This is a genomic window from Nonomuraea sp. NPDC050202 (assembly GCF_040656115.1).
In the GTDB taxonomy this organism is placed as follows: Bacteria; Actinomycetota; Actinomycetes; order Streptosporangiales; family Streptosporangiaceae; genus Nonomuraea.
The window spans coordinates 110902-167612 of the sequence record NZ_JBFALF010000022.1 but is presented as its reverse complement, the minus strand read 5'-3'; the positions used below and the strand labels follow the sequence as shown (position 1 = coordinate 167612).

General features: G+C 72.5%; 51 protein-coding genes and 1 pseudogene (2 of these 52 only partly in view). 22 read left to right on the top strand and 30 right to left on the bottom strand.

Going from position 1 to position 56711, the window contains the following annotated elements:
• The 4 genes from AB0I79_RS41515 to AB0I79_RS41500 all read right to left on the bottom strand — a co-directional run.
• On the bottom strand, positions 1–854 hold the start of the coding sequence (locus AB0I79_RS41515; RefSeq protein ID WP_357885511.1) for an asparagine synthase-related protein. It extends 961 nt beyond the left edge of the window; 854 of the gene's 1815 nt are visible here — the first part of the coding sequence; the start codon lies at positions 852–854; its stop codon lies beyond the left edge, outside the window.
• A 206-nt stretch (positions 855–1060) separates the two neighbouring features.
• Entirely contained in the window at positions 1061–1186 is a 126-nt protein-coding gene (locus AB0I79_RS41510) for a lasso RiPP family leader peptide-containing protein (protein ID WP_357885509.1), read from the bottom strand.
• Between the two features lie 249 nt (positions 1187–1435).
• Positions 1436–2419, bottom strand: coding sequence for a hypothetical protein (locus AB0I79_RS41505; protein WP_357885507.1), 984 nt, complete (start codon positions 2417–2419; stop codon positions 1436–1438).
• A 125-nt stretch (positions 2420–2544) separates the two neighbouring features.
• On the bottom strand, positions 2545–3381 hold the full coding sequence (locus AB0I79_RS41500; protein WP_357885505.1) for a phosphotransferase: 837 nt from the start codon (positions 3379–3381) through the stop codon (positions 2545–2547).
• A gap of 573 nt (positions 3382–3954) precedes the next feature.
• Between AB0I79_RS41500 and AB0I79_RS41495 the strand changes: the two genes are divergently transcribed.
• The 8 genes from AB0I79_RS41495 (at position 3955) to AB0I79_RS41460 (ending at position 14769) form a co-directional block, all read left to right on the top strand.
• Positions 3955–5334 carry a serine hydrolase domain-containing protein gene (locus AB0I79_RS41495; RefSeq protein WP_357885503.1) on the top strand — a complete coding sequence of 460 codons (1380 nt, stop codon included), beginning with the start codon at positions 3955–3957 and terminating at the stop codon, positions 5332–5334.
• Between the two features lie 39 nt (positions 5335–5373).
• Positions 5374–6975 (top strand): ABC transporter substrate-binding protein, encoded by a 1602-nt coding sequence (locus AB0I79_RS41490; protein ID WP_357885501.1) that lies wholly within the window; start codon positions 5374–5376, stop codon positions 6973–6975.
• Between the two features lie 2 nt (positions 6976–6977).
• Complete coding sequence (locus AB0I79_RS41485) at positions 6978–7982, top strand: ABC transporter permease (RefSeq protein ID WP_357885499.1); 1005 nt, start codon at positions 6978–6980, stop codon at positions 7980–7982.
• A gap of 1 nt (position 7983) precedes the next feature.
• On the top strand, positions 7984–9912 hold the full coding sequence (locus tag AB0I79_RS41480) for a dipeptide/oligopeptide/nickel ABC transporter permease/ATP-binding protein (RefSeq protein WP_357885497.1): 1929 nt from the start codon (positions 7984–7986) through the stop codon (positions 9910–9912).
• Positions 9909–10697 (top strand): ABC transporter ATP-binding protein, encoded by a 789-nt coding sequence (locus AB0I79_RS41475; RefSeq protein WP_357885495.1) that lies wholly within the window; start codon positions 9909–9911, stop codon positions 10695–10697. Before AB0I79_RS41480 ends, AB0I79_RS41475 begins: the two co-directional genes overlap by 4 nt.
• Positions 10694–12079 carry a serine hydrolase domain-containing protein gene (locus tag AB0I79_RS41470; RefSeq protein ID WP_357885493.1) on the top strand — a complete coding sequence of 462 codons (1386 nt, stop codon included), beginning with the start codon at positions 10694–10696 and terminating at the stop codon, positions 12077–12079. The genes AB0I79_RS41475 and AB0I79_RS41470 overlap by 4 nt, the downstream gene beginning before the upstream one ends.
• A 115-nt stretch (positions 12080–12194) precedes the next feature.
• Positions 12195–13055, top strand: coding sequence for a GNAT family N-acetyltransferase (locus AB0I79_RS41465; protein ID WP_357885491.1), 861 nt, complete (start codon positions 12195–12197; stop codon positions 13053–13055).
• Between the two features lie 64 nt (positions 13056–13119).
• Entirely contained in the window at positions 13120–14769 is a 1650-nt protein-coding gene (locus AB0I79_RS41460; protein WP_357885489.1) for a helix-turn-helix domain-containing protein, read from the top strand.
• A gap of 61 nt (positions 14770–14830) precedes the next feature.
• Here AB0I79_RS41460 and AB0I79_RS41455 read toward each other — a convergent pair whose 3' ends face one another.
• The 4 genes from AB0I79_RS41455 to AB0I79_RS41440 form a co-directional block, all read right to left on the bottom strand.
• The gene (locus AB0I79_RS41455; protein WP_357885487.1) at positions 14831–15043 is read right to left on the bottom strand and encodes a hypothetical protein; all 213 of its coding nucleotides are present in this window, start codon (positions 15041–15043) and stop codon (positions 14831–14833) included.
• A 124-nt stretch (positions 15044–15167) separates the two neighbouring features.
• On the bottom strand, positions 15168–16901 hold the full coding sequence (locus AB0I79_RS41450) for a biotin carboxylase N-terminal domain-containing protein (protein ID WP_357885571.1): 1734 nt from the start codon (positions 16899–16901) through the stop codon (positions 15168–15170).
• A 2-nt stretch (positions 16902–16903) separates the two neighbouring features.
• Complete coding sequence (locus AB0I79_RS41445; RefSeq protein ID WP_357885485.1) at positions 16904–17116, bottom strand: acyl-CoA carboxylase epsilon subunit; 213 nt, start codon at positions 17114–17116, stop codon at positions 16904–16906.
• Positions 17113–18642 (bottom strand): acyl-CoA carboxylase subunit beta, encoded by a 1530-nt coding sequence (locus tag AB0I79_RS41440; protein ID WP_357885483.1) that lies wholly within the window; start codon positions 18640–18642, stop codon positions 17113–17115. The genes AB0I79_RS41445 and AB0I79_RS41440 overlap by 4 nt, the downstream gene beginning before the upstream one ends.
• Positions 18643–18730: 88 nt before the next feature.
• On the opposite strand from AB0I79_RS41440, the gene AB0I79_RS41435 reads away from it, so the two are divergent.
• Entirely contained in the window at positions 18731–19405 is a 675-nt protein-coding gene (locus AB0I79_RS41435) for a TetR family transcriptional regulator (protein ID WP_357885481.1), read from the top strand.
• Between the two features lie 115 nt (positions 19406–19520).
• Positions 19521–20927, top strand: coding sequence for a hypothetical protein (locus AB0I79_RS41430; protein WP_357885479.1), 1407 nt, complete (start codon positions 19521–19523; stop codon positions 20925–20927).
• 61 nt (positions 20928–20988) lie between these two features.
• Here the strand turns inward: AB0I79_RS41430 and AB0I79_RS41425 are convergent, their stop codons facing one another.
• The 7 genes from AB0I79_RS41425 to AB0I79_RS41395 all read right to left on the bottom strand — a co-directional run bounded on the left by AB0I79_RS41425 (position 20989) and on the right by AB0I79_RS41395 (position 29763).
• Positions 20989–22350, bottom strand: a complete 1362-nt coding sequence (locus AB0I79_RS41425; protein ID WP_357885477.1) for a cytochrome P450 — start codon at positions 22348–22350, stop codon at positions 20989–20991.
• 161 nt (positions 22351–22511) lie between these two features.
• The gene (locus AB0I79_RS41420) at positions 22512–22937 is read right to left on the bottom strand and encodes a spore-associated protein A (RefSeq protein ID WP_357885475.1); all 426 of its coding nucleotides are present in this window, start codon (positions 22935–22937) and stop codon (positions 22512–22514) included.
• A 166-nt stretch (positions 22938–23103) separates the two neighbouring features.
• Positions 23104–23658, bottom strand: a complete 555-nt coding sequence (locus AB0I79_RS41415) for a GNAT family N-acetyltransferase (protein WP_357885473.1) — start codon at positions 23656–23658, stop codon at positions 23104–23106.
• An 82-nt stretch (positions 23659–23740) separates the two neighbouring features.
• Entirely contained in the window at positions 23741–24106 is a 366-nt protein-coding gene (locus AB0I79_RS41410; RefSeq protein WP_357885471.1) for a GntR family transcriptional regulator, read from the bottom strand.
• Complete coding sequence (locus AB0I79_RS41405) at positions 24106–25089, bottom strand: hypothetical protein (protein ID WP_357885469.1); 984 nt, start codon at positions 25087–25089, stop codon at positions 24106–24108. The genes AB0I79_RS41410 and AB0I79_RS41405 overlap by 1 nt, the downstream gene beginning before the upstream one ends.
• A gap of 58 nt (positions 25090–25147) precedes the next feature.
• Positions 25148–27919, bottom strand: a complete 2772-nt coding sequence (locus AB0I79_RS41400) for an RNA repair domain-containing protein (protein ID WP_357885467.1) — start codon at positions 27917–27919, stop codon at positions 25148–25150.
• Positions 27919–29763: an RNA ligase family protein gene (locus AB0I79_RS41395; protein WP_357885465.1), complete on the bottom strand. Its 1845-nt coding sequence runs from the start codon at positions 29761–29763 to the stop codon at positions 27919–27921. The genes AB0I79_RS41400 and AB0I79_RS41395 overlap by 1 nt, the downstream gene beginning before the upstream one ends.
• Positions 29764–29946: 183 nt before the next feature.
• Between AB0I79_RS41395 and AB0I79_RS41390 the strand changes: the two genes are divergently transcribed.
• The 4 genes from AB0I79_RS41390 (at position 29947) to AB0I79_RS41375 (ending at position 33353) form a co-directional block, all read left to right on the top strand.
• Positions 29947–30972: a nitronate monooxygenase gene (locus AB0I79_RS41390; RefSeq protein ID WP_357885463.1), complete on the top strand. Its 1026-nt coding sequence runs from the start codon at positions 29947–29949 to the stop codon at positions 30970–30972.
• A gap of 106 nt (positions 30973–31078) precedes the next feature.
• Complete coding sequence (locus tag AB0I79_RS41385) at positions 31079–32299, top strand: cytochrome P450 (RefSeq protein WP_357885461.1); 1221 nt, start codon at positions 31079–31081, stop codon at positions 32297–32299.
• Complete coding sequence (locus AB0I79_RS41380; RefSeq protein WP_357885459.1) at positions 32296–32445, top strand: hypothetical protein; 150 nt, start codon at positions 32296–32298, stop codon at positions 32443–32445. Before AB0I79_RS41385 ends, AB0I79_RS41380 begins: the two co-directional genes overlap by 4 nt.
• The gene (locus AB0I79_RS41375; RefSeq protein WP_357885457.1) at positions 32445–33353 is read left to right on the top strand and encodes a helix-turn-helix transcriptional regulator; all 909 of its coding nucleotides are present in this window, start codon (positions 32445–32447) and stop codon (positions 33351–33353) included. The genes AB0I79_RS41380 and AB0I79_RS41375 overlap by 1 nt, the downstream gene beginning before the upstream one ends.
• Before the next feature lie 13 nt (positions 33354–33366).
• Here AB0I79_RS41375 and AB0I79_RS41370 read toward each other — a convergent pair whose 3' ends face one another.
• Both AB0I79_RS41370 and AB0I79_RS41365 read right to left on the bottom strand, forming a co-directional pair.
• Entirely contained in the window at positions 33367–34902 is a 1536-nt protein-coding gene (locus AB0I79_RS41370; protein ID WP_357885455.1) for a long-chain fatty acid--CoA ligase, read from the bottom strand.
• 117 nt (positions 34903–35019) lie between these two features.
• Positions 35020–35194, bottom strand: a pseudogene (locus tag AB0I79_RS41365) (Ada metal-binding domain-containing protein); the annotation flags it as partial.
• On the opposite strand from AB0I79_RS41365, the gene AB0I79_RS41360 reads away from it, so the two are divergent.
• On the top strand, positions 35175–35408 hold the full coding sequence (locus tag AB0I79_RS41360) for a hypothetical protein (protein WP_357885453.1): 234 nt from the start codon (positions 35175–35177) through the stop codon (positions 35406–35408). The pseudogene AB0I79_RS41365 and the gene AB0I79_RS41360 overlap by 20 nt on opposite strands.
• Before the next feature lie 207 nt (positions 35409–35615).
• Here the strand turns inward: AB0I79_RS41360 and AB0I79_RS41355 are convergent, their stop codons facing one another.
• Positions 35616–37031 (bottom strand): cellulase family glycosylhydrolase, encoded by a 1416-nt coding sequence (locus AB0I79_RS41355; RefSeq protein WP_357885451.1) that lies wholly within the window; start codon positions 37029–37031, stop codon positions 35616–35618.
• A gap of 302 nt (positions 37032–37333) precedes the next feature.
• Here AB0I79_RS41355 and AB0I79_RS41350 point away from each other — a divergent pair, with 302 nt between their 5' ends.
• Positions 37334–37639, top strand: coding sequence for a hypothetical protein (locus AB0I79_RS41350; RefSeq protein ID WP_357885449.1), 306 nt, complete (start codon positions 37334–37336; stop codon positions 37637–37639).
• A gap of 80 nt (positions 37640–37719) precedes the next feature.
• Positions 37720–38277: a GNAT family N-acetyltransferase gene (locus AB0I79_RS41345; RefSeq protein ID WP_357885447.1), complete on the top strand. Its 558-nt coding sequence runs from the start codon at positions 37720–37722 to the stop codon at positions 38275–38277.
• Positions 38278–38294: 17 nt separating this feature from the next.
• Here AB0I79_RS41345 and AB0I79_RS41340 read toward each other — a convergent pair whose 3' ends face one another.
• The 4 genes from AB0I79_RS41340 to AB0I79_RS41325 all read right to left on the bottom strand — a co-directional run bounded on the left by AB0I79_RS41340 (position 38295) and on the right by AB0I79_RS41325 (position 42774).
• Positions 38295–39077: a MerR family transcriptional regulator gene (locus AB0I79_RS41340; protein ID WP_357885445.1), complete on the bottom strand. Its 783-nt coding sequence runs from the start codon at positions 39075–39077 to the stop codon at positions 38295–38297.
• A gap of 44 nt (positions 39078–39121) precedes the next feature.
• Entirely contained in the window at positions 39122–40672 is a 1551-nt protein-coding gene (locus tag AB0I79_RS41335) for a serine hydrolase domain-containing protein (protein WP_357885443.1), read from the bottom strand.
• A 110-nt stretch (positions 40673–40782) separates the two neighbouring features.
• Positions 40783–41247, bottom strand: a complete 465-nt coding sequence (locus AB0I79_RS41330; RefSeq protein WP_357885441.1) for a hypothetical protein — start codon at positions 41245–41247, stop codon at positions 40783–40785.
• Positions 41248–41418: 171 nt separating this feature from the next.
• Complete coding sequence (locus AB0I79_RS41325) at positions 41419–42774, bottom strand: HAMP domain-containing sensor histidine kinase (protein WP_357885439.1); 1356 nt, start codon at positions 42772–42774, stop codon at positions 41419–41421.
• A gap of 280 nt (positions 42775–43054) precedes the next feature.
• Here AB0I79_RS41325 and AB0I79_RS41320 point away from each other — a divergent pair, with 280 nt between their 5' ends.
• Positions 43055–43711: a TetR/AcrR family transcriptional regulator gene (locus AB0I79_RS41320; RefSeq protein WP_357885437.1), complete on the top strand. Its 657-nt coding sequence runs from the start codon at positions 43055–43057 to the stop codon at positions 43709–43711.
• A gap of 8 nt (positions 43712–43719) precedes the next feature.
• On the opposite strand, the gene fdhA is transcribed toward AB0I79_RS41320, so the two are convergent.
• Together fdhA and AB0I79_RS41310 are read right to left on the bottom strand one after the other, a co-directional pair.
• Positions 43720–44943 (bottom strand): formaldehyde dehydrogenase, glutathione-independent, encoded by a 1224-nt coding sequence (gene fdhA, locus AB0I79_RS41315; RefSeq protein ID WP_357885435.1) that lies wholly within the window; start codon positions 44941–44943, stop codon positions 43720–43722.
• A gap of 217 nt (positions 44944–45160) precedes the next feature.
• Positions 45161–46111 (bottom strand): helix-turn-helix domain-containing protein, encoded by a 951-nt coding sequence (locus AB0I79_RS41310; protein ID WP_357885433.1) that lies wholly within the window; start codon positions 46109–46111, stop codon positions 45161–45163.
• A gap of 239 nt (positions 46112–46350) precedes the next feature.
• Between AB0I79_RS41310 and AB0I79_RS41305 the strand changes: the two genes are divergently transcribed.
• Both AB0I79_RS41305 and AB0I79_RS41300 read left to right on the top strand, forming a co-directional pair.
• The gene (locus tag AB0I79_RS41305; protein ID WP_357885569.1) at positions 46351–47979 is read left to right on the top strand and encodes a serine hydrolase; all 1629 of its coding nucleotides are present in this window, start codon (positions 46351–46353) and stop codon (positions 47977–47979) included.
• 71 nt (positions 47980–48050) lie between these two features.
• A complete protein-coding gene (locus AB0I79_RS41300; protein WP_357885431.1) occupies positions 48051–49061 on the top strand; it encodes a MerR family transcriptional regulator in 1011 nt (336 codons plus the stop codon).
• Between the two features lie 103 nt (positions 49062–49164).
• Here AB0I79_RS41300 and AB0I79_RS41295 read toward each other — a convergent pair whose 3' ends face one another.
• From AB0I79_RS41295 to AB0I79_RS41280, 4 genes are all read right to left on the bottom strand, one after another.
• Complete coding sequence (locus AB0I79_RS41295) at positions 49165–50391, bottom strand: MFS transporter (protein WP_357885429.1); 1227 nt, start codon at positions 50389–50391, stop codon at positions 49165–49167.
• Positions 50392–50561: 170 nt separating this feature from the next.
• Complete coding sequence (locus AB0I79_RS41290; RefSeq protein ID WP_357885427.1) at positions 50562–51290, bottom strand: dihydrofolate reductase family protein; 729 nt, start codon at positions 51288–51290, stop codon at positions 50562–50564.
• Between the two features lie 232 nt (positions 51291–51522).
• Positions 51523–52146: a response regulator transcription factor gene (locus tag AB0I79_RS41285; protein ID WP_357885425.1), complete on the bottom strand. Its 624-nt coding sequence runs from the start codon at positions 52144–52146 to the stop codon at positions 51523–51525.
• The gene (locus AB0I79_RS41280; protein WP_357885423.1) at positions 52143–53324 is read right to left on the bottom strand and encodes a sensor histidine kinase; all 1182 of its coding nucleotides are present in this window, start codon (positions 53322–53324) and stop codon (positions 52143–52145) included. Before AB0I79_RS41280 ends, AB0I79_RS41285 begins: the two co-directional genes overlap by 4 nt.
• Positions 53325–53533: 209 nt before the next feature.
• Between AB0I79_RS41280 and AB0I79_RS41275 the strand changes: the two genes are divergently transcribed.
• Both AB0I79_RS41275 and AB0I79_RS41270 read left to right on the top strand, forming a co-directional pair.
• Positions 53534–54130: a heme-binding protein gene (locus AB0I79_RS41275; RefSeq protein ID WP_357885421.1), complete on the top strand. Its 597-nt coding sequence runs from the start codon at positions 53534–53536 to the stop codon at positions 54128–54130.
• Between the two features lie 88 nt (positions 54131–54218).
• Entirely contained in the window at positions 54219–54944 is a 726-nt protein-coding gene (locus AB0I79_RS41270) for an ankyrin repeat domain-containing protein (RefSeq protein WP_357885419.1), read from the top strand.
• 158 nt (positions 54945–55102) lie between these two features.
• On the opposite strand, the gene AB0I79_RS41265 is transcribed toward AB0I79_RS41270, so the two are convergent.
• Complete coding sequence (locus AB0I79_RS41265) at positions 55103–56056, bottom strand: DUF3500 domain-containing protein (RefSeq protein ID WP_357885417.1); 954 nt, start codon at positions 56054–56056, stop codon at positions 55103–55105.
• 174 nt (positions 56057–56230) lie between these two features.
• A protein-coding gene (locus AB0I79_RS41260) for a LysR substrate-binding domain-containing protein (RefSeq protein ID WP_357885415.1) crosses the window boundary here: on the bottom strand, positions 56231–56711 show its 3' portion. It continues 422 nt past the right edge of the window; the window shows 481 of its 903 coding nt (coding positions 423–903); its start codon lies beyond the right edge, outside the window; its stop codon occupies positions 56231–56233.

Sequence of the window (56711 nt, the reverse complement as noted above, 5' to 3'; positions counted from 1 at the left end):
CGGGCCACCTCGTGCTCGCCGGGCAGGTGCGCCCGCGCCCGGGCCGCCCACTGCGGGTCGTCATGTTCGGGATCGTCGATGGCCAGCGCGAGCGTGATCAGCTTCGCCGACCGCTGCCCGGCCGTCGCGGCGGCGAGGAAGCTGACCGGCGTGGAGTCCAGCCCGCCGGACAGGTCGCTGGCCACCACCGCGCCCTCGCCGATCCGGGCGGCGACGGCCTCCTCAAGGGCCGCCCTCACCACGGGAGCGCCCTCCTCCAGCGGCATCTCCGGCTCCGGCGCCCGCCACCAGGAGCGCAGCCGTACCCCGTCCGCGTCGATGTGGGCCGCCTGGCCGGGCGGCACCATGGCGACCCCTTCCCACAGCGGTTCGGCCAGCGCGGGCGGAACCATCATCAGCAACCGCATCGCCAGAGCCTGCTCGTCCACCGCCGCCCCGGTCAGCGCGGCAAGCAGCGCCGCCCGGCCGGATGCGACCACCGCCCCGCCGGTCCGCGCGTAGTACACCCGCCGCATGCCGGAGGCGGTGCCCTGCACCCGGACCTGCCCGCCCACGACGGCGACCAGATGGAAGCTGCCGGGCAGGGCCGCGGCCACCGCATCGGTGTCCGCCAGGCACCCGAGCTGCGCCGCCGTCCGCCGCAGCCGGCCGGCGGTGACCGGACACGTGCCGATCACCGCCAGCCGCGCGTGGCCGACCTCCGCCGTGACGATCTCGCCCGGCGAGGCGGCCAGCAGACAGGGACGGCCGGACGCGTAGCTCAGCACGACTGTGCCGTGCAACGTCTCAGTGAGGGCTTCGCCCGCGGCGCTGTCGGGCAGCACCGCGAACTCCCCACCGCTCAGCTTACGCACCGGACTCCTCGTCTCACCCGAAGTAGAACCACCCGTCCAGGTGCGGGCCCGCCGAACCGCAGGTCAGCTCTCCGAACTGTCCGATGTCGAGCATCCGCGGGGGTTCGTACGACTCGTTACCGATCATGACTGGTGCCTTTCTCCTGGGATGTGATGGCTGCGCGGACCCGCACCGGGTCCTGCGGGACTCGATGGGCACGGTGGCCTCAGCCCGGGTAGTAGTAGATCCCGTCCATGTTGAGCATTCCGTAGCCGCGGGTCAGCTGCCCGAACTCGCCGATCTCGATCAGCTGTGGGGTTTCGTACGGCTCGTTGCGCTCGTTGTCGATCACGACAGGTCCTTTCGTCCGTGCGGCCGATCGCCGCGTCACCGCCAGTGAAGACCCGCGCTCGCGGTGTCCAACAGGGGCCGGGACGAGCTCAGACGCACTCAGACCGGCACGGACGGGCTCGGACGTGCCCGGACGGGTTGGCCGGCCGGCTGAGCAGCCCAACCGATTCGGCCCCGAACGGCCGTTGACCGTTCGGGGCCGAATCCATGGCGGTTGAGCCACGAGCGACCTGCGCGCTCCCCTGCTTGCCTACGTCGTGACCTGATCCCGATAGCCGCCCGTCAGCGGCTCCTGGCCACTCAGCGTGATCTCACCGCTCTCGAACCGCTGACCCGTCACCTGGTAGCTCGCCCTGGCGGCGCCGGGGTCCGTGGCGTCGTAGTCGACCGTGAAGGCCCATTCGCAGGTGAAGAACTTGTGGAACTTGTTCGGCGCGACCTCCACGACGGCGTGGGTGACGAAGGTGTCCCTGATGGTGATGCCACGAAGCTTCTGCCCCTTGGCCCAGACCTTCGGAAGACCCCATCGCGGCGCGTCGTTGGGCGCCACGGCCGTCGGCGCGCCTGGGGCGATCGGCGCGTACACGCCCTTGTACCAGGGCCGCTCGCTGGTGTCCAAGGCGTTGGTGAACCTGTTGCTGACCGTCACGCCCTCGTAGGTGGCGACCCGGTCGCTCGTGGCGAACTGCAGGATGCCCAGCTTGGAGGCGCCCCTGAAGTCCTTCTCCGTCCGCAGCCCGGCGGCCATCTCGAACAGCCCCATGCCGACCTCGATCACGTCCGTCTGGTACCGGTAGCCGCCCAGCAGGCCGGCCACGTTCGCCCGCTCCTCGAAGACCGGCTGCCGGACGAGGAGGAGCGGCGTGGCCAGGAGCAGCGTCTGCCCCGCCACCGCGTCCTTGTGATCGAGCGAGAGCCCGCCGCTCATGCACTCCTGCAGGAACGTCGCGATCTCGAACGACTCATCGCCGATGTTCGCGACATAGGCGTCGAGCTTCTCCTTCCACCAGTCCCCCAGCTCCCGGATCTCCGCGGCCTCCGCGAGCGCCTTGCGGATCTCCCGCATCGTGGCCGTGAGAGGGAAGTCGGGCGCCGAGACGGCGTTCAGCAACGCCACCACGAACTGCTCGTCCCCACTCAGCCCGGAGACGTCCACGAACTTCTGTAACTGCTCGACCGTCTGCTTGTCGGGCGCCATCTCGTAACGCTTGGCGTACTCGAGCGCTGAGAACATCGTCTCCCCCTGCCGCCGCAACCGCCTGTGCGGTTGTCCGAGTGTGCAGAGGGAGCCTCCGCCGCCCCTGATACCTCTCACTCTGAGCACGTGCTCGCCCGCGAAAGCCGGTGGATCGGTGCTCCTTACCGTCGCCCGCCGAACCGGCCGCCACCCGCCGCGAAGCGCACCACCTCGTCGAAGGTCGCGACGTCCGGCAAGGCCGTCAGCACGTTCATGAGGCGCTCCTCGGCGTCGGCGTGGTGCTCGGCGTAGGTGTCGTCCAGCGCGAGCCGCGCCTGCGCGGCGACGAAGTTGACGCAGCTCGCGGCCTGCATGGCGAACGAGCGGTCCGGTTCCGGTACCGCGGTTCCGCCCGCCGCGCGGTACGCGGCCATCGTCCTGCCGATCGCGGCCCCGTCGACGCCGCCGGCGGTGAACCAGCGCAGCAGGGCCATGGCCAGCTCCCGGTCGGCGCACCCGGCGCCGGTGTCGTCCCAGTCCAGCAGGACCCAGCCGCGATCCGTGACCACCACGTTGGAGCACTGGACATCCAGGTGACACATGATCCGGTCGTCCGGATCCGAGGGCGTCACCAGCGACGCCAGCCGCCGCAGGCCGGGCAGCGAGGCGGCGAGCTGCTCCTGCCACGGCTGGCGCGCCGCCGCGGTGCCCGCCAGGCGGTCCCAGTCCACCTCCTCGACGGTCTCGTACCAGGGATCCGGCGGGTCCGGCGCCGCCAGGGCCAGTCCGTGCAGGCGCGCCAGCAGCTCCCCCAGGCGTTCCGGGGTTCCCGCCTCGTCCGGGCGGGCCGCCGGGCCCTCCTGCCAGTCATAGAGGCGGACGCCGCTGCCGCCCAGGGCCGCCGGCAGGTGCCCCACCAACCCGCCGCCCGAAGTGGGGACGTTGCGCGGGGAGCGCACCCCGGCAGCGGCCGCCGCCTGCTGGAACGCCGCGCCGCGGGCCACGGCCCGCTCGTCCAACGCCCCACAGATGCTCCTTGACGGCGTAGGCCGCACCGCCGGCTGTCAGGCGCCAGATCCGTCCCATCGCCCCGCGGCCGACCGGAGTGACGTCCGCACCGGCCGCGTCCAGCCCGAAGAGGTCGCACAGCGCGGCGGGCAGGAGACGCTCGGCGAGCAGTTCCCGGCTCAGCGGTGCGCGGTCGCCCATCATCAAGCCCTTCGTGTCGGTGGCATGGGGAACCGGGGCGGCCGGAGAGCGTGGTTCGCGGTCAGCGCGTCATCCACCTCCCGGCGCAGGCCCTTGACCTCGGCCGGCCCAGCAGCCCGCGCCGCACGCAGAAGCCGTGGGTGCCGAAGAAAATCGGCGTCGTGCGCGATCTGCTCATGTCGGTCGATGCTCATCTTGTCACCATTTCCGGGTTGGACATCCCCCGAAGCGTCTCCCGCTGGGTGGACGCGGCCGGAATGCGGAGCCTCGCCGGGCCTCGTACGCGACCTGGAGGGCTGTTGTCGGATCGGACAACCTCGACCGGGCCGGGTTGTCCGATCGGCTGAGTACGGCGACAGGGGTCGCCTTCTAGCCTCAGCGGCATGATGTCGCCGGAAAGTGTGCAGAGCTGGCTTGACGAACACTTCGCACGGATCGTGGCCGAGCGCGGGGTACCGGGCGCCTCGGTCGCCGTTCTCACCCAGGGCCAGGTGCTCACCGCCGCCGGCGGTGTCCTGAGCAGGGCCACCGGCGTCGAGGCGACCACCGGCTCGGTCTTCCAGATCGGCTCGATCACCAAGCTGTGGACCAGCGCCCTGGTCATGCAGCTGGTCGACGAGGGCCTGGTCGACCTCGACGCGCCGCTGCGCGCGTACCTGCCGGAGTTCCGCGTCGGCGACGAGGCCGCGGCCGCCGCGATCACCACCCGGCAGCTGCTGTGCCACGTCGCGGGCTTCGAGGGCGACATCTTCACCGACACCGGCCGGGGCGAGGACGCGATCGAGAAGTACTTCGCCTCGATCCACGACATCCCGCAGCTCTTCGCGCCAGGAGAGGTCTTCTCCTACAACAACACCGGCTTCGTGGTGCTCGGCCGCCTGGTCGAGGTGCTGCGCGGCAAGCCGTTCGACGAGGTGCTGGCCGAGCGGCTGGTCGCGCCGCTCGGGCTCACGCACGTCGCGCCGAGCCCGTACGAGGCGATCCTGCACCGGGCCGCCGTCGGCCACGTGCCGGGCGAGGACGGCGCGACGGTTCCGGCGCCGACCTGGGCGCTCGCCCGCTCCAACGCCCCGGCCGGCTCGATGCTCGCCATGACCCCGCGCGACCTGCTCGCCTTCGTCGCCATGCACCTGGCCGGCGGCACCGCGCCGGACGGCTCCGCCGTGCTCCGGCCCGGCACCGTGGCCTCCATGTGGCAGCCGCAGGTGAAACTGCCCCGGCTCGCCGGCATGGGCACCGCGTGGGGGCTCGGCTGGGAGATCGAGGAGCACGACGGGCACACCGTCATCGGCCACGACGGCGGGACCATCGGCCAGGCGGCCTTCCTCCGGGTCGCGCCCGAGCACGGCGTCGCGATCGCGCTGCTGACCAACGGCGGCGACGTCTTCGGCATCTTCACCGACGTGCTGGCGCACCTGCTCAAGGAGCTCACCGGCGTCACCCTGCCGGGCCGCCCGGTGCCGCCGGCCGAGCCCAGGGCGATCGACCCGGCCCCCTACTTGGGCCGCTACTGCGACACGATCTACGACATCACCGTCAGCCAGGACGCCGACGGCGCGATCTGGCTCGACCGGGTGCCCAAGGACATCATCGCCGAGATCGGCGAGCAGCCGATGCGCACCCGGCTCGTGGCCTTCGAGGGCGACTCGCTGATCTCGCTCGAGCCGGTCCGCGGCATCCACCTCGTCTTCGCCTTCATCGGCCGCGACGACGCGGGCCTGGCGAAGTACCTCCATTACGGCCGTGTGGTCGCCCGCGCCTGAGACCTCCCGCTCACCCCCTCCGGAAACAAGGACCCACGCATGACCCCCACCCGCACGAGGGCCCTCGCGGCGCTCGCCTTGACACTGACCGGTTCGGTCGGCCTGGCCGCCTGTGGCAGCCAGGCGCCCGGCCCCGCCGGCTCGGGCGCCTCCGCCTCCTACGCCAACGGCAAGACCTTCACGCTCAACCTGGCCTCGGACCCGGGCGCCCTCGACCCGCAGGGGTCGGCGACGAGCGCCCTGTTCGGCCTGACGCGGTTCGCCTACGACAACCTGGTGGCCGTCGCGAAGGACGGCTCGATCCAGCCGCAGCTGGCCGCGTCGTGGACCGTCGACGGCACCACGGTCACCCTCCGGCTGAAGGACGGGGTCACCTGTGCCGACGGCACGGCGTTCACGGCGCAGACGGTGGTCGACAACATCACGTACGTGGTGAACCCGGACAACAAGAGCCCGTTCCTGGGGGTCTTCATCCCGGCCGGGACGACCGCCTCCGCCTCGGGTTCGACGGTCACCCTCAAGCTCGCCGCGCCGGCCCCGTTCGTGCTGACCGCACTCGCGAACCTGCCGATGGTGTGCGACGCCGGCATGAAGGACCGCTCCACCCTCAAGGCCGGCACGAACGGCACCGGCCCGTACGTCCTCACCGAGGCGGTCCCGTCGACCCGGTACACCTACGAGCTGCGCAAGGGTTACACATGGGGTCCCGGCGGCGCCAGCACGGCCGAGGCGGGCATGCCGGCCAAGGTGGTCGTCAAGATCGTCGCCAATGAGACCACGTCCGCCAACGAGCTGCTGGCCGGCACCATCAACGCCGTCCAGATCACCGGCCCTGACGCCGGCCGCCTGGCCGGGGCGGGCCTGGAGTCCGTGGGCATGCAGGCGCTGATCGGCGAGCAGTGGTACAACCAGGGCGACGGTCACGCCACCGCCGACCCGGCCGTGCGCATGGCGCTGACCCAGGCGCTCGACCTCAAGCAGCTCCAGGTCGCGCTGACCTCCGGCAAGGGCGCGCCCCCGACCCAGCTGGCCGCCCTGGAGCCGCTCGGCTGCGCAGGCGACGCCGTGACCGGCCACGTGCCGTCCTTCGACGTCGCCGCCGCCGGAGCCGCCCTCGACGCCGCCGGCTGGACGAAGGGCCCGGACGGCATCCGCGTCAAGGACGGCAAGAAGCTCTCGCTCACCTTCATCTACCCGAACTCGCTCGGCACCGGCGGAGGGGCCGCCGCCGAGCTGGCGGTGGCGGCGTGGAAGGCGGCCGGGATCGAGGTCGCGGCCAAGCAGCAGACCCAGACCGAGGCGTCCGGCGCCGTCTTCGGCACCGGCGCCTGGGACATCGTCTGGATGCCGCTCAACGTCAGCACCCCCGACCAGGTCATGCCGTTCGTCTCCGGCACCACCGCCCCGAAGGGCACGAACTTCGCCTCCATCGACAACGCCGGCTACCTCGCCAGCGCCACCAAGGCGATGCGCGCGAACGGCGCCGAGGGCTGCAAGGACTGGTTCGCCGCCGAGCAGGCGCTCTACAAGGCGGCCGACGTGGTGCCGTTCGCCAACAACGTGGTCCCGACGTTCGTCAAGGGCGCGAAGCTCTCCATCGTCGGCAGCATCGTCCCGACCAGCATCCGGATGCTCGGTTGACGATGAAGACCCCGACGACGGCCGCGCCCGGCCTCGGCGGCCGGGCGGCCGGGCTGTGGTCGCACCCGTGGTTCCGCTTCGCGCTGCGGCGGACGAGACGGCTGCTGCTGGCCTTGTGGGTCCTGGTGACCGCCTCGTTCCTGATGATCCACCTGGTCCCGGGCGACCCGGTGCGGGCCGCGCTCGGGCCGACCGCCCCCGCGGACCTGGTGCAGGCCACGAAGGAGGAGCTCGGCCTGCTCGACCCGCTCTGGCAGCAGTACGCCGGCTTCCTCGGGCGCCTGCTCCAGGGCGACCTGGGCGTCTCGATCACCAGCAGGCTGCCCGTAGGCGAGATGATCGGCCAACGGCTGCCGGCGACCGTGCAGCTCGCCGTGGCCGCGTTCGTCCTGTCGCTGGCCGTCGCCGTGCCGGTGGGCGTGGTGATGGCGGTCATCACGCGGCGGGGGAAGGGCCGGCGCACGGAGCTGGCGTTCACGGGGACGAGCGTCGTGCTGAGCGCGATCCCCGACTTCCTGCTCGCCGTCGGCCTCGTCTACCTGCTGGCGGTGCAGACCAGGCTCTTCCCGGTGGCGGGCCTCGACGACATCGGCTCGTACGTGCTCCCGACGCTCGCGCTGGCGATCGGGCCCGCGGCGGTGCTCTCGCGCATCGTCCGCGTCGAGATGCTCACCGTGATGGAGGCCGACTACATCCGGACGGCGCGGGCCAAGCGGCTCACCCCCGTACGGGTGCAGCTCGTGCACGCCCTGCCGAACGCCGTGACGGCGAGCCTGACGCTCGGCGGCATGCTGCTGAGCTCCCTCGTGGCCGGGACGGTGCTGGTGGAGAACGTCTTCGCCTGGCCAGGTCTGGGTTCCACGATCGTCTCCTCGATCGTCGCCAAGGACTATCCCCTGGTGCAGGGCACCGTCCTGGTCTACGGCGTCGGGGTGCTGCTCATCAACACCCTCGTCGACGTGCTGCTCGCGCTGCTCGACCCCCGTTCGACGATCGGAGCCGCCTGAGATGCGAGCGGCACACCTCCTGCGCCGTCCCGTGGGGCTGGCCGGGTTCGGCCTGCTGGTCATCGTCCTGTCGGTGGCGGCGCTCGGGCCGCTCCTGTGGGGCGACCGGGCGACGGTCGTCGACACGGGCAACCTGCTCGCCGGCCCGTCGGCCGAGCACTGGATCGGCACCGACAACCTCGGCCGGGACCTGTTCTCCCGGGTGCTCGTGGCCACCCGGCTCTCGATCGTGCTGGCGCTCGGCGCGACGGCGATCAGCATCGTGCTGGGCCTCGTCCTGGGGGCCGCGCCGATGCTGGCCGGGCCGCGGCTGGGCCGCCTCGTCACGTGGGCCGTCAACGTGCTGGTGGCCTTCCCCGGTCTGCTGCTCGTGCTCTTCTTCGCCGTCGTCTTCGGCGTCGGCGAGCGCGGCGCGGCGTTCGCGGTGGGGCTCGCCGGGGCGCCGTCGTTCGCGCGGCTGTGCCACACGCTCATCGCCGGAATCTCGGAGCGGGACTACATCGCCGCGGCCCGGATCGCGGGCGTGAGCCGGCTTCGCATCCTGCGCCGCCACGTGCTGCCGAACATCGCCGAGCCGCTCATCGTCAACGCGACGATGAGCGCCGGCGGGGTGCTGCTGTCGTTCGCCGGGCTCTCGTTCCTGGGACTGGGCGTCCAGGCCCCGTCCTACGACTGGGGCAAGCTCATGCAGGACGGGCTCAACGGCATCTACACCAACCCCCTCGCCGCGCTCGGGCCCGGCTTCGCCGTCATCGTCGCCGGGCTGGCGTTCAACCTCACGGGCGAGGCCCTGGCGGCCGCCTTCGGCCTCGGCGACGTCCCCGGCACCGCCCGCCGGAGCCGGATCAGGACCGCCGCCGGCCAGACCCTCGCACCCGCCGTGACAGCGCCCGCCGTGACGGCGCCAGTCGTGACAGCGCCCGCCGAGGGCACGATCCTGTCGGTGGACGACCTGCGGGTGACGATCCCCGGCGCGGGCAACCCCATCCACGCGGTACGCGGCGTCACCTTCGCCGTCCGGGACGGCGAAGCCGTCGGCGTCGTCGGCGAGTCCGGCTCTGGCAAGTCGATGACGGCCCTGGCGGTGGCCAGGCTCCTCGAGGAGCCGATCCGCGTCGAGGCGGGCCACCTGGCCTTCGCCGGGGAGGATCTCCTGGCCGCCGGAGACTCCGCGTCCCTGCGCAAGCGCCTCGGCACGTCGCTGGCCGTGGTGTTCCAGGACCCGATGACGTCCTTCAACCCGGTGCACCGGGTCGGGCCGCAACTGGCCGAGGTGAGCCGCTTCCACCAGGGGCTGAGCCGCAAGGCGGCCTTCGCCCGCGCGGTCGACCGCCTCCGCGCGGTCAGGATCCGCGAGCCCGAGCGGCGCGCCAGGCAGCACCCCTTCGAGTTCTCCGGAGGCATGCGCCAGCGGGCCATGATCGGCATGGGTCTCATGGGGACGCCGCGGCTCATCATCGCCGACGAGCCGACCACCGCGCTCGACGTCACGGTCCAACAGCAGGTCCTCGGCCTGCTCGCCGAGGTGCGCCGCGACACCGGCGCCGCCCTCCTGCTCATCAGCCACGACGTCTCGGTCGTGACCGACGTGTGCGACCGCGTCCTCGTCATGTACGCCGGCCGCATCGTCGAGGAGCTGCCCGCGCGGGGCCTGCGGACGCTGGCCCGGCACCCGTACACGCGGGCGCTCGTCGCGGCCGTGCCGGACATGGAGACCGACCTGACCAGGCCGCTCGCCGTCATCCCCGGGCTGCCGGCCGATCCGGCGCACGTGCCGGCCGGCTGCGCCTTCGCGGCCCGCTGCCCGCTCGCCGACGACCGCTGCAGGTCGGTCGAGCCCGTGCTGGAGGCCGACACGGCGGGCAACCGGGTGGCGTGCCACAAGGCCGGGCAGCCCTTTCCCGCCCGCACCGAGGAGGTGACCGCGTGAGCGTGCTCGGCTTCCACGACGTCCGCGTACGGTACGGCTCGCACACCGTGCTGAAGGACGTCAGCCTGGAGGTCGGCGACGGCGAGATCGTGGGCCTCGTCGGCGAGTCCGGCTCCGGGAAGTCGACCATGGCGCGGGCGGCCGTCGGCCTGGCGCCCGTGACCGGCGGCCGGATCCTGCTGGACGGCCGCCCGGTGCCGAGCCGGGGCCGCGTGCGTCCGGTGCAGATGGTCTTCCAGGACCCGTACTCCTCGCTCGACCCCCGCATGACCGTCGGCGAGAGCATCGCGGAGGCCATGCCCGGACGCCTGGGCAGGCAGGCCCGCCAGGCGGAGATCGCGCGCCTCCTCACGCTGGTCCACCTGGACGCGGCCCGGGCCGGCGACCTGCCCGGGCGGCTCTCCGGCGGACAGCGCCAGCGAGTCGCGCTGGCCAGGGCGCTCGCCGCCCGGCCCGAGGTGATCCTCGCCGACGAGATCACTTCGGCGCTCGACGTCTCCGTCCAGGGCGCGGTGCTCAACCTCGTCCGCGACATGCGGCGCGACCTGGGCCTGTCCATGCTGTTCATCTCCCACAACCTGGCGGTCGTCCGGTACGTCGCCGACCGCGTGGCCGTGATGCACAACGGAGAGATCGTCGAGCACGGCCCCACCGCGCAGGTGCTCGGCACGCCCCGGCACGACTACACCCGCCATCTCCTCGCCGCACTCCCCGGAGCGGCGCGCCGGACACCCGGGGACCCAGGCGCGACGCCTCTCATCCCGATCTCGAAGGAGCAGACATGACCATGGCCATCGACCAGGCCCACTGGCAGAGCCGCCTTGACGAGCTGGCGAGCAAGCACGGCGTCCCCGGCGCCCAGCTGGGGATACTCCGGCTCGGCGCCGGCGGCGACGAGCTCGTCACCGCCGCGACGGGCGTGCTGCACGCCGGCACCGGCCAGCTGGCCGGCACCGACTCGGTCTGGCAGATCGGCTCGATCTCCAAGGTGTGGACCGCGACCGTGATCATGCAGCTCGTGGACGAGGGCCGGTTCGCCCTCGACACCCCCGTGGCGGAGATCGTCCCCGCGTTCGAGCTGCGCGACCCGGGGACCACCGCGGCCGTGACCGTCTGGCACCTGCTCACCCACACCAGCGGCATCGACGGCGACCTGTTCACCGATACCGGCCGGGGCGACGACGCGCTGGAGAAGTACGTCGCACTGCTGGCCGACACCGCGCAGAACCACCCGATCGGCGCCACCTGGTCCTACTGCAACGCGGGATACTCGCTGCTCGGCCGGATCATCGAGGTCGCCACCGGCAAGACCTGGGACCAGGCGATCAAGGAGAAGCTGTTCGCCCCGCTCGGCCTGACCCGCACCACGACCCTGCCGGAGGAGGCGATGGTCTTCGCGCACGCGATGGGCCACGTCAAGGGGGGCGAGGAGCCCGTGGTCGCGCCGGTGTGGGGCCTGCCGCGCTCGGTCGGCCCGGCCGGCCTGATCACCTCGACCGTCGCCGACGTGCTGGCCTTCGCCCGGATGCACCTGACCGGCGGGCTCGCCGCCGACGGCACGCGCGTGCTGAGCGAGGAGAGCACCGCGGCGATGTCGGCGTACCAGACCGACTGCCCCGAGAAGCACCTGCTCGGCGACTCGTGGGGCCTCGGCTGGTTCCGCTGCGACTGGAACGGCCACCGGGCCTACGGCCACGACGGCAACACCATCGGCCAGGCGGCGTTCCTGCGCGTCCTGCCGGAGGCCGGCGTCGCGGTCGCGCTCGCCACCAACGGCGGCGGCACCCGCGATCTCTACGCCGGCCTCTACGACGAGATCTTCAGCGAGCTCACCGGGGTGAAGCTGCCAGCGCCGTTCGAGCCGCCGGCCGAGCCGGTGACGGCGGACCTGGCGCCGTACGCGGGCACGTACGAGCGCGAGTCGGTGCGCATGGAGGTGTTCGAGGAGGACGGCAAGCCGATCCTGCGCACCACGCTGATGGGGCCCCTGGCCGAGCTCGAGGGTGAGCAGGTGGAGACGTACGAGCTGGTCCCGGTCTCGCCGGGCATGTACGCCGTCCGGCCCGAGGGCATGGAGTCGTGGGCTCCGGTGACGTTCTACTCGCTGCCCACCGGCGAGGAGTACGTCCACTACGGCGCCCGCGCGACCCCCAAGAAGCTCGGCTGACCGTGCCGGTCACCTCGCGTGGCTCCCTCGGCCTCCGGCCGCTGCTCGCCGGCCGGCCGCCCGGCCGCACGGTGCCGCTGCGCGAGCCGATCGCCGAACTCCTGGAGGAGCAGGCATGAGCATCGAGACTTCCGGCGGGCGGAGCCTGGGCGTCGAGGCTTCCGCCGTCGGCCTGGCGGCGCGGGACGCGGCGCGATGGGCCGCGGAGGCGGGCGTGGCGGTCCGGGAGCTCCGGGACCTCGACGAGGCCCACGCCGTGATCGCCCTGCTCGTCGAGATCTGGGGCCGTCCCGACAACCCCCTGATCACGGTGGAGTTCCTGCGGGCGCTGACGAAGGCCGGCAACTACGTCGCCGGCGCCTACGACGGCGGCCGGCTGATCGGGGTCTGCATCGGCTTCCACGAGGAGCCTGCGGCCCGCACCCTGCACAGCCACATCGCCGGGGTGGCGCCGGGGCTGGCCGGCCGCGGCACCGGGATGGCGCTCAAGCTCCACCAGCGCGCGTGGGCGCTCGCCCGCGGCATCGTCGCGGTCGAGTGGACCTTCGACCCGCTGGTCAGCCGCAACGCCTACTTCAACATCGTCAAGCTGGGCGCGCTGCCGGTGGAGTACCTCCCCAACTTCTACGGCGCGATGCACGACGCGATCAACGGCGGCGACGACACCGACCGGCTCCTGGTGCGCTGGGAGCTGCTCTCGCCGCGGGTCCGCGCCGCCTGCTCGGGAACGCCCCGCGAACGGCCGCTGGACGGCCCGTCGAACAGGCGGGTCGCGGCGCCGGCCGACATCGAGGCGCTCCGCGTCCACGACGCGGCCGCCGCCCGGGGCTGGCGCCACCGGCTCCGCGACGAGCTGGAGCCGCTGATGGCCGCCGGTGGCCGCGTCGTCGACTTCGACCGCGAGCTCGGCTACCTCGTCCAGCTCGCCGGCCCCGGTGCCCGCCCTGACCCCGAACAGATCCGGAGAACGCCATGAAGTGGCTCGTCCTCTGATCGTCGGACGATCCGACCGTACGGCTCGGCCTCCTATACTGCGGGGCGTGAGCCAGCGTCCCCGTGCCAGCCTCGGCCGGGTCTTGGACGATCTGGGGACCACCCTTCTCGAGCTGGTCGCCGGTGACGTCGACCAGCGCGAAGAGATCAGCGGACTCGTCATCCACGACCCGCTCGACGAACCCGTGCTCGGGCCGCGCTCGCTGGTGCTCGGAATCGGCGTCGACCCGTCCGGCGACACGCTGCCCCGGCTGCTCGGCACGCTCGGCGACCACGACGCGGTGGGCCTGGTCGTCCGGGCGCCCGTCGCCCTGACCCCGCAGGTGCGGGAGGCGGTCGCGAAGAGCGGCGTGGCGCTGATCGGCCTGCGCCGGGGCGCCACGTGGGCGCAGCTCACCGCGCTCATCCGGTCGATGCTCGCCGAGGGGGACATCGGCGAGCACGAGCACGAGTCGCTCGGCGGGCTCCCGTCCGGCGACCTCTTCGCGGTGGCCAACGCCGTGGCCGCGCTGCTCGACGCCCCCATCACCATCGAGGACCGCAACTCCCGCGTGCTCGCCTTCTCCGGCCGCCAGGACGAGGCGGACGCCTCCCGCGTCGAGACGGTCATCGGCCGGCAGGTCCCCGAGCGGTACGCCGCCCGCCTGACCGAGCTGGGCGTCTTCCGCGACCTCTACCGCTACCAGCGGCCGGTCGTCGTCACGCCGCAGGATCTCGGCTACGACGGGATGACGGTGCAGCGCGTCGCCATCGCGGTCCGCGCCGGCGACGAGATCCTCGGCTCGATCTGGGCCGCCATGGACGGCGACCTCGACAGCGAGCGTACGAACGCCCTGCTCGACGCCTCGAAACTGGTCGCGCTGCACCTGCTGCGCATCCGCGCCGGCGCCGACGTCCGGCGGCGGCTGCGCGCCGACCTGATGGTGACGGTCCTGGAAGGCGGCGCGGGCGCGCGGGACGCGCTGGCGCGGCTCGGCCTGTCCGGCCGCACCCTCGTCATCGTGAGCGCGGCCCTGCTCACCGGCGACGACCACGCCTGGGCCGATCACGCCCGCGCCGACCACGGCAGGGCCGCCGAACTCGAACGGCTCGCGGACGCCCTGTCGGTCCACCTGTCGGCGGCGGTGCCGTCCGCCGCCGTGGCGGCCGTCGGCGGCACGGTCTACGGCCTGCTGCCCGTGATCGTCCCGACCGGCAACCCGGAACAGCGGGCCGTGCGCCTGGCCTCCGACTTCGTGGACCGGGTCGGCGGCAGCCTTCCCGCGATCGTCGCGGTCGCCCCGGCGGGGCCGGACATCAGCGGCATCGTCCACGGGAAGGCGCAGGCCGACCGGGTGCTCCGGGTGATGCGGGAGGGCCACACCGCTCTGCGGGTGGCCCGGCTCGACGACGTCCAGACGCTCGCCCTGGTCCTGGAGCTGCGGGACCTCGCGGCGGCGCGCGGCGAGCGGCCGGTCGGCGCGATCGCCCGCCTGATGGAGTACGACGAGCGCAACAACGCCGGCCTTGTCCAGTCGCTGGAGGCCTGGCTGGACGCGCTCGGCGACGTGGGCAAGGCGGCCGCCGCGCTCTTCATCCACCCCAACACGCTGCGCTACCGGCTCAGGCGGGTCGCCGAGGTGGGCGAGATCGACCTGGAGGACCCGGAGCAGCGCTTCGCGGCGATGCTGCAGCTGCGGATCCTGGCACCCCGTTAGGGGCCGCCCGCGCGGTCCGGCGTCCCGCCGCGGTTTGCGAGCGCCAACGGCCTGATGTCATCTAATCCGCGGACCGCAGAAGCATCGCCTCCACCTCCGGCCCGGCATCGGCCGAGCACACGTAGGTGGAGGTTCCGGTCGCCGGATCGACGTAGTACAGCGTTGCACGCTTGCCGCATCTCGAGCACCAGGCGGCAGACTCGCCGCCGAGCTCAGCCAGTCCGACCTTGATCTCCGGAATAAGAAATGCCATGCGAGAAGCGTAGATCGGCATGGCCAAGACACCCGTGGTGACCGTGTGTCTTGCCGAATTGATGTCCCGTAGATTGTTCGAAGCGGAGGCGACAGGCCGCCACCGGCCGATCGCACGAGGCCGCGTCGCAGCCGGGTGGAGGCGGTCATGACGGGGCCTTGATCTCGCAGATCACCGCGCCGGCGGCCACCGTGGCCCCGACCTCGGCCGACATGCCGACCACGGTGCCGTCCTGGTGCGCGGTGAGCGGCTGCTCCATCTTCATGGCCTCCAGCACGACGACCGTGTCCCCGGCGCGCACGCTGTCACCGTCGGCGGCCACCAGCTTGACGATGGTGCCCTGCATCGGGCTGACCAGGGCGTCTCCGGCGGGTGCCGCCTGCGCGGCGCGGCGGCGCCGCGGAACGGCCCTGGAGGCGGCGGGACGCGCGGCGCCGAGCCCGGCGGGCAGGACGACCTCCAGGCGCTTGCCCGCCACCTCGACGGTGACGCGCTCAAGCTCCCCCGGCTCACCGGTGGCGACCGGGCCGGCGTAGGGGGCGAGCCGGTTGTCGAACTCGGTCTCGATCCACCGGGTGTGCACGGCGAAGTCGACGAACGCCGGGTCCGTCACGACCGCCTGGTGGAAGGGCAGGACGGTGGGCATGCCGTCGATCTCGAACTCGGCCAGGGCGCGGCGGGCGCGCTGCAACGCCTGTTCCCGGGTGGCGCCGGTGACGATCAGCTTGGCGATCAGGGAGTCGTAGGCGGCGGGCACGGTCTCGCCCTGCTCGTATCCGGCGTCGAGGCGGACGCCGGGGCCGGAGGGGGCGCGCCAGCGGGTGATGGTGCCGGGCGCGGGCAGGAAGCCGCGGCCGGGGTCCTCGGCGTTGACGCGGAACTCGATGGAGTGGCCGCGCGAGGGCGGGTCGTCGTAGCCGAGAGGTTCGCCGTCTGCAATGCGGAACATCTCGCGGACCAGGTCGATGCCGGTGACCTCCTCGGTGACCGGGTGCTCGACCTGCAGCCGGGTGTTGACCTCCAGGAACGAGACGGTGCCGTCCTGCCCGACCAGGAACTCGCACGTGCCCGCGCCGACGTAGCCGGCCTCGCGCAGGATCGCCTTGGACGACTCGCGCAGCAGCGCCTCCTGGTCCGGAGTGAGGAACGGGGCTGGGGCCTCCTCGACCAGCTTCTGGTGGCGGCGCTGGAGCGAGCAGTCGCGGGTGGAGACGACGACGACGTTGCCGTGGGCGTCGGCCAGGCACTGGGTCTCGACGTGGCGGGGCCGGTCGAGGTAGCGCTCGACGAAGCACTCGCCCCGGCCGAAGGCCGCCACCGCCTCGCGGACGGCGCTGTCGTACAGGTCGGGGATCTCCTCCAGGCTGCGGGCCACCTTGAGGCCGCGCCCGCCGCCCCCGAACGCGGCCTTGATCGCGATCGGCAGCCCGTGCTGCCGCGCGAACGCCGTCACCTCGGCGACGTCCGCCACCGGATCGGGGGTGCCGGCGACGAGGGGCGCGCCGACCTTCTGGGCGATGTGGCGGGCCTGGACCTTGTCGCCGAGCGCGGTGATCGCCGGAGGGGGCGGGCCGATCCAGGTCAGTCCGGCGTCGATGACGGCCTGGGCGAAGTCGGCGTTCTCGGCGAGGAAGCCGTAGCCGGGGTGGACGGAGTCGGCTCCGGAGCGGGCGGCCACGTCCAGCAGTTTGGCGATGTCGAGATAGGTGTCGGCGGGCGACTGCCCGCCCAGCGCGTACGCCTCGTCGGCCAGCCGGGCGTGCAGCGCGTCGCGGTCGGGCTCGGCGTAGACCGCCACGCAGGCGATCCCGGCGTCCCGGCAGGCCCGGATGACGCGGACGGCGATCTCGCCGCGGTTGGCGACGAGCACCTTGCGCAGGCTCACGGGTGTCCTCCCATGGTCCATCTCGATTCCCGCCAGCCGCCGGGGCCGGGCAGGACGGGGCGCCGCAACGAGCGGCGGGGGCGGCGCGTCACGGGCGCCCATGCGGGTGCCGGGGCGGGTGCCGGGGCGGGTGACTGCCGCGCGGCGTGCAGGGCTACGACGAGGGCGGCCAGTTCTCCGGACGTCGGCGAGCCTTTGGTGATCTTCACAGCGGGATGTTCCCGTGCTTCTTGGGCGGCAGGGAGTCGCGCTTGCCGCGCAGCAGGCGCAGCGCCCGGGTGACCTCGCGGCGGGTCTCGCCGGGCCGGATCACCTTGTCCACGTAGCCGCGCTCGGCCGCCAGGTAGGGGGTGGCCAGGGTGTCCTCGTACTCGGCGATCAGCTCCGCGCGCAGCGCGTCGGGGTCCTCTGCGGCGGCCAGGCGCTTGCGGTGCAGAATGTTCACCGCGCCCTGCGCGCCCATGACGGCGATCTGCGCCGTGGACCAGGCCAGGTTGACGTCCGCGCCCAGGTGCTTGGAGCCCATCACGTCGTACGCGCCCCCGTACGCCTTGCGCGTGATGACGGTGACCAGCGGCACGGTGGCCTCGCCGTAGGCGTACAGGAGTTTCGCGCCGCGCCGGATGATGCCGTTCCACTCCTGATCCGTGCCGGGCAGGAATCCGGGCACGTCCACGAGGGTGAGCACCGGGATGCTGAAGGCGTCGCAGGTGCGCACGAACCGGGCGGCCTTCTCCGAGGCGTCGATGTCGAGCGTGCCCGCCAGCCGCATCGGCTGGTTGGCCACCACCCCGACCGGCCGGCCCTCGATCCGGCCGAAGCCGACCACGATGTTGGGCGCGAACAGCTCCTGCACCTCCAGGAACTCGCCGTCGTCCAGCAGCGCGCCGATGACCTCGTGCATGTCGTAGGGCTGGTTCGGCGAGTCCGGGACGAGCGCGTCCAGGGCCGGATCGTCCGACAGGTCCGCTTCGACGTGCGGGTACGGCGGCTCGTCGAGGTTGTTGTCCGGCAGGTACGCCAGCAGCGCCCGCGCGTAGTCGAGGGCGTCGTCCTCGTCGGAGGCCAGGTAGTGGGCCACGCCGCTGCGGCTGTTGTGCACCCGTCCGCCGCCCAGGTCCTCGAACGTCACGTCCTCCCCCGTGACCGTCTTGATCACGTCCGGGCCCGTGACGAACATGTGCGACCGCTCGTCCACCATGATCGTGAAGTCGGTCAGCGCCGGCGAGTAGACGTGGCCGCCCGCGCACGCGCCCATGATGAGCGAGATCTGCGGGATCACCCCGGAGGCGCGGATGTTGCGGCGGAAGATCTCGCCGTACAGGCCCAGCGAGACCACCCCCTCCTGGATGCGCGCCCCGGCCCCCTCGTTGATGCCGATGATCGGGCAGCCGTTGCGCATCGCCAGGTCCATGACCTTGCAGATCTTCTGCCCGTACACCTCGCCCAGCGACCCGCCCGCGACCGTGAAGTCCTGCGAGAACACGCACACCTGGCGGCCGTCCACCGTCCCGTACCCGGTCACCACGCCGTCGCCGTGGCCGAGTGAGCCCTTCGCCAGGGCGTCCAGCTCGACGAACGAGCCGTCGTCCAGCAGCCGCTCGATGCGCTCGCGGGCGGTCAGCCTACCCCTGGCGTGCTGCTTGGCCGCCGCGCGGGCCTCGCCGACGTGGACCGCCTCGTCCAGGCGCTCCTTCAGGCGGGCCAGACTGCCCGCGGTGCCTTGCGTCGCCATCCACCACCACCGATAAGACTGAGTTTCACGATTACGGTACTCAGTTTCGAAGGGGTTGAACATCCCCGATCCCCGGGAGAATGGCCCTGTGCCGAAACCGCCCATCAAACACCGCCTCGCCGAAGCCGCCGTGACGCTGTTCGACGAGCACGGCTACGACGAGACCACCGTCGACGACATCGCCGCCCGGGCAGGCGTCAGCCGCAGCACGTTCTTCCGCTACTACCGCTCGAAGGAAGACGCGATCTTTCCCGACCACGACGCGCTGCTCGACAGGATCGGCGCACGGCTGCGGGCCTCCACCGCCGGCACGGCGATCGTGGCCATCACCGACGCCGTCCGGATCGTGCTCGCCCACTACGTCGAGGACGCCGAGGTCTCGCTGCGCCGCTACCGCCTGGTGCGCCAAGTGCCCGCGCTGCGCGATCGCGAGATCGCCAGCGTGGCCCGCTACCAGCGGCTGTTCCGCGAGTTCGTCGGCGCGTGGCTGGGCGACTCCCCCGACGCCGGCCTGCGGGCCGAGCTCATGGCGGCCTCCGTGGTGGCCGCGCACAACCAGGTGCTGCGCGGCTGGCTGCGCGCCGGCGGCACCTACGACCCGAGCGAGCCGCTCGACCACGCCCTCGGCTACGTCATCGCCACCTTCCGCCACCTCGAACAACCTCGGGAGAGCGACCAGGTGATCGTCGCCACCTTCACCCGCACGGCCTCACCTCAGGCCGTCATGGCCGCCATCCAGCAACATCTGGGCTCGCGCGCCTGACCCGCCGCGCATCGGACGTCTTCCCCCGCCGGGCTGGCGGTTCCGCATACCGGCGACATACCGGAGCTCGCTACGCTGACGGGCCCCTCACCTGATCTCGCCCGAAGGAACTCTCGTGATCCGTCTCGCGCTCGTGACCGTCTTCGCCGTGCTGCTGTCGATGATCCCCGGCGTGTCTCACGCCGTGGGTCCGGGGGCGCTGGGCACGGCGGGCAACCTCATGCGTGAAGAGCAGCCGCGCGCCGATGGGATCAGGCACGTGGACACCAAGGCGATCATCGCGGGGCTCAAGGCACTCAACGCGAACACCTACGTCTATCCGATGGCCGGTGACAACGTGCACTGGACCGACCTGCGGGATGAGTTCCTGCCCGCGGCCGCCGCCGCCGGGATCGACGTCTGGGTGCTGGTGTACTCGCCGAGCCAGGCAGGCTGCTGCGTGTCCCGGCCGTTCAAACACGACTACGTCGCCTGGTCCCGCGAGATCGCCACCCTCGCCAAGAGCCACCCGAACCTGACCGGCTGGACGGTGGACGACTACGCCTACGACCTCAAGACGTTCACCCCCGCCTACCTCGGGCAGATGCGGTCGGCGGCCAGGGCGATCAGCCCCGCGCTGAAGTTCGTCCCGACCGTCTACTACGCCCAGTTCACCGACGCGTTCATCGCCGAGCAGATCCCGCTGGTGGACGGGGTGGTCTTCCCCTTCCGTGACGAGCCGTACCGGGACACCTCCTGGTCGTGGAGCCTGTCGTACCAGGTGCGGCAGCTCGCCGCGCGACTGCCCGGCACCGGGATCTACCTGATGCCCTACGCCTACCCGCTGAGCCACGCCGCCCAGAAGCCGACCGTGTCCTACGTCGAGGCGGTCACCAGGAAGGGGATCGAGCACGTCCGTAGCGGCGAACTCGCCGGGGTCCTGCAGTACAAGCTCCCGTTCGTCTCCCGCGACCAGAACTGGACGCGCCCCGCGGCCGACAACCTGGCCCGCACGGGCGACGGGCGGCTGAGCTTCGTCGTCCAGAAGCAGACGGCGACCAGGGCCGGCATGTCGTGCGGCGCGGCGCGCAAGACCGCCCTGACCTCAGGGGCGGCCAAGCGGGTGGTGAGCTTCTGGCACCGCGACGCCCGCGGGCCGAAGGACCCGGCGGGATACCACATCAAGCAGCTCCTGCTCAACGGCAAGGTGGTCTGGGAGCGCGACGTCGCCGCCGACGCGGCGGACACCTGGGTGAAGGCGACGGTCGACCTCACGGCCAGGCTGGCCGGGGCGACGAGCGCGACGCTGCAATGGCGCCTGTACGAGCGCAAGGGTGTCAGCGACTACTTCATCGACGTCAGCGTGGACGACGTCGCGCTCACCGGCCTGGCGATGACCGATCCCGGCGTGGAGAACGCCGCCGTCTGGACGCCCGCGCTGGCCCGCCAGGGCGGCGCGGTCTACTGCTCCGCCCAGGTCTACCACGAGAACTACGGCGCCGACCTCGGTGCGCGCATCGCCAAGCTGTACGCCGCCGGGTGAGCCCCGGGATCGAGCCGGAGACGGAGGAGGCGCGGGGATCCGCGGTGCCCGTGCCGGCTGATCAGGCCGTGGTGCGGGGCCGGCGAGGCGTCAGCTTCAGCTCGACCGGCCGGTTCGGCTCCAGCATCATACCCAGCCGAGGCCGTGGCCGGTTGAGCGCCCGTACCTCGAAGCGGTTCATCAGGCAGGCCACGATCAGCGTCACCTCGTGCATGACGAAGGCCTGCCCGACACACTGATGCCGGCCCGCGCCGAACGGCAGGTACGCCAGCGGGTGCCGGGCGCGCACCCGTTCCTTGGCGAACCGCTCGGGCATGAACTCCAGCGGCCGCTGCCAGATGTCAGGCAGCCGATGCGTCAGGTAGGGAGAGAGCACCACGGTGGACCCGGCCGGGATCTCGACCCCGTCGACGACGTCGTCGGCCACGGCCACCCGCGCCACCGCCCAGGCCATCGAGTAGACGCGCATCACCTCCGACAGCACCATCTGCGTGTAGACCAGCCGGCGCGCGTGCTCGGGCCGGGGCGGGCCCTGCCCCAGCACCTCGTCGGCCTCCTCGCGAAGCCGCGCGGCGACCTCGGGATGCTCGCTCAGCACCACCCACAGCCACTGCAGGGTCAGCGAGCTGGACTGGGCGCCGGCCACGAACAGCGCCACGATGTCGTCGCTGACGTGGTCGTCGCTCAGGGGCCTGCCGTCCGCGCCGGTGCCGTTCAGCAGCGCCGTGATCAGGTCACGGCCGTCGCGGGAGCCGCGGCGGGCGGCGCCGATGACGGGATGCAGCAGGTCGTCCACCGTACGGTTGGCGCGGCGGAACGCCCGGTCGCCGGGCAGCGGCACCGCGTGCGGGACGCCGGGCAGTGCCATCCGCCAGACCAGCGAGCTCAGCGCGGCCGCGATCGCCGCTCCCAGCCGCTCGCAGTCCTGCTGCGGGAAGCGCGAGCCGAAGAACGCCGGGTTGATCACCCGGTACACCATGCGGGTCATCTCCACGCCGGCGTCCACCGGCCGGTCGCCGCTCAGCCGCCGGTCCAGATCCTCGACACCGGCGGCGACCGAGGCGGCGATCTGCTCCCCGTTCTCGTGCAGGTACTTGGCCGACAGCGCCGAGCGCAGGATGTCGCGGCTGGCCAGCCAGCGCGGGCCCTGCCCCGCGATGCCGTCGCCGGTCAGCCGCCCCAGCGCCTTCCACATCGCCGCGCCGCGCGGGTAGTTCTCCTCGCTGCCGCGCAGGACGTGTGCCAGGTGCTCGGGGTGGGAGATCAGGAACGGCCGGAAGGGGCCCAGCCCGAGCTGGACGATCTCCCCGCGGCCTTGCCGCCCCAGCCGATCGACCAGGGCGAACGGGCCGCCTCTGCTGCTCTCGGCGAGCACCTGCCGCAACGAGAGGACACGCACCCGGCCGCTCACACCCGTCGACATCGGACCCCCGCCAGCCGCCCGGTTACAGAGACGAATCAAATGTTACCGAATGTAGTCGCCGCTGGTGCCGGAGTCGCACAACGGACGGGGCGCCGTGGCCCGGCCGCCGGGGTGCCGCCCGACGAGTCTCTTTCGCGGCGCCCCGACTGGTTACGAGAGGCTCAGCCGCAGTGCACGTTGTTGAGCTTGACGCTCGTCCAGGACGGCGAGATTCCCTCTACGTCAATGCACTGGCCGGGCGCCGAGACGTACACCGGGCCCGCGTAGTACTTGTAGTTGTCGGCGTCGCTGTCCTTCCCGCTGCCGTCGCCTCGTGAGATGACGACGCCCTTCCAGCTCGTGGTGTTGGCGTAGGGGCCGTCGCCGTAGACGAGCGCGCAGTTCTTGCCGGTGCTGGAGCTGTAGTACACCTCCAGGATGCCCGTGCGGTACCCGTACTTCTCGATGCCGATGTTGTAGACGCCGATCCGGGAGTAGCTGCTGCCGCAGGGTCCGGCCGCGCCGGCCGGGGTGGCGGTCGCCGCCAGCGTGGTGGTGGCGGCCAGGGTCGCGCCGGCCAGGAGGGTCGCCAGCTTGCGTATACGCACGAAGATCCTTTCGCTTTGCCAGTGGTGTGATCATGAGTACCACTCGGCTCACAGCCGCCGCACACGACTCGTGCGCAATGTGATGGTTCACACAGGTTCGGCGGTACAGGTGGATCCGTCTCCGAGCGCACCTCGGCGACGGTCACTCAGATGATCGCCGGGCCGGTCAGGGGGTCCATTCGGTTTCGAGAATGGCGTAGATCGCTTCGCTGGCCCAGGCGCCCTTGACGAACTCGTTGTCGATGAGGGTCGCCTCGCGGCGCATGCCGAGCTTCTCCAGGACACGGGCGGAGGCGGTGTTGAGTGCGTCGAGGCGGCCGGTGATGCGGTGCAGGCCGAGGTCGGCGAAGCCGAGGCGGAGCATGGCGCGGGAGGCTTCCGTGGCGTAGCCGTGGCCGTGGTGGTCGGGGTGCAGGATGTAGCCGAGCTCGCCTTGGCGGTGTTGCCTGCTGGTCCAGATGAGCAGGCAACTGCCGATGAGGTCGCCGGTGTCGCGCAGGGTGACGGCCAGGTCGAGGGCGTCGCCCTCGTCGTGGAGCGCGGTGCGGGTGGTCTTCTTGTCCAGGAAGGTGGCGCTGGTGTCGCGGTCGCGGGGCTTCCAGTAGAGGTAGCGGGCGACGTCGGGGCGCGATTCGTAGGCGTTGACGGCGTCGAGGTCGTCGGGCGTGAAGGGGCGCAGGAGCAGGCGCTCGGTGATGATCGGGTAGTGGGGCTTGAGCACGGGGGAAGTGTAGGGACCGGTCATGGGGGCTTCAACGCGTTTTCGACGGCGAGGGCGAGCGGCGCCCGCCCAGCGCGCCGGGTCACTTCCGGAGGGCGAGCAGCGCCTGGCGGGCGGCGGCGAGCGCCTCCTCCTCGGAGGCGCCGGCATGCAGCGCGGCCCTGGCGAACTCCTCGGCCGCCTCTGCCAGCCGCAGCCGGAACTGGTCGGCCGCGCCGGTGATGACGGCCGTCCGGCCGCGGCGCAGCTGGACCAGCCCCTCGTCGCGCAGTTGCTGGTAGCCGCGCAGGACGGTGTGCAGGTTGATGCCGAGGGTGGCGGCCACGGTGCGGGCCGAGGGCAGCCGGTCACCGGGCGCGGCCGTCCCGGCGGCCAGCGCGGCGCGGACCGACGCCGCCACCTGATCGGCCAGAGGCTGGGACGACGCCGGATCTATGGTGATCAGCACTACGCCGCCCCTCCCTGCCGTTGCCTGCTCAACCAGCCGTTGACCAGCGCGGCGGCGGTCGGCGCCTCGCGCGTGGAGTAGACGAGCCACCGGTCGTCGCTCAAGGACAGCGCGAGGACCGGCCCCTTGCCGTTGACGACGCCCCAGCCGGTCGAGCTGTCGTCCAGCTTGTATCGCCCTTCCGGGGCCCGGTCCCTGGCCTCGGCGAAGCGGACCCGGGAGTAGGGCGCCGTCCGCCGCAGGGCGGGCAGCCACGTCGCGCGCACGGTGATGCCGGAGCCGTCGATCTGCAGGCTCGTACGCGCCTGCGCCGCCTCGAACAGCGCCCACAGCGCCAGCAGCGCCGTGCCCTGCCAGGCTCCGGAGCCGTTGCCCGCGCTGAGCACGGCGAGCGCGCCCAGCACCGCGGCGAACACCAGCCGGCGGACCGACCACGCCGACGTCACGAACAGGGCCCGCTGGTGCGGCCCGAGCGCCATGGCGGGCGCGTGCGGCGGCGGCGCGGCCGTGACCTCGGGCGGCCCCGGGACCGGACCGGACGCCCGGTAACCCAGGACGGCCGCGACGACGGTCACGGCGATCTCCGTGCCGAGGTGCCACGCCGGGCGGGCCACCGGACCCGGGGAGTCGAGCAGCGCCGTCAGCTCCAGGACGGTGGAGGTCGTGAGGGAGGCGATGGCGGCGAAGCTCAGGACCACGACCACGCGCTGCACCTGGGGCACGCGCCAGCAGCTCAGGAACGGCAGGAGGAGGGTGGCCTCGTACAGCACCAGGGAGAGACGCCGCCCCGACAGCCAGCCGTCCCAGGTGGGCGCGTACCTGGTGTGGGTGGCCCAGCTCTCGATGTAGGCGCGGTCAGGCAGGCGGTCTCCGTACAGGCCGACCAGGACCGTCGGCACGAGCAGGACGAGCAGCGGAGGGACGGCCGCCAGCGTCAGGCGGCGCAGGCGGCCCGGCGCGGCGGGATCGGTGGAACGGGACATGACCCACCTCCAACTGTTTGCTTTTGACTATAACACTGCAAACAGTGCGGGGAAGGGCTCAGCGCAGCGTGGGCATGGCGCCGCCGTCGGCGCGTTCGACCGTGACGCCGGGCAGGTCCCCGGCCCACCGGCCGGCGATCTCGCCGAGCCGGGCGGCCGACGGCGGTGTACGGCCCAGGCCGATGGCGTACCGGGCCTGCCGGGGGCCGCTGTCGAACGGGCGCGGCCAGGCGTGCACGTCCGGCGCCCCGGCCTCCTCCAGGGCGCCGATCAGCTCCAGCATCCGTCCTCTGACGCGGCCGAGCAGCGCGTCGAGCTCCGCGGAGCGCACGGTCACCACCGCCCAGGCGGCGTGACGGCGGTGCAGGGGCGGCGGGGCGGCCAGCTCGGCGGAGCGGCCCTCCTCCGCGAGCTCCCAGGCCCGGTACAGCTCCTGGGTGAGCAGCTCCAGGCCGCCGGGGGTGACCTGGCGGGCGCAGTTGCGCACGGGGGCGCTGGGTGTGAGCACCACCACGGGGGCGGGCTCCGCGATGGCAGTGCCGCCAGGGGCGAGGCCGACCGGGTCCCGCCAGTTCCACGCGGCCCACGTACCGAAGAACCGGCTCAGCGGGTCGCCGCCGCCGTGCACGGTCCGTGCGGCCATGACCGTCCAGGCCAGGCCGGGAAGCCCGCCGAACGGGGCGGAGTCCAGCCCGCGGGCCCGCGCCCACTGCTTCACCTGCCTGGCCAGGCGGGCGAAGGCATCGTGGTCCTCCCCCACGGCGGCCCGGACGGCGTCCGCGTCGCTCACCGCGCTCAAGGCGGTCGCCGCCGCCTGGCCCAGCTCGGCTCGGCGGTCCACGGCCTGCCGCGGTGGCAGGGAGCCGGACGGCACCACGGTCAGGTCCACGTCCAGCCCGCCCGTACGCAGGCGCAGGCCCGGCACCCGGGCACCCACCACCCGCCGCAGCCTGGAGACCTCGGGCAGCGCCGCGCGGACCCGCGCCTCGACCTCGGCCAGGTCCGGTTCGCCGGGCAGCACCGCCACCAGGTCCAGGTCCGCGTCCGGCAGCTCGCACCCCATGCGCCGCGACCCGGCGACGTGCACCACCCCGGGCTCCAGTGCCTCCTCCAGCCGCCGCGTCACGGCCACAGGCCCCGGCCCCGGCCCCGCGTTCTCGTCGGCCGCCGGGTCGGGGAGCCAGCGGAGCTCACCCGTGCCCAGCGTGATCCGCGCCCGGGGACGCATGGGCTCGCCGGCCCGGCGCGACAGCAGGACCAGCTCCCCCACCTGCGCCGTCATCGCGGCCAGGCGGATGGTGTCCTCGGTGCGCCCGAGGGTCAGGTGCGGGGTGTAGCCCTCGGGACGTCCCCCGCACCGGGGGAACCGCCGCCGCAACGCCTCGTGCAGGCGCCCCCACGGGGCCGGATCACCGGCGGCCGGGTCGAGCCAGGCGGTCACGTGATCGCGATGACGGAACGTCCGCACCCCTTCCAGCCTGGCCGCGAACGGCCCCACCTCGGCCGCCGCAGCGGCCAGCAACGGCGCCGCCGCCTCGAACTCCGACTCCGGCACGAAGCCGAACAGCAGGTTGACGTGCGGGGGCCACCGGCTGATCTGCGGATCGTGCGCCCGGCGCACCTCCTGGATCGTCGGCCACAGCTCGGCCGGCGGCAGCCACGCCACTGCCGTCCGCGCCGTCGGCGGCACGTCGAGCACCCCGCGGTCCCGGACGTCACCCGTGAGGTCGAGGACCGCCTCCACCGCGTAATGATCGGAGATGTACAGCCCTCCGGGATCCGGCGTGTCACCACGCAGCGCCGCCGAGACCACCTGGGGCCTGCCCCGCAGCAGGATCCGGTCCAGCCGCGCGGCCCGCCCGGACCGGGAGGACAGCGCCGCGAGCGGGTTGACGGCCGGGTCGAAGGTGGGCGTCTGGTCGGGCCCGTACGCCTCCGCCCACGCGTCCCGCAGGCCGAGTGCCGCCGCGGGGGTGTCCGTGCCGTCGTTGAAGTCGCCCACCAGGACCACGTCGCCGTCCACGCCGGCCAGCCCCTCGGCGATCGCGGCCAGCTCGGCCCGCCGCCTGGAGGCGCCGTCGGTGGAATGATCGCTGGTCAGATGGGTGACGGCGACGACGAGAGGCCCGGTGGCGGTGTCCACCACGACGGCGGCCACCGCCTTGTGCGGGCTCAGCTCGTGCCGTGCCGCCTCTCGCACGGGCAGCCGGCTGAGCAGCAGCAGGCCGCCGTCGTCCACGTCCGGGCCGTACGGGTCGGTGCCGAGCGTGTAGCCGTCCCGTACCCAGGGGGCGGCCAGCAGCATCGACAGCAGCGCGGGCTCGACCTCCTGCAGCGCGATCACGTCCGCGCCGGCCTCCTCCAGGGCCGCGAGCAGCAGGGGGCGGCGGCGGGCGGTGTCGATGCGGTCGCTGTCGTAGCGGTCCCACAACGTGTTCCACGTCAGGACGCGCACAGCCGAGTGCGCGGCGGGCGCGGCAGACGCAGGCGCGGCGGGCGCGGGCGCGGCGGGACGCCAGCCGCCGGCCGGGTCCCAGGCGTGCGGGGTCGAGGCGGTGAAGAACGGTGGGCGCAGCAGGCGCGCGTCCCGTGCCCGGCCGGCCTCGCAGGTGTCGAGCCGGTCGAGCCCCGTGGCACGGTCCCACACCAGCTCGCCGTCCGCCTCGACGAACAGGACCCGGTGCCAGGGGATGTCCCCTCCCGGGGCGAACGCGGGCAGCGCGACGCGCTCGGGGGCGGCCTCGCGCTGGCCCACCCCCATGACGAACCGGGACGGGTCGAACCTCGGGTCCCAGCGGATCCGGTGGTAGATCTCCTCGCTGGTACGCATCACGCCTCCTGCTCGTACAGGGCGCCGTCCACGTCGTCGACGGTTCCGTGCGCCCCGACGTACCACGTGCGATGGGCCTGACCGGGATACGGCGGGACGAACCGGCGCGACTGCGCGGCCAGCACGTGCGCGGGCACCGGGTGGGCGCGGCGGGCGTTGCGCCGGTGGAGCTCGGCCGCCTCCACCAGTACGACCGCGTGCGTCGTCAGCGCGTCGCGGCGGCGCGCCACGTTGTGGACCAGGCCACGCTGGTGCTGGTTGAGCGAGGTGGCGTCCCACACGACGGTGCCGCCGGCCGCCAGAGCGGCGTCGAGCCGGTCCAGTGCCTCACCGAGGATCTCCTGGTTCGCCCGCTGGTCCGCTCGCGAGCCGCGGGCGTCGCGCAGGTCGTCCAGTGACACGTACGCGTCGATCCCCGTCAGCCCGGCCGCGAACGTGCTCTTCCCGCTGCCCGACGGCCCGGTCAGGTGCACCAGCCGGGGGAAGCGCCCGGGCCGCCACCGCCATGTCGCCGCCACGGCCTCCTCGACCGCGGTGACCCTGCCCCGTACCCAGGCCTCGCGCGCCTCCGCCCAGCACCGGTCGGCCGCCTCCGCGCCGAGTCCGGCCAGCGCCTCACGCAGCCCGGCCCGCAACGGCCCCAGCGGCTCCGGCCCGAGCAGCCCTGCCTCATCGGCATGCAGCGCCGACCATTCGGCCTGCTCCCGCGCGTCGTCGGCGGGCCCGGCCGCCGGGACGGACGCCGCGACGGCATGCAGCACGCCCAGATCGGCGGCCAACGCCATCCGCCGTAACCCCGTCTGCCGCTGTTCGTCCGGATACGGCCGCCGCAATCCACCGTGCAGCCCCACCAGGTCCGCGACCCGCCGCGCCGACGCCATGCCCAGCGGGCCCGCCAGCCGCGCCGCCACCCAGGCCCGCGGCCGGGCATGCAGCACGGCCGCCAGCACCCCCGCCAGCCGCGCGTCCCCCCACCGCTCGATCGCGTCCAGCCGCGCCGCCACCTCAGCCGCCGCCACCTCAGCCGCCGCATGCGCCGCCACCTCGGCCCCCGCCTCCGCGTGCACCGCCGCCTCAGCCGCCGCCTCCGCGTGCACCGCCGCCTCCGCATCGACCCCGGTGGAGGCGCTCGCGCCGGGACCCGCGCCGGCCGGGGCGAGGTCGAGCGCGGCCAGCAGAGCACCGGCGTCCGGTGCGGCCCCGGACCGCACCGACCACAGCGCCGCCCCCGCCCCCAGCCCGTTCGGCACCACCGCGGCGTGCATCCAGTGCGTCCCCGTCCGCACGTGCTCCCGCCGCACCCACTTGGCCACCCGGCCCGCGAACTCCTCCCGCCCGAACCCCTCGGCGGCCCGTACCACGTACCCTTCCTGCCGCTCCGGGTCCAGCCGCAATCCGCGCAGCGCCCGCTCGTCGAAGACGCCACGCCACGACACCGGCGGGACGGGGATCCCCAGCCCCCGCAAGAAGGCGACGGTCCGGTCCCAGTCCAGGCAGCGATCGCCGTCCCACACCGAGAACCCGTAGAACCAGCTGTCCAGCCCCTGGTACGCGATGGAGTGGCGGGCGTACATGTTCTCCCCGCACACCCGCCACCCCGCCGGGATCCGCCCGCCGATCCGCCCCTGCAGGCCCTTCACCCACGCCCGGGACGGATGGTGACCCGAGTCCAGCGACCGGGCATGCAGCCCGTCCGCGTACAGCGTGGTGTTCTCCCCGTCGAGCTTCTCCGTGACCACGACCTCGCGCCCGCGCAGCCCGGACAGGTCACCCGCGCGAACGTCGTCGGGGGTCGCGCCGGGCGACCAGGGCAGGTGAGGGGTCCGCGGATAGTGCACGCGCATGATCCCTCCCCCGTCGGCCGGAGATCACTGTACAAGTCGAGGACGCAGCCCCGCGTCCCTGCCCTCGCGCACGTGCCGGCCATGGCTGCCTGCGCCTGGCCGGGGCACGCCGAGTGCGACCTGCTTGCGACCCGCCCGGCATGGACCACAATGGGCGGAGAAGTCTCGAGGAAGGACGCCGCCATGTCCGTGCTGTCCACCAGGCTTACGGCGAAGTACGCCACCCCTTACCCGTTCGCCTGCGCCGGCATGGCCTTCGTCGGCGAGACCCCCGACCTCGCCGCGGCGATCACCAACGCCGGCGGCATCGGCGCGGTCGGGGCCGGGCTCATGCCCCCTGACCAGCTGCGGGAGACCATCCGCGAGGTCAGGGACCGTACGGCGGGCAGGCCGTTCAACGTCAACCTCATCACCTTCTTCGCCACCCCGGAACAGGTGGAGGTGTGCGCCGAGGAACGCGTTCCGATCGTCTCCTTCCACTGGGGCCATCCGCCGGAGGACCGGCTGAAGCTGCTGCACGAGGCCGGGGTGTCGGTGTGGGAGCAGGTCGGCTCCCCCGACGCCGCCAGGCTCGCCGTGGACGACGGGGCCGAGCTCGTCATCGCCCAGGGCTGGGAGGCCGGCGGGCACAACTACGGCGGCCTGCCGACCATGGTGAACGTGCCCGCCGTCGTGGACGCCGTGGGCGAGCGCGCGATGGTCCTGGCCGCGGGCGGCATCACCGACGGCCGGCAGGTGGCCGCCGCCCTGTGTCTCGGCGCGGACGGCGTGTGGGTCGGCACCCGGCTGGCCGCCTCGCGGGAGGCCCACGTGCACCCCGAGCACCACCGGCGGCTGGTCGACGCCACCGGGGACAGCGCGGTCCTCACGTCGGTCTTCGGCCCGGAGTTCCCGAGCTTCAACCCGATGCGGCTGCAGCGCAACCGCGTGGTGGCCGAGTGGGACGACCGGCAGGACGAGATCCCGGCCGATGCCGACTCCCTGGAGCAGGTCGGCACCACGGTCGTCCAGGGGCGGGAGACGGCGGTGCGCAAGTTCGGCCTGCTGCTGGCGGTTCCGGAGACGGAGGCCGACTGGGAGGAGATGCCGTGGCTGATGGGGCAGGGCGTCGGCCTGATCCACGACATCAAGCCGGCCGCGGACATCGTCAGGGACATGATGGAGCAGGCCGAGCAGGTGCTGACCGGCTTCGGAGGCCGCGCGGGCTGACCGCGCGCCCGCTACGCGACGCGGGCGGCGGTGGGCCCGCGCCCGAGCTTTCGGAACGAGCGCGTCTTCCCCCGGCGGTGAGCCGGGTCAGGAGGAGGAGACCGGCATGGCGGAGGGACAACCCGTGATCAACAGCGTGTTCGATCAGGACTACCTGCATGACCCGCATCTGGTCTACTCCAGGCTGCGCGCGGAAGAGCCGGTGACGCTCACCACCACCCCCCAAGGCGTCCAGGTGTGGCTGGTCACGCGATACGACGACGTCCGGGCGGCGCTGACCGACCCACGCGTCAGCAAGGACTTCCCGGGCAACCCCGGCATGATGAAGGCCAACGAGGTGGCCGGCGGCGACAGCAGTGGCGCGGCGGCCGTCGTTCCCGACAACATGCTCTTCTCGGACCCGCCCAAGCACGAACGGCTGCGCCGCATCGTCGTCAAGACCTTCACCGCGGGACGCATCCGCGCGTTACGCCCCCGCATCGAGCAGATCAGCTCCGGGCTGCTCGATGCGCTGGGGGACGAGTTCGACCTGCTCAAGGACTATGCGGTACCGCTGCCCGCCATGGTCATCGGCGAACTGCTCGGCATCCCGGAACGCGACTGGCCGCGGATGATCCATCTGTCCGGCATCACCATCGAGGGCTCGGCGCAGGATCCCCAGCAGGTGGTCGCGGCGGTCGAGGAAACGCTCGCCTACCTGCGGGAGCTGTGCGCGGCCAAGCGGGCCGAGCCTGCCGGCGACCTGATCAGCGCGATGGTCCAGATGCACGACGAGGCCGGACGGATGAACGCCACCGAACTGGTCGACACCGCCTGGCTGCTCCTGGTCGCCGGGCACGAGACCACGGTCCATCTGATCAGCAACGGCATGCTGGCGCTGCTGCGCCATCCCGGCCAGCTCGCCCGCCTGCGCGACGACCCGGGCCTGATCCCCGACATGGTCGAGGAGGTGCTGCGCCATGACGGCCCGATCAGCACCTCCACTCTCCGCTTCACCACCGAGCCGGTGACCATCGGGGACGCCGACATCCCGGCGGGGCAGCTCATCCTGGTCTCCCTGCTGGCCGCCAACCGCGATCACGCCCAGTACGAGCGGCCCGACCAGTTCGACGTCACCAGGAAGCCGGCCCAGCATCTGGCCTTCGGCCACGGCATCCACTACTGCCTGGGCGCGCCGCTGGCCCGGGTCGAAGCGGAGATCGCCTTCCGCCATCTGCTGCGCCGCTACCCCGGCCTCGAACTCGCCGTGCCCGAATCGCGGCTCGCCTGGCGGCCCGGGATGCTCATGCACGGTCTCACCTCGCTGCCGGTACGCCTCACGCGATGACCGGGACCGCTCACGCGCCGCACGGGTCACCCGGAGAGCGGCCCCGGGCTGTGGAAGGCCCGGGCACCCATGACCGGGTGCTGCCACGGGCCGCCTGGCCGCAGGAGGAGCGGTGGTTCACCGCGCGGGGCCGCGAGGCGGTGTGATGTCGCATCCCTGGCGCGGCTGGTGTCTCCTGCGGCCCGGCCTGCTGCTGTACGGCGGCGCGGTCGGCAGCAACGAGCTGCACGCGCACCACGCGGTCCAGCTCATCGTCGCCACCGAGCCCTTCACCATGGCCGACGCCCACGGCGAACGGCTGACCACGCGGATCGCGGTCATCCCGCCCGACACCGGCCACACGGTGCTGGCCGGGGCCGGCGAAGCCCTGCTCGTCCACCTGGATCCGCGCAGTTCACCGGGCCGGTCCCTGCTCGCGCGCTCCGGCACCGGGCCGAGGGCTTCGACCTGGTCGCCGTCCGCCGCGCAGACCGGCGATCTGCCCGTCCACGGCCCTTCCCCGATCGAACCCGGGCCAATGAGCCCGCCGCCCGAGAATCTGCCGTCGGAGGGCCCGCCGTCAGAGGGCCCGCCACCCGAGAGCTCACCGTCAGAGGGCCGTCGGGGAACTCGGCCGCTCATGTTCGCCGACCCGCCGGCCGGTCACGCGCGCTCGGCCGAGGCGGCGAGCGCGCTGCGGGCCGTCGAGGCGTGGAGCGGCCACAGCGGCGCCGGAGACGTCCTGCTCCATCCGGCGGTGGAGGCGGCGATCGCCGTGATCCCCGCGCTCCTGCCAGCAGGGCCGGTACGGCTGCGAGCGGTGGCGGACGCGGTCCACCTGTCGCCGAGCCGGCTGGCGCACCTGTTCAGCGCGCACGTGGGGATCCCGCTGCGGCCCTACGTGCGGTGGCTGCGCCTGCGGCGTGCCATCGACCGGGTGGCCGCCGGGGAGACGCTGACGGCGGCCGCGCACACCGCCGGGTTCACCGACGGCCCGCACTTCACCCGGGCCTTCCGGCGTACCTTCGGGAACGCGCCCTCCGAGCTCGCCGCCGCGATCGACTGGCTGCCCTGACTCCGGCGCGTGACTAACGCAGCTCGCGCTTGAGGATCTTGCCGGTCGCGGTCATCGGGAGGGTCTCACGGAACTCGATGATCCGCGGGTACTTGTAGGCCGCCATGTTCTCCCTGCACCAGGCGACGAGCTCGGCCTCGCTCGCCCGCGCGCCGGGAGAGGGGATCACGTACGCCTTGACCTCCTCGCCGTGCGAGGCGTGGGGCACGCCGACCACCGCCACCAGCGAGACCGCCGGGTGCGTCATCAGCACCTCCTCCACCTCGCGCGGGTAGACGTTGAAGCCGCCCCGGATGATCATGTCCTTCGTGCGGTCGACGATCGCGTAGTAGCCGTCCTCGTCGCGGGTGGCGATGTCACCGGTACGGAACCAGCCGTCCCGCAGAACCTCCTGCGTGGCCTCGGGCCGCCCGTAGTACCCCTTCATGACGTTGTGCCCGCGGATGGCGATCTCGCCCGGCCCCTCGCCCTCGATGACGTTCCCGTCCCCGTCCACCAGCCGCATCTCCACTCCCCAGATGGGGAATCCGATGGTGCCGGGCTTGGTGGGCCGGCTGAGCTGGTTGAAGCAGGCCGCGGGCGACGTCTCCGACAGGCCGTAGCCCTCCAGGATCGGGATGCCGAACGTGGCCTCGAAGTCCTTGAGCACCTCGACCGGGCAGGCGGCCGCCCCCGAAACCGCCACCTGCAACGTCGTGGGCACCTCGGCCCCATCCGCGTGGATCTTCGACAGCATCGCCCAGTACATGGTGGGCACCCCGGCGAACATGGTCACCTTCTCCCCGCGCATGAGCTCCAGCGCCTGGCCGGGCTCGAAGCGCGGCAGGAGCACGAGGGTGGCGCGGCGGCGCAGGCTCACGTTCATGACCGAGGTCTGGCCGAAGGAGTGGAAGAACGGCAGCACGGCGAGCGAGACGTCACCCTCGGGATCGGTGGGGAACATCGCGTCGCTGACCATGGTGTTGATCAGCATGTTCGCGTGGGTGAGCTCGGCGCCCTTGGGCTGGCCGGTGGTGCCGGAGGTGTAGAGGATGGCCGCGACGTCCTCGGGCCCGGTCCGTACCGTCTCGAACTCCCCCGGCATCCCGTCCAGCGCCGCCCAGAACGACTCGCCGTGCTCCGACTCGGTGGCCAGCGGCGTGGCCGGCAGGACGAAGAAGTGCTCACAACCCTCGACGGCGTCGAACCCCTCCCGCCCGTGCGCCCCCATCGGCAGCTCGGCGGTGCCCTCGAAGCAGAAGAACGCCTTGGCGTCGCTGTCGTCCAGGTGGTAGGTGATCTCGCGCGGCCGCAGCAGCACGTTGAGCGGGACCACGGTCGCCCCCGCCTTGAGGATCCCGAAGTAGACGAAGGGGAAGTAGGGCACGTTCGGGCAGAGCAGCGCCACCTTGTCGCCCTTGCCGATCCCCCGCGCCACCAGCAGGCCGGCCACCTGGTTCGCGACGGAGTCCACCGTGGAGTACGGCAGGCGCAGGTCGCCGAAGACCAGGGCGGTGCGGTCCGGAGCGTTGCGGGCGCTGTCTTCCAGAATGATCGACAGGTTGAGCATCGTGACCCTCTCGTCGGAACGCGTCGTCCGCCCCCAGGATGCTCCGTGGGGTCCCGGCGAGACTTGTACGAACGTGCCGACTCCGTCCGGTCACGACGGTCGTGGGAACGCGCCGCCGATCAGCCGCATGGCCCGCCCGGCCAGGTCCGTGCGCGTGTTCCACTCCGGCGACGCCGGGGGCGGCGTCGGGACGGCACCTCTTGCACGCCCACAACCCGTTCACCTGCGCCGCGGCCGCCGTGGGGAACAGCCGGACGTTCTGCGGGTTCGGCATGACGGCCGGGCAGCTCGGGCAGCCCATCACCGCCACCGGTTTCCTGGCACTCCTGGCCGCGCCGCACACGCTCGGCGTCGCCGCGGGATACCTCGTTCTCGGGATGTTCAGCGCGCCGATGACCGTCTGGGCGCAGTCGCTGCGCATGGCGCGCATCCCCGCGCCCCTGTTCGGCCGGGGCTTCGCCGTGCTGAGAACGCTCATGCAGGCGACGCTGCTGGCCATGGCCTGATCTCCCGCGGGCGAGCTGGGTCACTGGTGGATGCTTCAGCACCCCGCTCGGGAGGCCCGGCCGCGTGCTGTCCGAGTTCTGGAGCGGCCTGTGAGGCCGGCCGCGCGCTGGGCAGGCGCGGGGACAGGGAGGGGCGGGCGCCGGGACGGGAGCAGGGAAGGCGCGGGGAAGGCGCCACCGGAGCGCCTTCCCCGCGCCCGGCCAGCGTCAGAAGTCGTCGGCGGTGCGGATCCGGTCACGGATCCAGACCCCGGCCTCCTTGAGGTTGCCCGTCCCGGCGAACGGGCCGTTCGGGCAGGTCCCGGTGGTGAAGACGGCGCCCGTGCGGAAGTCGTCGGAGAAGTTCCAGTTCACCCAGCTGATCTTCTTCTGGGCCAGCAGGTCGAGGTACTGCTGCGACCTGGTGAAGTTGTTGGCTCCGTCACCGGAGGCGCTCTGGGTGCCGAACTCGGTCACGAAGATCGGCAGCCGGTCGGCGGCCCGGGACAGCGTGTTCAGGTACTCGGTGCCGTGCGAGCCCGCGTAGAAGTGGAACGTGTACATGATGTTGGCGGCGTTGACCGGGTTGTTGACGATCTCGGTCTCGTCGCCGCCGCCGGAGACGCCGAGCGACGACCACGCCCGGGTGCCGACCAGGACGGGGGCGTCGGGGTCGTACTGCCGGATCACCGGGATGAGCTGGTGCGCGTAGTCGCGGATGACGGACCACGTGACGGCGTCGCCGTTCGGCTCGTTGGCGATCTCGTACAGGACGTTCTTCTTGCCGTTGTGCCGCTGGGCGATCTCCGTGAAGAACGTCCTGGCCCGGCTGAGGTTGTACATCGGGTCACCCGGGGTGAGCATGTGCCAGTCCACGATCGCGTACATGCCCCGGGCGGTGGCCATCTCGATCAGGGAGTGCACGCGGTCGGTGAACAGCCGGGGGTTGGTCTCGTAGCCGCCCTCCTGGATGTACATCGAGATGCGCAGGACGTCGGCCTTCCAGTCGCCTGCCAGCGCGTCGAGCGACGCGGTGTTGAGGCACTGGTTGTACCACTGGATGCCGTGGCTGCTCATGCCGCGCAGCTGGATCTGCTTGCCGTTCTCGTTGCAGAGCTTGATGCCGCACACGCGCAACTGCCCGTTCGCCTGCACGGGAGTGCCGCCGCCTCCGCCGCCGGCGGGGGTTCCGTAGACCTCCAGCTCCCACAGGGAGTAGCCGTAGGGGGTGCCGCGCTGCGTGCCGTACACGCGGACGTACCGGCCGGTGCCGGTGACGGTGAGGTCGTCGACCGCTCCGTCGCCGGCGGTGGTGGAGTGGACGTCGCTCCAGGTGGAGCCGTCGGGCGAGGTCTGCACCCGGTACGCCGTGGCGTGGGCGGCCTCCCAGGTCAACCGCACCCGCGAGACGTTGTACGCGGAGCCGAGGTCCACCCGGATCCACTGCGGGTCCACCCCTTCGGCGCTGGCCCAGCGCGTGGACGTGCTGCCGTCCACCGCCTTGCCCGGCTCCAGGCCGGCGGCCTCGACCGAGGAGGCCGTCACGGCCTTGCCCTGCGACACCAGGGGGTCGGCCGCCGCCTGCCGCGCGCCGGCCGCGCTCGCGCCGGACGGCACCGCCAGCGGCAGCGTCAGCGCGGCCACGATCGTTAAGATCCTCGCTACTGCACTTCGCCTCACGTACGACTCCGATTCTTCGGGGGGACAGGCAGGGGCGGATCGGCGCGACCGCCGTCCTCGTCGGCGGGAAGGCCGTCTCGGCTTCACCGGGTTAGGAAGGTTTCTTAACTTGCGGCGCAGCCTAAATTGACATCGCGCCTTACACAAGACCCAAGTTCCAGAAAGGTCACGGCCGCTTCTCCTGGCGGTCCAGGCCTCGCGGATGGGGCCGGCCGCCGTCGCGCCGGGTGTGTCCTCGACGGGGGCCCATCTTGTACGGTTCACCTGTGGAGCCGGGTGCGGGAGCCGCGACATCCGATCCGCGCCCGCTGGCCGAGGGCGATCCCCGGCGGATCTCGGCCTACCGGCTGACCGGCGTGCTGGGGACCGGCGGCTACAGGGACGGGACGGTGCGCGTCTGGGACCTCGCCGCGGGAACGCAGCTCGGCGGCCCCTTCCTCGGCCACCGGGGCCTGATCGAGTCGGTGGCGGTCGGGCTGCTGGACGGCCGCCCGGTGGCGGTGTCCGGCGGCGACGACGGCAAGGTGCGGGTGTGGAGTCTGCAAGCTCCGTACCCGTCTGCCACAGGCTGACCGCGACGCCAGGTTCCCTGGCCGGCGTATCGGAAGCACCACAGGCATGGGAGCCCCCGGTGTTCTATGATCATGCGCTTATGAGCCCATCGCGCACGCTGTCCGCCACGGAAGTCCTCTCGGAACGGCTCCTGCTTCGCATGGTGCGCGATGCCGACCGGGAAGGATTCATCGAGCTCATGACCGATCCCGAGGTGCAGGCGTACCTCGGCGGCCCCCGGCCGCGCGGCGACGTCGAGAAGCACTTCGACACGGTCGTGACCGCCGGCGCCTCCAAGCCCGGCAACTTCGTCATCGCGGACGGCACGACGGGCCGCTTCCTCGGCACGCTGATGCTCGGCCGCCGGTCGAACGATCATCCCGGGCACGTCACCGAGGACGGCGAGGAACTGGAGCTGGGCTATGTGCTGCGGCGCGGCGCATGGGGCGCGGGGTACGCCTTCGAGGCCGCGACGGCCGCGCTGCGCGCCGCGGCCGTCGAGCTCCCCGACCAGCCGGTCTTGCTCGTGACCCAGAGCGCGAACGAACGATCCCTGGCGCTCGCCGCCCGCCTCGGCTTCCGCCCTGTCAGCACGTTCGAGGAGTGGGGCGCCGAGCAGACCCTCTGCACGGCTCCCCTGTCCACGTTCCGCGTCTGATCTGGGGTCCGGCGCGGTCAGTGGGCGTCCGGTCTGGGGATGGGGATGCCGGCGGCGCGGAGCTTGGTCTCGACGAGCGCGACCCCGCGGGCCCCGGCCGATCCCTGCTCCTCGCCGTGCAGGGCGAGCAGCTTGTACCGGGTCCCGGCCTCGGTGCGGGCGCGCAGACCGGTCACGATCTTCAGATGCGCCGGATGGGCGAGGAAGTGGTCGGCGATGGCGGTGGCGAGCTCGGCGAGGCGCGGGTCGTCCGGCTCCCAGGCCGCGGCCTCGGCGCCACGCTTGATCAATTCGACGAACCGGGTGTCGTCGAGGGCGTGCTCGACGTGGGTGAGGTAGTCGTCGAAGCCCTCGGGGACCAGGGCCCTGGCCAGCACCCAGCCCTCCCTGGCGGCCGCGACCTCGTCCGCGGAGAAGCCGAGGCCGGACAGCCGCTCCAGCAGCGCCACGGCGCGGTCGGGCAGCAGGGTCCGGTCTCCGTCGGCGAGCCGGCGCAGCGTGTCACGCCGCGCGGTCAGCTCCTCGATGCGTTCGGTGAGCTGCCGCTCGACGCCGGTGAGCGCGGCGGCGAACTGGGCGGTGTCGGCGTCGAGCAGGGGCCCGGTCTCGGCCAGCGGCACCCCGGCGGCGGCCAGCGTCCTGACCTGCACCAGCCGCAGCAGCCCGGCCGATCCGTACCTGCGGTAGCCGGAGCTGTCGCGCTCCGGCTCCTGCACCAGGCCGAGCTTGTGGTAGTGCCGCACCGTCTTCACCGTGACGCCGACGAAGGCCGCCGCCTGCCCGATCGTGACTCCGTTCACCTGCCACATCCTGCCGTGGGGTCCGGCCCGGCGGCCACGCGGGCTCAGTCCGCCCGCTGAGCCGGATCGGCCTGCCCGCCGCGGAACACCTCGCCGAGGAGCCTTCGCTGGGCGTTCTGGAACGCTGCCGCGATGGACAGGTCCGCGTCGTCCACGCAGTTCAGCGCGGCGGTCAGGGTCTTGCTGCCGTCGGGTGTGCTGTACATCAGCGCCGCGTGGCCCACGGCGGCGCCGTTGTGGGAGATGACGGTGGCGCCGTCGTCCGTGGTCAGCACGAACACGCCCAGGCCGTAGTCCATGTTCGGGATGCCGGTCGGGTGCGGGGCGCACATCTCGGCCAGCAGCGGGGCCGGCAGGAGCTTGCCGCCCAGCAGCGCGGAGATGAAGGTGTGCAGGTCGCGGGTGGTCGAGATCATGTCGCCGCCGCTGGAGATCCAGGACGGGTTCTGGCGGGTGACGTCGGCCGTCCGCTGCTCGCCGGCGTCCGCGTACCGGTAGTAGGCGTGGGCGTGCGGCGCGGGGATCTCCGGCGACGCGTCCGGCACCGCCGTGCCCGACAGGCCGAGCGGCTCCAGGATCACCCGCCGCATCTCCTCGGCGACCGGACGGCCGGTGACCTGCTCGACCAGCAGCCGGGCCAGCACGTAGTTGGTGTTGGAGTAGCTCCAGCCCGTCCCGGGCTCGAACCGGGCCGGCTTGGACAGCGCCAGCTCCACCAGCTCCCGCGGCCGGTAGGCCTTGAACCGGTTGTCCATCCACTCCTTGCCCGTGGGGCCGTAGGGGACGGGGATCCCCGGCACGACGGTCCCGTCGTCGTGGACCTCGCCGCTGAAGTTGAACAGCCCGCTGGTGTGCTGCAGCAACATCCGCACCGTGATCCGCTCGTCCAGCCCGAAGCCGGGCAGGTAGTCGGCCGCCGGGGTGTCCAGCTCGACCTTGCCCTCGGCCACCAGGTTGAGCACCAGGGTCGCGGTGAAGGTCTTGGTGTTGCTGCCGATCCGGACGTGCCCGTCGATCGGCGGCCTGCCGGCCCCGCCCAGCTCGGCCGCCCCGGCGCTGCCGGCCCACTCGCCCCGCTCGTCGTGCACGCGCAGCGACACCCCGAGGAAGCCGGAATCGACGATCTCCTCGATCGCCCTGCGCAGCTCCGGGCGGTCCTGCCCGGCGGTCGCCGCCGGCCCGGCCCCGCCGCCGGCGGCGCCGAGGGCTTCGGTGATCTTGCGGGCCATGGCGGCCGAGGCGGGGCTCGGCCGGCCCTGCTGCGCCTGGGCGGTCTCGGCAGCGATGAGAACGGCGTCGCGGAAGTTGCCGGCCTCGGCCGGATCCTGCTTGTCCAGCAGGCTCATGGCCGCGGTCAGGGCCGGCAGCACGCGGTCGGCGAGCTCGGCCACCGACGTGCCGGCCAGGTCCCTGCCGCTGGGGTGCTCGGCGAGCACGTGGCCGACCAGGCCGGTGGCCGAGCCCAGGGCGATGCCGCCGTGGGCGGCGATCTTGTGCGGCTCGCCGGCGGCGCCTGCGGCGGCCATCAGCGACACGGCGCCGTACGCGGCGGTGCGCAGGATGCTCTTGTCCTGGCCGGAAAGGGTGATCGTCATGGTGGCTCGATCCTTTGAATCAGTGGTGTCCGGGGCGGCGTCGTGCCGCTGCGCCGAGCTTCCACCCTGACCCAAGGTCAACCTCAACCGTGATCCGGCTCACAGCGCGGTCAGGTGGGCTCCCCCAGCTGTTCGGCCAGCCGCTCCAGGCCACCCCTGATGAGCTGCCCGTACTCGTCGTCGCCGAGCGCGCCGATCGTGGCCCGCGCCTGCTGGAGGTGCTCACGGGCGCGGCCGAGATCGCCCAGCTTGCGGTAGCACTCGCTCACGTTGAGGTGCAACGACGGGTACAGGCCGGCCACGGAGAGCGTCACCCCGGCCTGGGCCACCTGCTCGTCGGTGACCAGATCGGCGGCGGCGAGCGCCCGCAGATCCCACGTCAGCTCCTGGTGCGCGTCGTCCTGCACGTCCGCCATCGCGTGGGCGAGGACGCACACGTGCAGCGGATCGCCCTGCTCGCCGCCGATGTCGTCCCAGATCTGCGCGAACACGTCGCGAGCGGCTTCACGCCGGCCCTGGTGGTGGTGTAATTCCACCCCGTGGCCGATCCGGAGGATCGTTGGATCGGTGATCATGCGCGGCTCCTTCCCCGGCACGGCGACCGCACGCCCGGCCTGCTTGCCTGACGCGGTTCGCCGGCCTCGGTTTCCGATCAGCTGGTTCGCTTGGCAACCCTAGATGGCCATCGTGGTGCCCGCGACGGCGATCAGGCGCGGGTGAGGAGCGGTCGGTGCGTGCGGGGGTGGTCAGTGCCCGGGGCCGCCGCTGACGAGCGGCAGCCACAGGACGAATCTGGCCCCGCGCGGCGAGTCCTCGGCCGTGAGGGTGCCGTGGTGGGAGTGCGCGATGTCGCGGGAGATGGCCAGGCCGAGCCCGCTGCCTCCGGGGTCGCGGCGGCGGCCGTCGTCGAGGCGGACGAACCGTTCGAAGACGCGTTCCCGGTGGGCGGGCGGGATGCCCGGCCCGTCGTCGGCCACAGTGACCGCGACCCCGTCATCGGCCGGTTCGACGCTGACCTCGACGGCGGACTCGGCGTGCCGCCGAGCGTTGGCCAGGAGGTTGGCGAGCACGCGGATCAGTTGCATGCGCGAGCCGCGGATCTCCAGCCCGCGGGGCGCGTGGACGCGGACCGGGACGGGGCCCGGCTGCGCGTTCACCTCGGCGGCGACGAGCTCGCCGAGATCGATGCGCTCGGGAGGCGACGGGTCGGCGGCCCGCAGGCGGGCGAGCAGCAGCAGGTCGTCGACGATCGCCTCCAGCCGGCCGGCCGTGGCCAGCGCGCTGCGCAGCGCCTCGCGGGGATCGACGTCCCCGGGATAGAGCAGCGCCTCCTCCAGTTGCGTGCGCAGCCCGGCGATCGGGGTGCGCAGCTCGTGGCTGGTCGTGGAGGCGAACTGGCGCAACTGCTCCACCGCGCCCTCCAGCTGGCTGAGCGTGTGGTTGGCGGTGGTGGCCAGCCGGGTGATCTCGTCGTTGCCCGTCGGCACCGGGACGCGCAGGCTCAGGTCGCTCACCGTGATCTGCGAGATCCTGGCCCTGATCGCCTCGACGGGCCGCAGCGCGCGCCCCACCAGCACCCACGCGGTCCAGGCCGCGATGCCGGTGAACACGGCGGTCCCGGCCGCGACGGCGTACTCCAGATCGTGCGTGGCCAGCAGGTCCGGCTCCGGGATGCCGGCGTACACGACGCTCGCGTCCGGCGCCGGGGACAGGCGGATGGCCTGCAGCAGGATGCACCTGCCGTGCGGCGGGCACTCGGTGCGCGGCTGGAAGCGCGCGTCCGGCGGCGGCCGCAGAGTGCTGAGCGGCACGGTCGCCGAGGCCTCCCGGCTGGATTTCACGACCCGATGACGGGCGTCCACGACCTGGATGAGATCCACGGGCGGGTTGGCCGGGATCGGGTGCGGCACGTAACCGTCACGGGCGATCGGGCTCCACTGGCTCGCCACCCGTTCGGCCTGGCGGAAGGCGTCGGACTGGACCCGCCAGCGGATCGCGAGGTCCACGGTCGCGCCGAGCACCACCAGCACGCACATCGCGAACAGGGCCGCGATCAGCGTGCACCGGGCCCGGACCGAACCCGGGCGGGCAAGGGGCGGCATGTCGCCTCCGTACGGCCGCAGGCGCCGGGCCGTGGCCTGCGGCGTCACGACGGCCACTCGCCCGCCACCAGCCGCTCGCCGCAGGCGGCGCCGTCGAGCCCGGTGGTCATCCCGGCCCCGGCCGGCTCCGCGAGGGGGTCTGTGCTGCTCATGACCTGACTTCTCCTCTCAAGGTTACGTTACAGATATTGCTCGTAACGTAATCCCCTCCCTCTCGTCTCCCCTCCTTCTGTTACAGTTACGATCTGTAACGTAACCGGGTCATCCTGGGAGGTGGGCGATGGGCCGCACACGGCCGGCACGCGGTGAAGCTGAGGCCGGGCGCGCCAGCGCCGGTGGCCGCCCACGCGACGCGGCCATCGACGAGGCCATCATCCTGGCCACCCGCAAGCTGCTCGCCCGCGACGGCTACTCCAGGATGACGATCGGCGACATCGTCGCCGAGGCCGAGGTGACCCGGCCCACCCTCTACCGCCGCTGGAAGAACAAGTTCGACCTGGTGGTGGACGCGCTCGACCACGGCTTCCGCAAGCAGCGCGACATGTACGCCGTCGACCCGTCCGCGCTGACACCCCGCGAGACGCTGGTCGAGGCCGTCCGGCGGCTCGACCCCGCCTCCTTCGACCCCGACGCCATGATCCTCATGGGCAACTTCGCCGGCGAGGCGTCCCGCACCCCGGAGCTGCTGGAGATCCTGCGCAAGCACGCCGTCGAGCCCCGCGTCGCGCTGGTGGAGCAGGTCCTGGAGCGCCTGCGCGAGCGCGGGGCGGTCAACGCCGGCCTCGACGTCCGGACGATCGCGTTGCTGTGCTTCGGCAGCTACTTCGCCGCGTTCTACGCCGGCGAGCCCCAGCAGGAGATCCCCGAACGGGTCGTGGCGGTGCTGTGGCCGGCCATCGCCACCGGAGCCGGCCCGGCCCCCGTTCACCCGGCCTGATCCATCGGTCAGGGCGTGCGGGGCAGCAGGCCGTGCGGGTCGAGCACGTACTTGCGTGCCGCGCCCTCGTCGAACTCCCGGTATCCCCGCGGCGCCTCGTCCAGGGAGATCGGCGTGGCGTTGACGGCCTTGGCGATCTGCACCCGGTCGTGCAGGATCGCCTGCATGAGCTGCCTGTTGTAGCGCATGACGGGGCACTGGCCGGTGGCGAAAGCGTGCGACTTCGCCCAGCCGAGGCCGATGCGGATGGACAGCGAGCCGTGCTTGGCGGCCTCGTCGGAGGCGCCCGGGTCGCCCGTCACGTACAGGCCGGGGATGCCGATCGCGCCGCCCGCCCTGGTGACGTCCATGAGCGCGTTGAGCACGGTGGCGGGGCGCTCCATCTCCGCCTCGCGGCCGTGCCCGCGGGCCTCGAAGCCGACCGCGTCCACGGCGCAGTCGACCTCCGGCTCGCCCAGGATCTGCTCGATCTGGTCCTTCGGATCGCCGAGCGCGACGTTGACCGTCTCGCAGCCGAAGCTGCGCGCCTGGTCCAGGCGCTCCTTGTTGAGGTCGGCGACGATGACGACAGCGGCCCCCAGCAGGAACGCCGAGGCGGCCGCGGCGAGCCCCACCGGGCCGGCGCCGGCGATGTAGACAGTCGATCCCGGCCCGACGCCCGCGGTCACGCAGCCGTGGAAACCGGTGGGGAAGATGTCCGCGAGCATGGCCAGGTCGAGGATCTTCTCCATCGCCCGGTCCTTGTCCCGGAACTTCAGCAGGTTCCAGTCGGCGTACGGCACCAGCACGTACCCGGCCTGGCCGCCGATCCAGCCGCCCATGTCGACGTACCCGTACGCCGAGCCGGGCCGGTCCGGGTTGACGTGCTCGCAGATCCCGGTCTTGCCCTCCTTGCAGTTGCGGCACCGGCCGCAGGAGATGTTGAACGGCACGGACACCAGGTCGCCGGTCTTGACGAACTCCACGCCGGGACCGGTCTCGACGACCTCACCGGTGATCTCGTGGCCGAGGACGAGCCCCTGGGGCGCGGTGGTCCGGCCGCGGACCATGTGCTGGTCGCTGCCGCAGATGTTGGTCGCGACCGTCTTGAGTATCGCGGCGTGCGGCAGCTTGCGCCCGACGTTGGCCGGGTTCACCCCCGGGCCGTCCCTGAGCTCGAATCCGGGGTAGTCGATCTCGTGAACCTCGACCTTGCCCGGGCCTTCGTACACGACTCCCTTGTTGCCAGGCATGTGGTGATCTCTTTCTCGAGCGGAAGCGATGGACGTACGGTGCGCTGCACGGGCTCGGAGATCACCTCCCTTCCGGAGGGGCGGAGGACATCGGCTAGCGTTTTGTCCCCAATATCCGAATATATCCCGAGAGTTCGCCCCAAATCCGCTTTGTTAATTCATCACTGTTTTATGCCATGGCTGATGCGGCCGCCGGCGGGCTCCCGCCGGCCGGCCGTCAGCTGCGGGCCTCCCCGGCCGGGCGCGGACCGGCGGCCAGCGCGGCGCGTTGTGCCGCGCTCAGCCGGTCCGCCCTCGGGGTGACGGCGAACGTGCCGTCCCCGGCCCGCTCCACCGTGAGCGGATCGGCCAGGGCTGCACGGCGGCCGATCGTGTCCAGGGCGCCGGCCGCCCGCTGAACCGGCCAGCCCAGCGCCGTGGCGAGCTCGTCCACGGAGAGCGGCCGCGCGGCGTGCACCAGCGCGGCCAGCACGGTCAGGGCGTCGCGGACGGCCGCGTCGGTGAGGCCGCTGCCGTTCATCTGCTCGCTGATCCAGGCGAAGAAGCCGGCCATCCTGCCCAGCCGGGCACCGGCGGGCGTGCCGGCGCCGAAGATCTCGATCCCGCGCCGCGCGGCCGCCGCGACCTCGGCGTGCGCCCCGGTGTCGGCCTTGAACGCCCGGAGCCAGACGTCGTCGTCGATGACGTACCGCTCGCGGCGGCCGGACTCCTGCGTGCGCCTGACGAGCTCCATCTCCTCGAGGTAGCCGATGGCCTTGGACACCGACGCCGGGCTGACCTGGAGCCGGCGTACGAGCTCGGCGGACGTCAGGCTCCCGGACCCGGAGGTGAGCAGGCAGACGAACACCCGGGCGGGCATCCGCGGCAGGCCGACCCCGACGAGCAGCGCGGCGAACTGCTCCACGAAACCGCGCACGGCCTCGGCCGGCCGCCCGCCGGCCGGTGGCTCCGCGGCCTGCGCGGGCCTGCGGCGGCGGGCGCGCTGCCCGGCGGCCTGCTGGGCGCGGTCGGCCAGGTAGCCGCCGGGCGCGCTGTTGCGGGCCACTTCGCGGCTGATCGTGGAGGTGGGCCTGCCCAGCCGCCTGGCGATCTCGGCGTATCCGAGCCCGTCGGCCAGCCAGCTCGCGATCTGCCGGCGATCCTCGTGGGTCAGCCTGCCTCCGGGCATCAGCTCGCCTTCTGTCGATCCGGGAGTGCGTTCACCAACAGTACATTGCAACGACTGGTCGGTGCGAATTGCATTTATCGACAATACCATTGCAACGATTGACGCGAAAACCCAGTACAACCGCCCTTTACAAGAGTTTTTCGTTGACGAATCTTGAAACGCAACGTAGCCTTTTCGCACTTGGAAAGAATCGGCTGGACGAGGAAATCCTTATGGCAACAACTTTGGACGTGACCCGCATGCGAGCGCGCCTGTCCGAGCTGCTCGCGGAGTACCGCATCCCGAGCGCCGCGATCGGCATCCTGGCCGACGGTGAGATCACCGACTTCGCCGTCGGCGTCCGGAACATCTCCACGCGGGAGCCCGCGACGCCCGACACCATCTACCAGTGCGGCTCGGTGTCCAAGACCTGGACAGCCCTGGCCTTCATGCAGCTCGTCGACGAGGGGAAAGCCGCCCTCGACGAGCCGGTGCGCACCTACCTGCCTGATTTCCGGGTCGCCGACCCCGACGTCAGCGCCAAGGTCACACCCCGCCACCTCCTCAACCACACCAGCGGCATCGAGGAGGACTACGGAGATCCGGGCGAGGACGACGACGTGTACGAGCGCATGGTGGCGAACATCGCCGGCGCCCGCCAGGTCCACCCCCTGGGCCACACCCACGGCTACAGCCCGGCCCTGGGCTACGCCGTCCTCGCCCGCATCATGGAGGTGACCGACGGCAAGCGGTGGGACGACATCATGAAGGCCCGCCTGTTCGACCCCCTGGGACTGACCTCGACGACCAGCCGGCACGAGCACGCCGACCAGCGCCGGGCCGCCACCGGATACCTCATCCGCTCCCTCGACGAGGGCCCCGTCCCCTCACCGCTGGCCCACCTGCCGCGCTCCTTCGGCCCCGGCGGCAACGTCAACACCACAGCCCGGGAACTGCTCACCATGGCCCGCGTCTTCATCGACGAAGGAACGGCCCCGAACGGGACCAGGATCGTCTCACCCGGCATCATCCGCGAGATGACGCAGTCGCGCGTCCCCGTCCCCGACCCGTACCTGTTCGGACCGGAATGGGCACTCGGCCTCATCGTGTGCGACTGGCACGGCCACACCGTCTACGCCCACGACGGCAGCACGGTCAGCCAGAGCGCCCGCCTGCGGATCCTGCCGGAAGCGGGCATCGCCATCTCGATGCTGGCCAACGCCGGGCCACGCGACAGCTTCTACCGGAAGGTGTTCAACCACATCCTGGCCGAACTCGGCGCGGTCACCATCCCCGACCTGCCCGAGCCCGACCCGGCCCCGGCCCTCGACCTGTCCAGGTACGAAGGCTCCTACGAGCGCCCCGGCACCCGCTACGAGGTGGCGGCCGAACGCGGAAGGCTCCACCTGAGATTCACCCTCAACCCCATGGAGGCACACCTCCTCAACAAACCGGAAAAGCTCGACTACGAGCTGCTCCCGATCAGCGAGACCCACTTCTTGATGCCTTCGGACGATCCGCTCGAAGACCCTCAGACCGTCGCGATCTACGACTTCAAGAACGGCTCCGCACAGTACCTGCACACCAACTGCCGAGTACATCCGAGAATCAACGAGAAGGGCGCCACGATGCACGTCATGGCCGTTTCCACGATTTCCGACCACGATGCTTTCTGGGACGCCCTGAAGCAGGCGTACGGCCACCTCCCCAGCGGCGCCACATGGACGATGTCGGTGGCGAGCACCGACGGGAGCAAGGCGGTGAACGTCATCGTCCACGACTCGGTCGACGCCGTCAGGACCTTCTTCGACGACCATGCCGGCCCCTTCGCCACCACGGAGTACTTCGAGGCCGACGCGGCCAACGCGGTCGGACTCCCCACGGACTGACCGCTCCCCGCACGACCGCCCGTCCAGAGACCGCTTGCGTCTCAAGCAGCTTGAGGTACCACAGTGGTCCCATGAACGACCACGACCTGTACCCCATCGGGGACGCCGCGCGCCGCAGCGGCCTGAGCGTGAGCGCCGTCCGCTTCTACGCCGACACCGGGCTCATCACCCCCACGGGCCTGAACGAGGCCGGCCACCGGATGTACGACATCCAGGCCATCGCCCGGCTCGAACTCGTCCGCACCCTGCGTGAGCTGGACACCGACCTGGACGAGATCCGCCGCCTGCTCGAAGGCGGCACCACCCTGCACGACCTGCTCACCACGCACCTGGAGATCGTCGAGCGCCAGGAGCGCACCCTGCGGGCCAGGCGGGCCGTGCTCAGGACCCTCATCCGACAGGGCGGCACGACGGCGCAGGCCGACCTGATGCACAAGCTGGTCTCGATGACCGACGAGGAACGCGAACGGACCATCGACGATTTCTGGAACGACGTCGGCCAGGACCTCGACGTCCCCGAGGGCTTCGTCGACCGGTTGCGGGCGATGCGCCCCGTCCTGCCCGCCGACCCCACGGCCGCCCAGCTCGAAGCCTGGATCGAGCTGGGCGACCTGGTGTCGGACCCGGCCTTCCGCGAAGCGGTCCGCACCTACCTGCAAGACACCTACTCCGCGCCGGAAGCCCGGGTCCTGGCCACCGAGCCGTTCCAGGAGTTCATGCACGAGAGCGGAGCCCCGCTCGTGGAAGAGCTCCTCGCCGCGCACCGGGCCGGGCACTCCCCCTGCTCCCCCCGGGCGCAACAGGCCGTCACACGCTTCATGGAAGCGGCCACCGCGCTGTCCGGCACACCGCTCACCCCCGAGGTCCGCGACCGGATGGCCGACGGATACCGGCAGATCCCCGACATCCTCCGCCGGATCGCCGAAGAGGAAGCCACCTCCGAGCGCCCCGTCTACGACGCCACCCACGGCCGGTACCTGTCCCTGGTGGCGCTCATCAACGGGACCGCGACCGAGGAGGACCCCGGCTCCCTCCCCTACACCTGGATCGCCGACGCCATGCGCGCCGCCCCCGAGCCATGACCTGACCAGCGACCAACGGGCCCTTCCGGCGCATCGGCGGAAGGGCACACGGGTTCGAACGCAAGCCGTGACCCCGCCGCCACGCTGCGCCGTTTCCCTGCCCTCAGTCGTCGTGGGCGATGAGCATGAGCTGCCGCCACAGCAGCACCACGAACACCGCGGAGCCAGCGAAGGCGAACCAGAAGGGCGCCGCGACACCGAAGTGGGTGGCCAGGACACCGCCGATCAACGAGCCCACCACCAGGCCGGCGTAGACGCAGATGGTGTTGACGCTGCCCACCCGGCCCTGCAGCTCGCGCGGCACCGCCCGCTGCCGGACGGTGACCGAGGTCGTGCCCCAGATGAACGCGTGCGCGCCGAAGACCAGGAAGATGCCTCCGGCGATCCACGGCGAGTGGGTCAGGGCCAGCCCCAGGTGGGTGAGCGTCTCGATGATGAGCCCGATCCGCATCAGGGCGCCCAGGCTCACCTTGCGGGTGATGGCCCCGTACAGGCCGGTGCCGATCAACCCGCCGATCCCGCCGAGGGTGGTCATCAGGCCGAACCCGATGGCGCCGAGGCCGAGCTGCTCCTGGGTGTAGAGGACGAGGACCGACCAGGCCGCGCCGAACGTGAAGTTGAAGATCAGGATGGTGAGCGCCAGCGTGCGGACCGCCGCGTGCTGGACGGTCCAGGTGAACCCGGCGAGGAGTTCCCGGACGGTGTCGGGCGCGGGATCGCCGGCCTGCCGGCCGTGCGGCGGCAGCGTGATGCGGGAGACCAGGACGATCCCCGCCGCCACCAGGAGCAGCTGGCCTGCGAACGGCCAGGTCAGGCCCAGGCCGAACAGCGCCGCGCCGATCGGCGGCCCGGCGAGCTGGTTGAGCGTGATGAACCCCGTGCCCAGGCGGGCGTTGGCGATGACGAGATCGTCCTTGTTCACCATCATGGGAGTCAGCGTGGCCGTCGCGTTGTCGGCGAACACCTCGGCGATGGACCGGAGCGTGAGCGCCACCAGTGCCGTCGCCACGGTCACGGTGCCGGTCACCATCAGCGCGACGAGCGCCGCCAGCACCACCGCCCGCACCGCGTTCGCGACGAGCACGATGCCGCGCCGGTTGTACCGGTCCGACAGCACGCCCGCGTACAGGCCGAACAGCAGCGGAGGCGCCCAGCTCACCAGGGCCGACAGCGAGATCAGCAGCGGGTCGCGGGTCAACGTCGCGATCAGCAGCGGGCCCGCCGCGGCCGCGATCCCGTCACCGAGGTTCGTCAGCCAGCTCGAGGCCAGCAACCACCTGAACCCTGTCCCCAGCCGGGCAGGGAGAACTCGCTCAACCACTGTGATCACGAGCGTAGAACCTTACGTTTTGCCGGGATCCATGGCAACGCGTTTTTGGTCCGGCGGCACCAGCGAGCGCCCGCCGCCCGCCCGGCACCTGGCTCCGAACGGCAAGACACCCGTGCCGAAGGGGCCGCCTGCGCGCCGCGTGCGATCCCCGCCCCGGCTTACGGCTCGGCTTACGGCTCGGCTTTCGGCTCGTCCGGGCTCGCGGGCATCGGCCGGCCGGTGCCGCTTCCGCGGTCGTCGAGCACGAGTGCCGCGCGGCCGTTGACCGTGTAGCGCACGTGCGTGACGTCCGGGGTGTGGACGACCCTGGTCGGTGTCAGCTCGATCGCCTCCTTGCCGGCGAGGTCGAGATCGGCGTCGAACAGCCGCATCCCGGTGCCGAGCACGACGGGGACGATGTGGAGGTCCAGCTCGTCCAGCAGGCCGGCCTTGAGCACCTGGCGTACCAGGCTGCCGCCGCCGGCGATGGCGACGTTCTTGCCGCCGGCCGCGGCGCGGGCCTGCTCGACGGCGGCGGCCATGCCGTCGGTGACGTAGGTGAAGCTGGTGCCGCCCCGGCGCACCAGGGTCTGGCGGGGGCGGTGCGTCACGACGAAGACCGGTGCGCGGAACGGCGGCTCCTCCCCCCAGGGAACCTCGCCGCCGTCGGCCATGCGCCGGCCCATCACGTAGGCGCCGGCGGCCTCGAACGACTCGGCGACGAGGTCGGAGCTCGTGCTCTGCTCGCCGCCGGCGAAGCCCTGCCGCTCGCGCCAGGACATGGCGTCGATCATCCAGCGGGTGATCCTGAAGAACCCCGCGGCCTCCGCCGAGTCCGTCCAGTCTCCGTCGCCGCTGTGCCGGGTGCCCGCGTAGAAGCCGTCCAGTGACACCGACAGCTGTGCCGTGACCTTGGTCATCGTGCTTCGCCTTCCTCCTCCTGGCGGCGCCCCGGTACGGGCCCGCTCGCCTGGAGGTCGTAGCCGCCGGCCGCTTCTCTACATCGTCCTGCCGTCGCCTGTGCGGCCCGCCGCGTGCCACCTCTTCATCCGCGGGCCTGCGATGCGGTCACCTCCACGGTGAACGGCGCGGCCTGGACCGGGAGCGTTAGCCACCTGGCCGTCCACGCGATCGGCGACGTGACCGCGCAGGTCAGGGCAGCCTGATGAGGCGCCGCTCGACGGCGGCGGTGACGGCGGCGGTACGCGTGTCCACGCCGAGCTTGCCGTAGATGTGCACCAGGTGGGTCTTGACCGTCGCCTCGGTGATGAACAGCCGCCTGGCGATCTCGCGGTTGCCCGCGCCGCTCGCCAGCAGCTCCAGGATCTCCACCTCCCGCACGCTCAGCGCCGGGCCCGGGTCGCGCAGCCGCCGCATCATCCGGGCCGCCACCTTGGCCGACAGCACGCTCTCGCCCCTGGCCGCGGCCCTGATGCCCTGGAACAGCTCCTCCGGCGGGCACACCTTCAGCAGGTACCCGGTGGCCCCCGCGGCGACGGCGCGCATGACGTCCGCGTCGGTCTCGTACGTCGTCAGGACCAGGACCTGCGGCGGTGAGGGCAGCGCCCGGATCCGGCGGGTGGCCTCGACCCCGTCGATGCCGTCGCCGAGCTGGAGGTCCATGAGCACGACGTCGGGCCGGTGCGCGGCGATCCCGCTCAGCGCCTCGTCGGCGCCGGACGCCTCGCCGACGATCTCGACGTCGTCCTCGCCGCCGAGCAGCGCCACCAGGCCTGCCCGGACGACCGGGTGGTCGTCCACCAGGAACAGCCTCACCGCGCCCCCTCCCGCCCGTGCGGATCTCCGGACGGCCGGACGGGGACCCTGGCCGCGACCGCCGTGCCCTCGCCAGGGGCGCTCTCGACGATCAGGACGCCACCCACCTCGTCCAGCCGCTCGCGCATCGCGCGCAGGCCGTATCCGCGTCCGGGAGCGGGGGCCGGCTCGGCGAACCCCGCCCCGTCGTCGAAGACGTCCAGCGTGACCTCGCCGTCCAGGTAGGACAGGGTCACCGTGGCGCTCTCGGCGCCTGCGTGGTCGCGGACGTTGGCCAGCGCGCCCTGTGCGACTCGCAGCAGCGCCGTCTGCGCGCCGGGCTCCAGCGGGTACTGCTCGCCCTCCAGCCTCAGCCGCACGCGCGGCCCGCCGCCGTCGCCGCCGGTGCTCGCGCAGAGGCGGGCGAGCGCCTCGGGCAACGTCCCGTTGTCCAGGCCCGGCGGCCGCAGGTCGCGGACGAACCTGCGGGCCTCGTCGAGGTTCTCCGCGGCGGCCGCGGCGGCCCGCCGTACGTGGGCGCGGGCGAGCTCGGGGTCGGTGGCCCAGACGCGGTCGGCGGCCTGCAGCAGGATGCCCATGCTGGTCAGCCCCTGCGCGAGCGTGTCGTGGATCTCCCTGGCCAGCCGCTCGCGCTCCTCCAGCACGCCGGTACGGTGCCGCGAGCCGGCCAGCGTCTCCCGGGTGGCGATCAGGTCGTCGATGAGCAGCTGACGGGCGGCGCTCTCGCGCTGGAGCTCCCAGAACGTCACCGCCGTCATCGCGGCGATCCCGATCGGCGCGAGGATCAGGCTCGGGTCGATCTCCTGGGCGATCTTGGTCTGCGCCGCGATCACCACCAGCGTGAGCGCCGCCGCGGCCACCGCGAACGCGCGCGCGTCCAGCAACCGCAGGCACAGGAAGAGCAGCGGCACCGCGCACCAGCTGAACGACGGCGCGAGCACCACCAGCCCCAGCCAGACCGCCGCCACGCAGCCGAGCCAGACCAGCCGCCCGCGCCCGAGCCGGCTCCACAACACCATGCCGGCCAGGTACGCCAGCGCGAGGACGGCGCAGACGGCCAGCGACGTCACGGTCTGCGCGACCATGCCGTGCCGGGACACCAGCCTCCATGCCGAGGCGGCCAGCAGCAGGTAGAAGCCCGCATGCATGGCCCAGTTGAGCCAGACGCGCTCCCTCATCACCCTCCCTGTCCGTTCTGCCCCGACCCTATGCAGTGCCAGGGACCGGCCGGACCGGGACGGCGGCACATCAACCGATCGGTTGATCGGCGGCTCAACCGCTTGGCGCCGCGGGATCGCCCGTGCTCCCGATGGCTCGCGGCGCCGCCGCTGAAAGGCTTTGACCTGCTTGAACACCCCATGCGAAACCTGACGAAACGGAAGAGACGATGACCGGTTCCCGCCGCATCCGCCTGATCGCCGCCGGCCCGCTCGCGGGCCTCGCCCTCCTGGGCGCGGCCCTCGGCCCCACCGCCGCAGAGGCGTCCTCACCTCTCGGCCGCACCGCCGCCGAGGCGTCCTCTCCCACCCCTGCCACGTCGGTACGGGACTCGCGCGCGGCCCAGGCGGTCGTCCAGACCGAGGTACTGTCGGCCGGCGCCGCCCTGGAGATCGCCGAGGCGGCGATGCAGGAGGCCGCCAGGCAGAAGCAGCGCGTCACCGTGGTGATCGTCGACCGTTCGGGCGCGACCCGGCTGGTGGTGAAGGGCGACGGCGCCGGCCCGCAGACCGAGGAGTCGGCCAGGCGCAAGGCGTTCACGGCCGTCTCCTTCGGCCGGGCGACCAGCGAGCTCGCCAAGGGGCTGAACGGTGGCGGCCCGACCATCGCCGACATCCCCGGTACGCTCTTCCTCGGCGGCGGAGTCCCCGTCACCTCCGGCGGCGCGCCCGTGGCGGGCGTCGGCGTCGGCGGGGCGCCGAGCGGCGACCTCGACGAGGCCATCGCCCGCGCCGGTCTCAAGGCGGTCGCGGACCGGCTGCGATGAAGGGCCCGAGATCGACGGGAGTACCGCGCTTGAAAGGGCCGGGCTTGAAAGGGCCGGGCTTGAAAGGGCCGGGTTCGGAAGGGCGGCGTTGAGAGCGGCAGGGCCGAGACAGGCGGGGCCGGGCAGGCCGGGGCGCAGGATCGTCCTGACCTCCCTGCTCGGTTCGGTGCTCGGTTCGGTGCTCGCCGCATGCGGCCGCCGCGAGACCAAGGGAGGAACTGTGCTCGACGAGGAACTGCTGGCAGCCGCGGCACGAGGGGATGCCGCCGCGGTCCGGAACGCGCTGCGGTCCGGGGCGGACATCGAGGCCCGCGACGGCCGGCGCCGCACGGCGCTGCTGCTCGCCGCAGCGGCCGACCACGTCGAGGTGGCCGAGGTGCTGGTGGAGGCCGGTGCCGACCCCGACGCGCAGGACGCCCGCCAGGACACGCCCTGGCTCGTCACCGGTGTCACCGGCAGCGTCGCGATGCTGCGCACGCTCCTGCCGGCCGGTCCCGACCTGACCGTGCGCAACCGGTACGGAGGCGTCTCCCTCATCCCGGCCTGCGAGCGGGGGCACGTCGACTACGTCCGCGAGGTGCTGAAGACCGGGATCGACGTGAACCACGTCAACGACCTCCGCTGGACCGGCCTGCTGGAGGCCGTCATCCTCGGCGACGGCGGTAAGCCGTACCAGGAGATCGTGCGCCTGCTGATCGCCGCGGGCGCCGACGTGAACCTCGCCGACCGCGACGGGGTGACGCCGCTCGCCCACGCGCTCGCCAAGGGCCAGGGCGAGGTGGCCGCCCTCCTGCGCACCGCCGGAGCCCGCTGACCGCCCGCCGCCCTCACCGCCACAGGCGGGGCGGGGTCGGGGGCGGGATCGGCGTACGGGCTGCCTGGGCCCGCCCGGACACGCCGGGCGCGAGGTGGACCGGCCCGGCCGAAGGACACGCCGGGCGCGAGGTGGACCGGCCCGGCCGGCCCGGATGATCAGTGCTGGTCGGCGTAGTGCCGCGCGAGCAGGTCCACGCCCCAGTCGTTACGCAGATCGCGCCAGACGGAGTGGATGTGGTTGGCCTCGTCCTGCGTGTTGTCGTACTCCAGCAGGAACGTGGGCCCGGCGACGCAGTAGTAGTGGCCCTGTCCTCGCTGGTCGGACCCCATCCACGCGAATGTCACCTTGTCGAGGCCGGCATCGAGCGCGTGCCGCCAGCAGGTCTCGCCGTACCAGCCGGGGGCGCGGTCGAAGTAGCGGCGGACCAGCCGCTCCAGCAGGTCCTTCGACGTGGTCGACATGTCGGCGTAGGACAGTCCGCAGGGAATCCGGTCGGGGTCGGCGACGGGATCGTTGCGGGTGAGGATGTCGTCGGGGGCCACCTCGCTCGTGATCGCGGTAGACCGCTGGTGCGGGGCGAGGTCGGCGAGCAGCGCCCGGCCCATGTCCTCCTCCTCGGCCAGCAGCCGCAGGCCCCGCTGTGGCCCGGACAGCACCATGGCCGGTTCGGCGCCCAGGAAGCTCGGCGTGACGGCGATGGAGTCGCCGACGACCGTGATGTGCACCGCGAGGTGGTGGCCGTTGACCCGCCACGCCCATGGCTGCGACCCTCCCGGCTCGCCGAACACCCGGAACCAGTAGCGGTCACCGTCGATCTCGTCGACACCGGTCACCAGGTGGCGCCGGACCCGCTCCAGCTCGATGACGCCTCTCGCGACGCGCGACCCGGCGAGACCGCAGCCGATGTCGAGCAGGGCGAGCGCCAGCTCCTGCTGCTTCGAGGTCATCTCGACCAGCGGCAGCCCCGGACGCGGCCCGGGCAGATAGAACCACTCGGTGCGCTCGGGCGAGCCGAACGCCGCCGTCGCCGCGGCTCTCCGCTCGGTGTCGAGCGAGCCGAGGAAGCGCAACACCGCCTGCCGCATCAGCTGGACGTCATGGCTGCTCATGAAGGGTTCCTAAGGGGTGGGGTGCCGCCACAGAGATCAGAACATCGGGGTCCTGATGCCACGAACCGCAACATACTGCACTTTAACGGCATATGGCGCGGTCCCTTTACTGATGTTCGTCACCGTGCCGATCGCGGCGGCGCCCTTCGAGCCGAGGGAACGGCTGACCGGCTCTCAACGCGGGGCGGCGTCGTCTCCCCCGAAGAACGCACGGCGGCCGCAACGCAGCATCTCGCGTACCGCCGGGCTGTTCGATCGCCGCCAGACCAGGGCGAGCAGGGCGGGCGCCGCCACGTCGTCGATGAGCAGGCCGGTGAGCCGGTCGCGGTAGTGCGCGGCCATCGACTCGCTCAGCACCGCCACCCCGAGCCCGCGTACGGCCAGGTCGGCGATGGCGTCGGCGGCGCTGGCCGCCAGGGAGACGACCGGCCGCAGGCCCTGCGCGGCGCACGCCTGGTCGAACAGGGTGCGCAGGCCGGTGCCCGGCGGCATGCACACGATCGCGTGCTCGCACAGCTCGCGCAGGGTGACCGCCCGGCCGCCCCGCGCCAGCGGATGGCCGGGCGGGACCGCGGCGACGAGCCGTTCCTCGATGATCGTCAGCGCCTCCAGCCCGTCGAGCGTGGCGGTGGTGGTGCCGATGAGCGCCAGGTCG

Bases quoted from the DNA above. Each gene is read 5' to 3' on its own strand.
- AB0I79_RS41505 (WP_357885507.1), bottom strand. From the start codon at position 2,419: ATGTTCTCAGCGCTCGAGTACGCCAAGCGTTACGAGATGGCGCCCGAC.
- AB0I79_RS41495 (WP_357885503.1), top strand. From the start codon at position 3,955: ATGATGTCGCCGGAAAGTGTGCAGAGCTGGCTTGACGAACACTTCGCA.
- AB0I79_RS41490 (WP_357885501.1), top strand. From the start codon at position 5,374: ATGACCCCCACCCGCACGAGGGCCCTCGCGGCGCTCGCCTTGACACTG.
- AB0I79_RS41485 (WP_357885499.1), top strand. From the start codon at position 6,978: ATGAAGACCCCGACGACGGCCGCGCCCGGCCTCGGCGGCCGGGCGGCC.
- AB0I79_RS41480 (WP_357885497.1), top strand. From the start codon at position 7,984: ATGCGAGCGGCACACCTCCTGCGCCGTCCCGTGGGGCTGGCCGGGTTC.
- AB0I79_RS41470 (WP_357885493.1), top strand. From the start codon at position 10,694: ATGACCATGGCCATCGACCAGGCCCACTGGCAGAGCCGCCTTGACGAG.
- AB0I79_RS41465 (WP_357885491.1), top strand. From the start codon at position 12,195: ATGAGCATCGAGACTTCCGGCGGGCGGAGCCTGGGCGTCGAGGCTTCC.
- AB0I79_RS41455 (WP_357885487.1), bottom strand. From the start codon at position 15,043: ATGCCGATCTACGCTTCTCGCATGGCATTTCTTATTCCGGAGATCAAG.
- AB0I79_RS41440 (WP_357885483.1), bottom strand. From the start codon at position 18,642: ATGGCGACGCAAGGCACCGCGGGCAGTCTGGCCCGCCTGAAGGAGCGC.
- AB0I79_RS41425 (WP_357885477.1), bottom strand. From the start codon at position 22,350: ATGTCGACGGGTGTGAGCGGCCGGGTGCGTGTCCTCTCGTTGCGGCAG.
- AB0I79_RS41405 (WP_357885469.1), bottom strand. From the start codon at position 25,089: ATGTCCCGTTCCACCGATCCCGCCGCGCCGGGCCGCCTGCGCCGCCTG.
- AB0I79_RS41400 (WP_357885467.1), bottom strand. From the start codon at position 27,919: ATGCGTACCAGCGAGGAGATCTACCACCGGATCCGCTGGGACCCGAGG.
- AB0I79_RS41395 (WP_357885465.1), bottom strand. From the start codon at position 29,763: ATGCGCGTGCACTATCCGCGGACCCCTCACCTGCCCTGGTCGCCCGGC.
- AB0I79_RS41390 (WP_357885463.1), top strand. From the start codon at position 29,947: ATGTCCGTGCTGTCCACCAGGCTTACGGCGAAGTACGCCACCCCTTAC.
- AB0I79_RS41385 (WP_357885461.1), top strand. From the start codon at position 31,079: ATGGCGGAGGGACAACCCGTGATCAACAGCGTGTTCGATCAGGACTAC.
- AB0I79_RS41380 (WP_357885459.1), top strand. From the start codon at position 32,296: ATGACCGGGACCGCTCACGCGCCGCACGGGTCACCCGGAGAGCGGCCC.
- AB0I79_RS41375 (WP_357885457.1), top strand. From the start codon at position 32,445: ATGTCGCATCCCTGGCGCGGCTGGTGTCTCCTGCGGCCCGGCCTGCTG.
- AB0I79_RS41370 (WP_357885455.1), bottom strand. From the start codon at position 34,902: ATGCTCAACCTGTCGATCATTCTGGAAGACAGCGCCCGCAACGCTCCG.
- AB0I79_RS41360 (WP_357885453.1), top strand. From the start codon at position 35,175: ATGACGGCCGGGCAGCTCGGGCAGCCCATCACCGCCACCGGTTTCCTG.
- AB0I79_RS41345 (WP_357885447.1), top strand. From the start codon at position 37,720: ATGAGCCCATCGCGCACGCTGTCCGCCACGGAAGTCCTCTCGGAACGG.
- AB0I79_RS41335 (WP_357885443.1), bottom strand. From the start codon at position 40,672: ATGACGATCACCCTTTCCGGCCAGGACAAGAGCATCCTGCGCACCGCC.
- AB0I79_RS41330 (WP_357885441.1), bottom strand. From the start codon at position 41,247: ATGATCACCGATCCAACGATCCTCCGGATCGGCCACGGGGTGGAATTA.
- AB0I79_RS41325 (WP_357885439.1), bottom strand. From the start codon at position 42,774: ATGCCGCCCCTTGCCCGCCCGGGTTCGGTCCGGGCCCGGTGCACGCTG.
- AB0I79_RS41320 (WP_357885437.1), top strand. From the start codon at position 43,055: ATGGGCCGCACACGGCCGGCACGCGGTGAAGCTGAGGCCGGGCGCGCC.
- fdhA (WP_357885435.1), bottom strand. From the start codon at position 44,943: ATGCCTGGCAACAAGGGAGTCGTGTACGAAGGCCCGGGCAAGGTCGAG.
- AB0I79_RS41310 (WP_357885433.1), bottom strand. From the start codon at position 46,111: ATGCCCGGAGGCAGGCTGACCCACGAGGATCGCCGGCAGATCGCGAGC.
- AB0I79_RS41305 (WP_357885569.1), top strand. From the start codon at position 46,351: ATGCGAGCGCGCCTGTCCGAGCTGCTCGCGGAGTACCGCATCCCGAGC.
- AB0I79_RS41300 (WP_357885431.1), top strand. From the start codon at position 48,051: ATGAACGACCACGACCTGTACCCCATCGGGGACGCCGCGCGCCGCAGC.
- AB0I79_RS41290 (WP_357885427.1), bottom strand. From the start codon at position 51,290: ATGACCAAGGTCACGGCACAGCTGTCGGTGTCACTGGACGGCTTCTAC.
- AB0I79_RS41280 (WP_357885423.1), bottom strand. From the start codon at position 53,324: ATGAGGGAGCGCGTCTGGCTCAACTGGGCCATGCATGCGGGCTTCTAC.
- AB0I79_RS41275 (WP_357885421.1), top strand. From the start codon at position 53,534: ATGACCGGTTCCCGCCGCATCCGCCTGATCGCCGCCGGCCCGCTCGCG.
- AB0I79_RS41265 (WP_357885417.1), bottom strand. From the start codon at position 56,056: ATGAGCAGCCATGACGTCCAGCTGATGCGGCAGGCGGTGTTGCGCTTC.